Genomic DNA, 57671 nt, shown 5'->3' with positions numbered 1-57671 from the left:
AGCAGCAGGAAGTTGATCGCCGCGACGAGGACCATGGTGCTCAGCTTGGCGACGACCGGCGGGGCACCGATGACGACGAGCCCAGCGACCCCACCGGCGCTCACGCCCAGATTGCCGATCACCAGCATGACGTAGCGGCGCAGCGCCCCGGGGATTCGCCCGGCGCTGAAGACGAGGTCGCGGTTGCCTCGGTAGTTGACGGCGAAGGCCGCACAGAAGCTCGCCGCCGACGCGGGCGCGGGAGGCACTCCCAGCCGATTCAGCAGTAGGAACACCCCGGCGTCGATCGCGGCACTCGCCAGACCGACGATCAGAAAGGCGAGCAGTTGGCGATGGGCGCGGACAACACCGAGGCGGCTCACTTCGGGGTCGCCTGGATATCCAGCACGAGCGACTGCACCAGCAGCTGGATGCCCACCAGCGTCGGTGCGACCGCCAACAGCCACGTGCCGGTGCTCGCCTCGGACGGTCCCACGCTGGCCAGCATCGCCCAGACGCCGACCACGGTGCCGAGCAGCACGAGCAGGCTGCCGGCGAACAACATCAACGCGACGGGAGAGAACGACCAGAGAACGTATTTGTGCCAAACCCTGCGCCAGAAGCCACGGAAGAGCAGGAGCAGGAGCCGAGGTACGACGGCGTGCAGTTTGATGCTGGACACCTCGCGGCCGTAACGGGCCGGAATGGGGACGTCGATCGCGCGCGCGTCGAGGATGTTCAGCCAGATCAGCTGGTCGTTCTCGAACTCGTAGCGCTCGGCCAGCCGGTCCAACGGGAGTCGCTCCAGGCAGTCCCGAGTGATCGCCGTATAGCCGTTCTGCGGGTCCACCAGATTCCAGTAGCCAGAGGCGGCCTTGGTGAGGAACGTCAACACCAGATTGCCCACGACACGGTGGGTCGGCATGCCGGTGTAGCTTGTCGCGGAGTAGAAGCGGTTGGCCTTCGCGAAGGCGTATCCCTGCTCCGCCAGCGGTGTCAGCAGCCGGGGGAGTTGCTCGGGGTCCATCTGGCCATCACCGGCCATCACCACGCAGATGTCGGCACCTAGCTCGAGAGCCCGTCGGTGACCGGTGACGATGGAGCCGCCGACCCCTTTGTTGCGCTCGTGCCGCAGCACTTCGGTGCGTGCGTCATTCACCGCCACGGCCACCTCGAAAGTGTCGTCCGGACTCGCATCGTCCACCACCACGATGTGGTCGACGGTGGCGGGCATGGTGGTGATGACGTGAGCGATGTGCTCGCGTTCCCGGAAGGCTGGTACGACAACTGCGACCCGCAGGCCCTCGTACATCCACGCCCCCTCGTCGCCGGTGTCGGTGTCCCCCGTGCCTTGGGCAGTCTAGTTGCACGGCCTTCGTTCGGATGTCGGCCATTAGCATGTGCCTCGATGAGTGACGACCCCGAGACCTACGGCTCCGGAACCGACGAGCCAGCGCCGCAGCCGGCAGCCCGGCCGACGGCGCGCCGCTTCTTCTCGATCGCCATTGAGTCAGGACGGATCGATTGGGTCTCCTGGATGCGTGTGTTCGCCATCTGTGGTGTGGTGACCATCCACGTGACGGGTGCCACGGCGATCCGGCCCGACGCACGGTCGACGACGGTCGGCATGTTGGCCATCCTGTTGAACCGCGGCTTCAACTTCACGGTGCCGATCTTCGTGATGCTCAGCGGTGCGCTGCTCCTGGCGCCCTCACGCTATCGCGGTGACGGCGACTTCTTGCGCCGACGTGCGTTGCGGCTGGTGCCTGCGATCGTGTTCTGGCACCTCTTCTATTGGGGTTTCCGGGTGCTCTATCTAGGCCACGAGGTGCCCTGGCAATCGGCGGTCAGACTCACCTTGCGCGGCCAGCTGTTCACCGCCTTGTACTTCTTCTGGATCGTGCTCGGTCTGGCTGTGGTGACACCGGTGTTGGTGGCTTGGATCGCTCGGTCCAGCCGTCGAGCGGTGCTGATCGGAGCGGCGATCGCGGTCTCCATGTCCGCCCTCAGCCCGCTCACCGTCACCATTCGTGACGCGCCGGTCGTCTGGATCGAGTCTCCGTGGACCTGGTGGCTCCCCTACGTCGGCGTCTATCTGCTGGGCTGGGGACTACGGGGAATCGTGTTGCACCGGATCGCGGTGGTGATCGCCGTGCTGGCCTGCGTGGCGATCACGGCAGCAATCGTGTGGATGTTCCGGCGTCCGGATGTGCCCTGGTGGTTCAGCGGGTTGTTCGGCGGCTACTACTCGCTCGGAGTCCAGCTCTACGCGGCGTTGGTGTTCCTCGTGGGTCAGGCGGTGTTGCGGCGGGGTCGGGCGCTGGGCTGGACTGTCCGCGGTCGTCCGGCCGAGCTCGGGCAACTTCTGGGCCAGGTCACGCTTGGGGTGTTCGCGCTCCATCTTGCCGTCCTCACGGTCTCCTACGACCTTCCGTTCGTCGGTGGAACCCCGGCCGCGGGCAGTGTCGTCGAACTGCTCGGGCGTCTCGGATTGGTGCTGGTCGTCAGTTTCGTACTTGCTATCCTGCTTCGGCAGATCCCGCTGGTGCGACGGTTAGTTTGAGAACACAACTTGGCGGGTTCCACGGCGAGAGGGCATCGATGGATCAGCGGTTCCACGAGCCGCGGCATGTGCTGTACGTGGCGTGGGCCTTCGCACCACACCAGGGTCCCGGGGTCTATCGACCGCTGGCAACGGTGGCGGAGCTCGTCCGGGCCGGCCACAGAGTGACGGTGTTGACAGCCGACCTGGACACCTTCGATCTCATCATCGGCGGTGACCGCACCCTGCTGGACGACGTGGCCGACAGTGTGCGGGTGGTCCGGGTGGCCATGGACCCGCTGGAGCGCGACCCCCTGCTGAATCGGTGGCCGAACGCGCGCATCCGAAGGCCGAAGCGGTGGGCTGCCAGAGTTCGCGACGACCAGACTCAGTCGTTCCCTGAACTGGTCTACTCGACTTGGCAGCCCCGTGCCGAGGCAGCGGCCGCCCGGATCCACGAGGTGGACCCCATCGACCTGGTGATCGCGACCGGAAACCCCTACGTCGACTACACCGTGCCGCTACGGCTGAGCGTCGACTACGGCATCCCGTTCGTGCTCGATGATCGGGATAGCTGGCTGCTCAACGTCTATACCGGCGAGCCCGCTCCGTTGGCTGACCAGACCCTGCCTTGGCTTGAGTTCGCCCTCTCCCGCGCACTACGGATGTGGTTCGTGAACGAGCCGATCGCACAGTGGCATCGCGAGCGGTTTCCGCAGTACGCCGACCGGATCGCGGTCGTGGAGAACGGTTGGGATCCGCGGTTTCTGGATATCGACCAGATCCACCGCGACCGTCGGCCAGGCTCTCGCCTGGTGTACACCTACGTGGGCACCGTGAGTTCGACATTTCCACTGCGGCTGCTGGCCGAGGCCTGGCGCATCGCTCGACATCGCTCGGCTGAGCTCTCCGACGCCGAGCTCCGGGTGGTCGGTTCGTTCGGCCACGGTGGCCACCTGACGGCCGAGCAGACCGCCATTGCCGATGAGTACGCCCGTGATGGCCTGATACTGACTGGTCGCACCCCCAAGCACCAGATCACACAGGTGTACGCGGAGGCCGACGTGCTGGTCTTCTTGAAGGAAGGATCGGCCATGGTGACGTCAGGAAAGGTCTACGAATACGTCGCGACCGGGCTGCCGATCGTCTCCATGCTGGATGCCCAGCATGATGCTCGGCGCATTCTGGACGGCTACCCGCGCTGGCACGATGCCCGCGACTATTCCGAGCGCGCGCTGTCCGCCGCCATGCTCGAGGCCCTCGATGACATGGCTCAGGGCGAACGGCACTTCGCGGCGGCGGCCGAGTACGGCGCGCGACGCAGTCGTGAGGCGCACCTACGTCCCGCCCTTGCCGACGTCTTCGCGGCGTTGAGGCCATGACCGACGTCCCATCGAGACCCGCCGATCGGGTGTGGCTGCTGCACCTGTCCTCGTCCCTCCCGGACGCAGGCACGGTGGCTCGGATACATGCCGCCCCTGCTCAGCACACGTTGGCATTGACAGTGGTGGTGGCACCGGACGACGAACACATCGCACTCGTTCCGGCCGAGAAGGTGCCTGCCGGAAGCCTGGCTACCGTTGCCCGGCGGCACGTGGAGCAGATCGCGGAGATGCTGCTGGCCCGCCTGGCCGAGGCACCAGGACCGGTGGTGCTGGCCGCCGTCGACCGGATGACCCAGTTGGCGGCGTGGCAGGCGCTGAACGTGCACGACGACCTGATCGCGACCAACTCGCTGGACTCGGCCATCCGGGTCGCACGGCTGCTCGAACGTGGGGAGACCCCGGACCGGGTGCTGCACCCACCACCGTTCGACGTCTCACTCAGCGTGGCCGATGCCGGGCTTGGGCCAGCCGCCAGCGCGGTCTCGACGGTGACGGTGAGCGGCCGTACGCCGGCCGTGGGCGAGCCATGGCTGGCCCTGGGCGATCGCGACGAGCGCGGTGACCTCGACGTCCGCACGGGTTCGATGAGCCGCCGCGGCGCGAAGGCGGTCGCTTCCCTGGCCGGAACCCGCCGTCGCGTCCCGGCGACGGCTGAGCGCCGGCTCGTGATAGGGCCGGCCAACTACGCCGGTCAAGGGTATGAGTGGGCCAGATCGGTCCGCGAGCACGCTTCCGGCTGGACGGCGCGCAACGTTCACGTGGCGCCAGCCAGCTCGCGGTTGGCCTTCCAGGCGGATCTGCCACTGACAGCCGTGCAGTGGGCGGATCCGGCCACTCGGGTCAGCTTGGCCGTTGAGCTGCTCGCCGACTCCACCGACGTGCTGATCGAGGCGATGCGGCCTCTGCTCGCCGTCGCCGACGCAAGCGAGTCGGTGAGTGCCTGGGATCCCCGCCGCGGGCGAGAGGACGTCGAGGCGCTGCGGGCAACCGGGCGGCGCGTGGCGCTGCTCTTCCACGGGTCCGAGGTCCGCCGACCGGCGCATCACCTGCGGCTGACCCCGTGGTCGCCGTTCTACCGTAGGGAGAACGAGGACCTCACTGCGCAACTCGAGCAAGTCACCGAGCGAGTGCATGAGGCCTTCATGGACTTCGACGGCCCGATCCTGGTGTCCACACCGGATCTGGTGGACCATGTGCCGAATGCCGTGTGGCTGCCGGGGGTGGTCGGTCCTGCCTCGTTCGCTCCGACCAGACCAGCGCTCACCGAGTCGCGACCTGTGGTCGCCCACGCGCCGTCCAATTCTGCCCTCAAAGGCTCGGAGTGCATCGATCCGGTGTTGCGCGACCTCCATAGGCGCAAGCTCATCCGCTACCGGCGGCTACATGATCTGCCCTCGATGATGATCCCGTCGATGGTCGCCGAGGTGGACGTCCTCGTCGACCAGGTGGTGATGGGCAACCCTGGCGTGCTGGCCGGGCAAGCGATGGCCGCGGGCCGGTTGGTGGTGGCACACCTGCCGGAGGGCGTGAGACGCCGGATGAAGCCTCGGTCACCGATCGTGGAGGCGACTCCGGCCACGCTCGAGGACATCATGGTGTCCGTGGTCGAGAATCGGGAGCACTATAGTCGGCTGGCGGCGTGCGGCACTGAGTTTGCTCGCACCCACCACGACGGAAGGATGTCCGCCCGCGTGCTGACGGAGGCCTTCGGAGGATGAGCAACTCGGCGAGTTCGCTGGGGATCGACCAGTCGATCGCCTTCTGGAACGAGCGGCACCGACGGCTCGAGCACGGCTACGCCGGCGGGGACATCGCGTATGACGATACCGCGAACGCGATGCTGAACTCGCTGCGCGTCGGACGGCTGATCGATCTCATCGGCACCTTCGCTCGACCCGCGGCACCGGTGCGCATCCTTGATGCCGGGTGCGGCACGGGTTGGCTCACTCGAACTCTCGCCTCGTTCGGGCATCAGGTCGACGGCATCGACACCTCGGAGCAGGCACTGGCGACGTGTGTCGGTCGGGCACGGGCGGACGGTCGCGACCGCTACCGCCTGAGTCGGCTCGATGAGTGGACGCCCGGCTACTTGTACGACGTGGTGATCAGCGTTGATGTGCTCTTCCACATCATGGAGGACCACATCTGGGCCGCATCCGTACGCAACTTGGGGATGCTGGTTCGTTCGCGTGGGCGCCTGATCCTCGCGGACCACGACTTGGTGGCCGACCGTCAGTGGGGTGACTACCAGGTGAGCCGGGCACGTCAGCGCTATCTCGACCTGCTCACGTCGGACGGCTTCGTCCACCGCGGGTTCGTCGCCTATGCCTTCCGCAACAACGGCGCCGGTTTCCACGTCTTCGATAGGACGTCTTGATGCTGATCAGAGAGCTCATCCTGCACCACGTCGGCGACGGCACCGTGCACCAGCGAGGGTATGCGCTGCCACTGACCCAGACGCCGGGCATTCGGCTGCACCCCGCCGGCGCGGAGGTCGAGCCGGCTGCGGGCGACTTGCTGCTCCTGAGCGCCTCCGCTGGCGGACGGTTTGCAGACGTTGTGCCCGCCGATCTTCCGGAAGGCACGACCGTGGTGCTTCTCGTGCCGACCGAGGCCGCCCGGTTGCCGATTGGCCGGGTTGTCCATGCCCTGCTGAGTTCCAGGCTGCAGATCATCGAGGCGGTGATCGCATCGGGGATGCGCCAGCCGACCGTGGCTGTGGTAGCCCGTCGCAGCGACGAACTGTTGCTGCCGCAGCCGTACCTGGCGCGCGAGCTCGAGCCGGCGCCAGGTCCCGACGGTGAGCAGCGAGGCGTGCTGGCCCGGTTCCTCGCCGAGAGCGTGCTGGAAAACCTCGGCCAGCGAGCCCGCGAACGCGAGCTATTGGCCGAGCTCGGGGAGGCACAGGACCGTCAGCGAGCAGCCGAGCGGGCTCGCGGGGAGTCCGAACAGCTACTGGAAGAAATCGCTACGGTCAAGGCCGAGCGGAATGCGCTCAAGACGGAGCGGAACGCTTTGAGGAAGCGGCTGGGCAACGTGGAGTCGTCCACCACCTACCGGCTGGCCTCGCGTCTGGCTCGCGGCGCGGGTAAGGTCCGTCGACTGGTTCCCCGGCGAAGCAGCTAGCGCGATGTCACGCCGCACCACTCCGTCTTATCCGCAGATCGTTGGGAATGCTCTCGTGCCTTCACGTCCTCCCCGGCTGGCCGTCATCGTTGCGAACGCCATCACCGGAGACTCCCGAGTCCAGAAGGTCGCGCTGTCGGCCGCCCGCGATGGCTGGGAAGTCTGCCTGATCGGCCGCTCACCCACGGGCAAGGTGCAGCGCTCACGCATCGGCGCGGTGCAGGTGATCCGAGTCCCGGTCGGGAATGACCTGGCACGCGCCGAGAACGCCCGCCGCAAGACGGGCACCCGCCTGCTGCAGCCGGGCTCGTCGATGAGCAAGGGCCGCGAGGCCTGGGAGGCGACCTTCGAGTCGCGGCAGCGATTGCGCTCGGAACAGATCAGTCTGCTGGGGCAGCGCGGCACGCCGCTGGCGTCGGCGGCGCGCTTCGGACTGCGCGGCGTCTCGTACCTCGACCGGCTTTCACATCGGGCGAAAGAAGACGCTGCCGCCTGGGATCTCGCCCGCCGACCGGATCCGGCCGCGCCTGTCGGTGACTGGCGGCACGACCAGCCGAACCTCCTCGACCTCGACCTGGCTTTCGGGCCGTACATCGAACGGTTCCGACCTGATGTGATCCACGTCAACGACATCACCATGCTCAACACCGGTGCGATCGCCGCCGCTCGGCTGCGTCGCCGAGGACATCCGGTGAGCTGGATCTACGACGCGCACGAGTACGTCGCCGGTGTCGATTGGCCGACCCCGAGGATGGCCAGCGCCTATCCGGAACTCGAGCGCGAGTACATCCACCGAGCCGACGCGGTCGTCACCGTCTCGCCCGAGATCGCCGAGATCATCCAGCGTGATCATCAGTTGGCCACTCGGCCCCTGGTCGTCCGGAACACCCCGGTCCGCGAGGCGATCGGCCGGGATTCCGCAGTCTCGGTCCGCACCGCTGCAGACCTGCCGGCGGAGACCCCGCTGTTGGTCTACTCCGGCTACATCCAGGCCCAGCGCGGGCTCGACACGGCGATCGATGCCTTGCCGCTGCTGCCCGAGGTCCACCTTGTGATCGTGGCCAACCTGAACAATCCGGCCCTGACCAAGCTGTTGCGTCGTGCGGATCGAGTCCAGGTCGCCGACCGAGTTCATGCGGTTCCCTATGTGGATCCGCAGGACGTGGCGGACTATCTTTCGTCCGCCGATCTAGGCATCATCTGCTCGGCGAAGACGATCAACTACGAGCTGTCCCTGCCGACCAAGCTCGCCGAGTACATCCATGCCGGGCTCCCCGTGGTGGTCAGCGACGTCAAGACCCTCAGCGCCTACGTACGAGAGCACGGGATCGGCAGTGTCTTCGAGGCCGGTCAGCCTGAGTCGTTCGCCACCGCCGTTCGGGCTGCGCTCGCCGATCGAGAGGCGAGGCGCACAGGCATCACCGAGGAGATGCTGGTCGATCTGTCGTGGGAGCACCAGGCGGAAGGACTGCTGAAGCTCTACCGGAAGGTCAGTGGTCTGGATCCGCGTCCGCGAACCGACCTCGACTGGGACGTCACCGAGGTCAAGGACCCGCCGCGTCTGCTCAATACCCGCCACGAGCGACATGCCGTCACCGGCGAGGACGTGCCGTGGCGTCGGATGGGCAACACCAAGATCAAGCTCGGGATGGGGATGGGCAACTATGCCGGCCAGCTCGCAGCCCTGGCTCAGGCGGTGACCGAGCGGAACGAGCAGGTCTCGGCCGAGGTGATCACCAGGACCGCGGGAACCGGGTTCGGCTATCCCTCGGACATCTACCTGTCGGCGCGGAGTCTGACAGATCTCGAGGTCCAGCTCGATCTCGCGCGCAGGGTCTTGTCGCGGTACACGCATCTCATCTCCGACGCGTTTCTGCCGATCCTGGGTCAGCTGAACGGCACGGACATCAGCGGCGACCTCCCGGCGCTGACCCGGGCCGGCATCAAGACAGCGCTGCTGTGCCACGGATCCGAGATCCGGGACCCCAAGCGCCACCTGGAGAGGTTGCCCTACTCCCACTTCAACAACGCCTCGGACGATCTGCTGGAGGCGCGTATCCGCGCCGTACAGCACAATGCCGACATCGTCGCCCAGGTGGACTTACCGATCTTCGTGACGACCCCGGACCTCCTCGACGACGTGCCCAAGGCGACGTGGATCCCGTTGGTCGTCGACGTGGACGCCTGGAGCTGCGAGGTGCCCGTGTTCGAGCGACAACGACCCGTCGTCCTGCACGCTCCGTCGAAACGATGGACGAAGGGCACCGACCTGTTCCTGCCGGACTTGGAGGAAATGGACGCTCGAGGGGTGATCGAACTGCGCCTGGTCGAGGGCGTGCCGTGGACGACGATGCGCGACCAGGTGCAGGCCGCTGACATCGTCGTCGACCAGGTGGCGATCGGCTCGTACGGAACCCTCGCCTGCGAGGCGATGGCGGCCGGCAAGCCGGTCGTTGTCCATCTGACACCGACGGTGCTGACGGCCCTGGGCGGGACTCCGCCGCTGGTCAATACCGAACCCACCGGGGTCCGAGCGGCGATCGAGCAACTGCTCGACGACCGCGACCGAGCACGGGAGATCGGCCGAGAGGCCCACGACTTCGTCCGAGTGACCCATGACGGACGCCGTAGTGCCGAGTTGTTGGGGGGCTTCCTGCAGTCGTGACGCCGGGCCTCAGCGGCGGATCTCTCCCGCCAGGCATTCGACGACCGCTGCTGCCGCGTGCCCGGAGCCGTACGGTGCTGCTTCGGTCTCGACGCACCGGCGCTGCGGCAGCTGGATCCACTTCTGCGGATCGAGCAGGTGTGGATCGGGCAGCAGCACGTTCCAGCCGAGTTCGACGGTCTCCACCCACTCGGTCTCGGTGCGCAGCGTGGTACACGGGCGACGGAGCAGGAATGCCTCCTTCTGCAGGCCGCCCGAATCGGTGATGACCCCGACACTGCCGAGCACGGCGGTGACCAGCTCGCGATACGGCAGCGGCGATGACTGGGTGATCGACCCCTGCGTGAGCGAGATCCCCGCCGCCGTCGCTCGGGTCACCAGTCGGGGATGGGCCAGCAGCAGCACCGGTAGGGGAAGCGCAGCCAGCGATTCGATCAGGGCTGCCAGCCGTGCCGGGTCGTCGGTGTTGTCCGGACGGTGCAAGGTGGCGAGCAGATACGGCCCACCGATCGGATGCGAGGTGGTGGATGCAGGCTGCTCGCTGGCCAGCACCGCATCACGGATCTGCAGGCACACGTCCACCATGACATCGCCGACCAACCGAGCCCGATCGCTCAGGCCCTCATCGGCGAGGTGGCGCATGGCAACGTCCGATGGCGCCAGCAGCAGATCGGCGGCGTGGTCGGTGAGGACGCGGTTGTGCTCCTCGGGCATCCGCCGGTTGAAGGACCGCAGCCCGGCCTCCAGATGGGCCACCGGCAAATGCTGCTTGACCGCCGAAAGCGTCGCGGCGATCGTCGAGTTGGTGTCACCGTAGACAAGGACCCAATCGGGGTCGGCGGACTCCAGCACCGGGTCGAGAGCGGTCAGCATCGCCCCGGTCTGGACGCCATGGCTTCCCGACCCGATCCCGAGGTGGATGTTTGACTCGGGGATGCCCAGCCCGCTGAAGAACACGTCGGACAGGTTCGGGTCATAGTGCTGACCGGTGTGCACGATCATGTGCTCGTGGCCCGCGGCCTGGAGTGCATGGGCTATCGGAGCCAGCTTCACGAACTGAGGGCGTGCGCCGACCACGCTGACAACTTTCACCTGAACTCCTGTACACGAAACGGGTCCTGGCACGCTATCAACCGGAGACGAATACTCCGGCCACCGTCGGCCTGTTCTGAAGCCATGTCTGCCAACCAGCTCTAGACTCGTGCCCGCCCGCCTGGGCCAGTGACGCCGACCGCGAGGATCCACCCAGATCAATGGCTGACCCCAACGAGACCAATGTGTATCGACTGATCGTCCGCGATCTCGTGGTCGATCTCGCAGCCACCGCTGCCGCCGTGCTCGGCGCCGGGTCGGTGTTACTGGGCTCGCGGCCCCTTGGACTGGTGCTCCTGCTGATCGGCCTGCTGGCTGCCGTGCTGCGGGTCGTTGGCCGGCTTCGAGAGGACGCAGACAGTCGTTCGCGACCGCTCGGGCTCGCCATGGTGCCGAGGACTCTGCTGGTCGCTGGGATGGCCGTTGCGGTTGCTTCCGCATCTTCCTCGGGTGCTGCGCGGGTGAGCGCCGGCCTGGCGGCCGCGTTGCTGATCGCGGTGATCGTCAGCGAGCCGCAGCTGCGGCGGGCCGCCAATCACCGGGTGCGCTTCGTCGCTCATCTGCCCGGCGTACCCGACGACGTGCCGGTCCGTGATCTCGCCGTGCCGACGGTCGCCGCGAGCCTGGCGGCCACCCTGCTGGGATTGGTGTTCGCCCTGTTCGGGGTCGCGGTGGGGGGCTGGTTGCTGGTCGCGCTGCTGGCATTGATCCCGGCGGTCGTCCTGGCGCTGACCGGTCGCAACCGGATCCTGGCCTCCCGGCGGCAGCGGCAGCTCATCCCGGCCTCGCTGGCGGCGTACGCACCCGAGTTCGTGGTCTACACCTCCCGACCCGACGATGCGTCGTACCAGATCACCATGTGGCTGCCTTACCTGCAGCGTGCCGGTCGCCGATTCGTCATCGTCACCCGTGACCGGGTGCCGGCCGAGGTGCTTGCCGAGCTGACCGACGTGCCGGTGATCGAGTCGCGTCGGATCGCGGACCTCGACGCGATGATCGTGCCGTCGCTGCGGGCCGCCTTCTATGTCAACGCCTCTTCCGGCAACGGGGCCTTCGTCCGCTATCACCATCTCACGCACGTCTATCTGGGGCACGGCGACTCGGACAAACCACCGTCCTACAACCCCACGCACGCCATGTACGACCAGGTGTTCGCCGCTGGGCCGGCGGCGACGCGTCGCTACGGCGACCACGGCGTACATATCCCGATGGAGAAGTTCCGGGTGGTCGGCCGGCCGCAGGCCGAGGACGTGCAGCGGGTCGAGCGGTCCATCAGCGAGGTGAGCGCGCCGGTGGTGCTGTACGCGCCGACCTGGAAGGGACACGTCGAGGAGACGATGCTCTACTCCCTGCCGTCGGGTGAGCAGATCGTCTCCGCGCTGCTGGCCCGGGGCGCCACGGTGATCTTCCGGCCGCACCCGTTCAGCTACGAGGACCCGGCTGACGCCGCCACGATCGGGCGGATCCAGGATCTGCTGGCTGCCGATGCCAGCCGGACCCGGCGTGGCCATCGATGGGGCCAGGCGGCCGAGAAGGACCTGGGGATCCTCGACTGCATGAACGTCTCCGACGCGATGGTCACCGATGTGTCCAGCGTGGTGTCGGACTATCTGTTCTCCGGCAAGCCGTTCGCGATGATCGCAGTGCCGTCCGAGCCGGCGGAGTTTCGCGTTGAATACCCGGTGTCGCGCGCCTCCTACGTGGTGCGACGCGATCTGGCCGACCTGGACGAGACACTGGACCAGATGCTGGGCGCCGACCCGATGGCCGCCGAGCGCAATGCCATTCGATCCGACTATCTCGGTGACTTCCCGGCCGAGACCTACGCCAACGCCTTCGTCGACGCCGTACGTGACGTGGCCAGCCACCGAGCGGCCGGGCTGGACGCGGATGACGAAGAGGGCCGGGATGTCGCTGAACCGGAGCCAGCCGATGGTGACGGCGGCGCCGGCGACGAAGACGAAGAGACACGGCAGGGACTGCGCAGCCGGCTCGCGGACTATCGTCGTGTTCTCGAGTCGATCGTGCTCAATCTCACCGGCACCGGGTTGGCGCTGCTCGCGCTGCTGATCGCGCTCGCGGCCGGTTCGGTGGCGGTCGCGGTGACGGTCGGGCTGCTCGGGCTGCTGGTGGGGGCCACTGCCTCCCGGCGGGACCTGGCGGACCGGATGCGCTGGAGCCGGTTGCTGGGTCGGCTCGGGGTCACCCGGGCCGTGCTGCTGATGTTGCTCTTGGTGGTCGAACACACCCGATCGGCCAACTTGGCCCTGGTGACGGTGACGGTACTGCTGCTGTCCATCGCACTGGTTGGGGAGAGCTTCATCTCCCGCTGTTGGGGTCGGATCGGTCTGGAGGTACACGACTTCCCCGAGGTGGAGGCGGAGGTCGCCGAGCGATTCCCCCGCGTCGTCGTGACCTGGTGTGGCAGCCTGGCTCTGGTGGTGGCGCTGCTGGCCGCGGCGTTCGGTTTGCCTGCGCTCCTCGGAGGCTTGGTCGCGCTGGTCGCTCTTGTGGTGTTTGCCGACGGACTCGCTCGAGCGCTGCGTCGGGCCCGCCTCGTCGTCGACGCCGACGAACGGTTCCCGGCAGCGTTGCGCGCGTACGGCCCGGAGTTCGTCGTGTACTTCTCCTCCACGGTGGGCGCGGCGTACCAGGTCGGCATGTGGCTGCCCTACTTCGAGCGGATCGGCCATCGCTACATCTTCGTGACGCGCACCGTACCGATGTTGCGCGCAATCGCCGACGTGACGGCCGCCGCCGGCGTCAAGGTGCCGATCATCTTCCGACCCACGCTGCGCAGCGTCGAGGAGATCGTGGTTCCTACTTTGACCACGGCGTTCTATGTCAACAACGCGGCCAGGAACAGTCACCTGGTGGAGCGAAGAGAACTCACTCACGTGTGGCTCAACCATGGTGATTCAGAGAAGCCTGCCTGCTTCAACCCGGTGCACGCCATCTACGATCTGCTCTTCGCCGCCGGTCAAGCCGGGATCGACCGTTATGCCCGGCACGGAGTCACCATCCCGCAGGAGAAGTTCCGGGTGGTGGGCCGGCCGCAGGTCGAGGTGATCACTCCGGCCGCCGGGCCGATCGGCCAGCTGGCATCACCGACGGTGCTGTATGCCCCGACGTGGCAGGGTCCGTTCTCCGACAGTCGGGTGTTCTCGTTGCCGATCGGTCGCCAGATCGTCCAGGCGCTGCTGGATCGAGGCGCCCGGGTCGTGTTCCGGGCGCATCCGTTCAACTACCGCTATCGCGACTGCACGGAGATGATCGAAGAGATCGGTCGCCTGTTGGCTGCGGACAAGGCCGCAACCGGGCGTGAGCATCTCTGGGGCGAGGCTGCCGAGCAGGCCATGACGATCGAGGACTGCTTCAACGTCTCGGACGCGATGATCTCCGATGTCTCAGCGGTGGTCTCGGACTATCTGCGCTCCGACAAGCCGTTCGCGATCGTCTCGGTGGGGCGTACCCCGGAGCAGTTGCTCGTCGATGCGCCCGCAGCAAGGGCCGCGTACGTGTTGCAGGAGGACCTGAGCAACCTTGCCGAGGTGTGCGATCGGCTGCTCGGCAGCGACCCGTTGGCACCCGAGCGGCAGCTCACCCGGGTCTACTACCTCGGGGACTTTCCGGAGCCGTACGCCGACGGCTTCCTCACCGCGGCACGCTCGGTGATCGATCGTCGGGACGTGGCGACCACTGGGCGCCGCTGACCAACCCTGCTTCGGCGGAGCCCCATTCCGACTCAGCCCGCTCCGGTTCAGCGCGCTTTTCGGCTCAGCTCGGGCCGGGTTGGCAGGAGGTCGTCAGGCATAGCCGAGCCACTGCGACCAGGTCTCGGCAGGGCTCGCGGAAGCCAGTGCTCGACCGTCCAGCCCACTGACCGCCACCACTCCGCTCAGACCGCTGGTCCACACCACAGCTCTTGCCGCCCCCAGATCCTCGCGGCTGATCGGCGAGATCAAGCAGGGGACCCGGCGGTCGGACAGCGCATCGAGCAGGGCGCAGCGAGTCACGCCGGGCAGCAGGTGATCGCTTGCCGGGGGAGTACGCCACCTGCCGTCAGCGCCCTGGACGAAGAGGTTTCCTCGGCTGGTCTCCGCCACCTGACCGTCCGTGTCGAGGAAGTAGGGGAGCGCAGGTGCTGTCTGCCTCTCGGCTGCTTGCAGCTGGTCACGTCGGCTCCATTTGTGCCGCCACGAGACGGCGGACCGGTTGGCAAAGGTCAACTCACTGCGCCGTAGCCGTGGCCCGAGTGGCTGGGCGCTCACCTCGACGTCGAGGTGAGTGTGTTGTGACTGCACTCGGATTCGCAGAGCGGCTCGCGGGCTGTCGCCCATGGTGGCGGCCGTCTGCAGAGCCTGGCTCCCGATCTCGTCCGGCAGCGCAGCCCCGTAGAGCTCTCGGACCGAGCGAGCTAGTCGAGCCAGATGGTCGGCCAGTCGTAGCGGCCGGCCATGCTGCACCAGGATCGTCTCGAAGACGCCCGCGTCGGAAAGGTCGATCGGTATCGGTGGTGGCAGGTCGCTCAGCCAGCCGCTGAGGTTGCTGCCGGCGGCCCGAGCCAGCGGCTCGGCCTTGTGCAGGCACTCCTGCCACTCGCGGACCGGGACGCTGTCCACGGTGATCCCGCCACCGACCCCGAGCTCGACTCGGTTTCCGGTGACCTCGAATGTCCGGATCAGCACGCTCAGCTCTGCCCGGCCGTCGGCGGTGATCAGGCCGGCCGACCCGGTATAGGCCCCACGTGGATGCGGCTCCTCGGCCGCGATCGCCGCCCTGGCGCTGGATTTGGGGGCGCCGGTGACCGATCCGGGCGGGAATGTCGCCGCCAGCAGCTGGCTCACCGAGGCGCCAAGGGGGAGCCGGCCTTGCACGGTCGACACCAGATGCCAGACACCGGGGTGGGGCTCTACTTCCAGCAACCCGGTCACGGTCACGCTGCCCGGCTCGCAGACCCGGGACAGGTCATTGCGCATCAGGTCGGTGATCATGATGTTCTCGGCGGCGTCCTTGGTCGATGATCGCAGCTGGGAGCCGTCGGGATCCTCTGTCCGCTTGGTGGTGCCCTTGATCGGTGACGTGGTCACCAATCCGTCGCGTACGGTCAAGAATCGCTCTGGGCTGAGGCTGACGACCGCGGTGTCCGAGCCGGTCGGCAACTGTGCGCCATAGCTTGGTCGCAGCGTGCCTGCGGTGCGGACGAACAGCTCCAGCGGAGGTTCGAGCAGTTCGGCCCGCAGCCGGGTGCACAGGTTGAGCTGGTAGACCTCACCGGCCCGGATCCGGCCGATCACCCGTTCCACACCGGCCAGATGATGCAGGGCAACCTGCTGATCTCGAGTGTGCTGGTCTCGAGGTTCTTGCTCGTGCTTGTTGATGGGGGAGAGCGGCCCGATCCCAGCGCCGGCTCCGGGCAGCCAGGTCTTGGCACAGACCGCGGCGCGGGCCTGCTCCAGGTGTGCGGCCGCTACCTGCTCCCGACCGGGCAGACCGAGCGACTCGAAGACCCACGTCCCATCGGCGCGGCGGCGCAGCAACGAGTCATAGAAGGCCAGCCACGAGGTGCCGGGATCGTAGCCGAGCACCGTGACCCAGCCGCCGCCGATCCCTTCGAAGCCGCTCCCCGCGGAACCGATCCCCTGGGAACCGCTCTGGGGTCCTGGCAGGACCGAGAGCGGCTCCCAGCACTGGTCGGCGTCGAGACCGCCCAGCTCGACCACCGGATCCACTCCGATGAGCACCTCGCTGTCGAGCCAGGTTCCCCAGAGCACCATCGGGTGCCAGGCGGCATACGCCAGGATCACCGAAGCCGGGTCAGCTGAGGCTGAGCCGATCGAGGACGGCAGCTCGACCGCGTACGGCGCAGTGTGCGCGTCCCGCAGTCGGCCAAGATCAGCGTTGGGCGGCAAGACTCTTCACGACCCGTTCCGCGCTGCCGCCGAGACCGTACCGGTCGACCAGCGCCGTGAACGCAGCCGGGCTGGCCGGTTCGGTCGGCAGGGCGAGGTCGTCCACGGTGACTGGCAGCTCCAGGTCACTGGCGACGGCCACCACCGTCGGTGCCACGGCCAGATAGTCGATCGCCTTGCCGAGCTTGGACCGTACGCTCGGGCTGACCTTGGTCGACGGCTCACTGGCGGCGGCGATGATCTCGGACAGACCGCCGTAGGAGTTGATCAACGAGGCGGCGGTCTTCTCACCGATGCCCGCCACGCCAGGCAGCCCGTCGGAAGGATCGCCGCGGAGCACGGCGAAGTCCACGTAGTGCGCGGCCGGAATGCCGTACTTGGCCTTGACCCAGGCATCGTCGACCCGCTCGTGCTTGCCGACGCCGCGGGCGATGTAGAGCACTCGGACCGCGCGCGTATCGTCCACCACTTGGAACAGGTCGCGGTCACCGGTCACGACCTCCACCGGCATCATGGCGGTGGCGGCGAGGGTGCCGATCACGTCGTCGGCCTCATAGCCGTTCTTCCCGACCACCGCCAGTCCGAGGGCGGCGAGCACCTCACGGATCACCGGCACCTGCACCGCGAGGTCGTCCGGCGCCTGCTCACCTTCGGTGCTGTCGGAGATGGCCATCTGCTCAACGACCGCATCGCCGGCTCCAGCGACCCGGTGTGCCTTGTAGCTGGGGATCAGTTCGACCCGCCAGGCCGGCCGCCAGTCGTTGTCCCAGCAGCACGCCAGATGCGTCGGCCGGTAGGTCTCGACCAGCCGAGCGATGAAGTCCAGCAGTCCCCGTACGGCGTTGACCGGGGTGCCATCCGGGGCCCGAAACGAGTCCGGCACGCCGAAGAACGCCCGGAAGTAGAGCGACGCCGTATCCAAAAGCAGCAATCTTTGCGATCCCACGGGAAGGATCCTGGCACGATACGGCCATGGAAGCCTTGGACCGGCGCATTCTTTCGCTTCTTGCCCGCGACGGCCGCATGTCCTATACCGACATCGGCAAGGAGACCGGGCTGTCCACCTCCGCTGCCCAGCAGCGGGTACGCCGGCTCGAACAGCGAGGGGTCATCAAGGGCTATCGGGCGGTCCTGGACTCCGCCAGGCTCGGTCACTTCGTCACAGCGTTCGTGGCGATCAAGCCCTTCGACCCCAGCCAGGCCGACGATGCACCGGAGCGGCTGGCCGGGATCGAGGAGATCATCTCCTGCTATTCGGTGGCCGGCGAGCCGAGCTATCTGCTGAAGGTGCAGGTCGAGACGATGGCCCACCTGGAGGCGCTGCTGGCCAGGATCCGAGCCGAGGCGAAGTGCTCGACCCACACCACCACGGTGCTGTCGACCGCGTACGAGAACCGTCCCGAGATCTCCTGAGCCTTGACCGGTCGGGACGATTCTCGACGCGTCGATCAGGCCAGTGGATAGCGCAAGTGGGCGACGGCGGTCCCGTTCCAGATGCCGGTGCTGACCTCGTCACGGCGAACGGCGATCACCTCTCCGCCGCTGGCCAACACGGCCATGGCGATCCGGGACAAGACGTCGTACGCGTCTGCGGCTCCCTCGTCGGCGTAGCGCACCTCACCGGTGGTGTTGTCGAGGCGTCCCACGATGTCGACGACGAAGTCGTAGACGAAGACGTCGACGGCTCCGGTGACCGCGGCCCGGCCGATGTCGCCGAGATCGGTCAACACCAAGCCGGCTGACAGGTCATTACCGATCTTGTCCAGCCGTGCGTTGACCCGCTCGGCATTCAGCGTGGTCAGCTTGCCGCGGATCTCCTCGTCGATCTGGAAGTCCTTGAGCTCATCGGGTGCCCCGGGCACGGACACGACCTGCCGGCGCTTGTCTGCAGCGTGGTAGAGGTCGAGCAGGGGGTCGGTGGCGAACAGGAACAGAGGCGCCTCCGAGTGCGGATCGAGCCGATAGAGCTCGTGGTCGACGGCGTCGGCGACCCGCTTGGCGTAGGTCTCGAGCAGCGTCTTGCGTCCCGCATCGCCGGAGAGCCGGTTACCGGGCTTCGGGCCGCGGATGGTGGTCCGGTTGTTCGCGTCCGCGGCGTCGATGGGGTGATCGCCGTTGAGCTCGAGTTCGGTGGCCCGGGTGGTCGCGGTCGCGTGCCACAGATTCCAGCCGTTCGAGGACAAGGTCAGGGCGTACGCCTGCTGCGGTGAGGTGACCGCCCGGACCAGCTGTCCGAGATCGAAGTAGCGCGCCACCTGCTGCTGGTTCTCCAGTGCGTTGGGCAGCACGTAGACCTCTGCGGAGTCCTCGGAGATGAAGATGGCCAGCGAGTTCGACAGCCGTGACCACAACTCACCGTTGATCACCGACTCCCACTGCTGCCGCAGTGCGGTCTCGGCCGCATGCCGTACCCCGGCTTCACGCACCTTGGTGATGCAGGAGTCGAACAAGCTCTTGGCCGTGACCTGACTGGTGGTGCGCTCGCTCACGTACGGGGACGTGGCCACATAGATGGTGATGGCAAGCTCATGTGGCTCGGCCAGCCGGGCAAGGTCATCGAGGGTCGGGAGCTGGTACTGCGTGGCCATGTCGGCGGATGTCTCCTCTGCTGGTTCGGAGTCTCAGGTGCCGAGTTGCACCTCGGCACCGAGGACGGTCTATCCACTCTAGTAAGACCACGGTGGGTACGAACGACCGAGTAGCCCCCAAGTGAGCTGTTGCAGCCGACTCTGGCAGCGCGTCGCCGGAGTAAGTAGGGCCGTACGTCCTGGCCACTCCTCGGCCGGGGTGTCAATGGGTAGAGATCGCCATCGGCAGCAGGCCCCCGTAAGCAGCCGAAGATGGCGTGTCGGACAGGGCGGGTCCCGGGATGAAACGCCGGCCGGTCCGGATGTGGTCCCTCACGGCTACCTGAGCACTGGCTCGCTCGGAGGGACACGCTCGGACGGACACGTTCGGGACCGAGTCCTCGAACAGGGCGGATTGGGACGGCCGCATGCCGCCGCAGGGTCGTTCCTGCGGCGGTTGCTGTATTGGTCACCATGCTGGTCGTCATTCCGGCGGTCCGGCTGGTTTTGTTCCTGGCGGCTTCTTGCCTGCTGCCGGATCCTCCACGACGGCGGTGTCGAGGTTGAGAGGTTCTTGGGGATCCCAGTTGTTGATGGTGATGCGGTGGTTGAGGATCGGCCGCTGCAACGGATCCATCCACTTCGGCGGGATCCATTCGGGGAGCCCGTCAGCATTGATTTGGCATCGCCAGCCGTGTTTCGCGAAGTGGTGATGATGAAACGAACATACCAACGTGAGATTTCCGATATTGGTGTTGCCGCCGTCTTGCCAAGCGACCACGTGGTGCCGTTCACACCATTGGGGTGCGACATCACAGCCAGGGAAGGAGCAGCCAGAATCTCGGGCATACAACGCCAACGTTTGTGCCAGTGAGGCGATCCGCCGGGACCGGTACAAGTCCAGCACCGCGCCTTTCGGGGTCTTCACGCACCAGGCGATGTCGGCTTGATCGGCCAAGTCTCGTGCCGTCCGCGCCGACACCGGCGAACCGTCGGCGTAGCTGCCCATACCGAACTCGCGGCAGAACTCCTCCCAGCTGATGTTGATCAACACCGTCGCCGGGGTGCCACCCGAGGCGGGCACGTCCTGGCCTCGGAGTAGGGCATCGAGCAGGGCCTCGAAGGCGTCGTGTTTGCGTTGCCCAACGGTCCGCTCGTCCTTCAAGACCTGCTTCTTGCCGGGGCTGCCGTCCGCGTTGTCGGGCCGTACGCTCCCGGTTTGGGGTTTGGTCAACGAGCTGAGGAGGGTGGCGAGTTTCTGCCCCGCCTTGCCGGTGAGCACGAACTCGCCGGCCCAGCACCCGTCCCCGCGCTGCCGCACCCGGAAATACCGGCGGTCGTGTTGTGCTTTCTCGTCGCAGGGCAGGATCCCGTCAGGGTCGATCGCCTCGGCGAGTTTCGCCGCGAACAGGGTCAGGTCCTTGAACCCGAGCTTGCCGGCTTGTTCGACCAGCAGTTCTTCTCCCATGGTGATCCGCTCCGGGTCGCAATGCGCGACTTTCCGCAACGTCTGATCGATCAATGACACTTGTTCGGGTGTCACGGCACCATCGCGCTGTGCCTGCGACAGGTGTTCCCGGATCGCCGGCAGGGGTTCCCCGACCATCGAGGTCCGGTCAGCGAGGTGTTCAGCAGCTTTGACCCGCCGCACCGCTTCCCCGGCCGACAGACGGAGTCCGTTCTTCAACACCCCGACCATCGTGCGTTCCGACAGCACCCCGGGGTGGCCTTGTTCGGTGCCGTGCTGGATCAATGCCCGATCGATGACGGGCATGGTGTTACGCAGGGTCTCCCACTGCTGCAGGGTGTCGACCAGACCGAACGCGCCCAGGTCGGTGTGGGCGCCGTCGTCGATCAGCTTGATCAAATGCTCGAGCGAGGTGCGGACCGTATCGACCGCGGCGTGCAGGGGATGACTGTCCACCCGCTCCTCGCTGGTCGAATACATGTTCCCATTCTAATCGGGCATACGTTCGAGCGCAAGGCCTGAGCCGTCCCCATCGAAAAGGAGCAGTTACATCCGAAACCTGCCGTTTGACCTGTCGTTGCTCCTTCTCGAGGACGGCTTCTCTCTTTCGGCGAACCACGAAGCACAGGGACACGAGCCGCTTGATTCGCTCATTGTTGACAGAGTTACGGGTGTGACTAGAAGTGACAAATGGGACTTGTGACGTAGCAATCCCACGCTGGAGTACTGCGAATGACACCTTGGGCTTGTACGCCGCTGGGGGAGCTGATGGCGGCTATCGTCCGGCCGCAGCCCGTGGATCAGCGGGCCGAGCCTTCGGGACTGCTACGCCGGCATCGGTGATTTCGAGCAGACGCCAGTGGATTCCGGTCCGCTTTGAGCTTCGCACTAGATTTCTCAACCCGGTGAGGAATACCCCGATGCGTCGTATGGAAGGGAGTGAGCTAGCAGATACAGTCCGTCTATCGGGGCATATCTTCGCGGGGCGGTATTTGGGCGGCGTCGATGACCCTGCGCTCGCACTCGGTCAGGCCTGCGGTCGCCAGGATCTCTTGGATCACCGCATTCTTGCCTCGGCCGTACTCCTCAATGCTGCCGGCAGCGGCGCCAACGGCGAGCTTGACCGCGCCGTAGCGGTCGCGCAGCTCGGTATTGTTCCTCAGCGTGTCTCGAAGCCGGATGTGATTTCGTAGCGACAGCGAGCCATCCACGATGACATACGTGTTGGTTCCGGCGAGCCGCGGAGGTTCCTGGAAAGCCCAGCGCCGAGGGATGCCGAGCTCTCCCAGGGGCTGGAAGCCCAGCCCAATCAGCACCTCGGAGGCCGGCACGACTTGGTCAGTTGCCACCACGATGTCGCAGTCGATGACCGGCTTGGCAGCCAGCCCCGGCACAGCGGTGCTGCCGACGTGTTCGATGGCGACGACCTCGACGCCAGCCCTGGCAAGGGCTTGGCCGTACTCCTTCTTGAGTGAATCGGCCTGGATTTCGTGGAGGGCATGATCTACCAAGGAAGGGATCATGCCTGCACCGAAGAAGTACGACCAAGAGACCCAGGATCGGGCGGTCCGGATGTATGCCGACCGGATCGCTGCTGGGGATGTCTCCCAACGACAGGCCCGCGTCGAGGTGGGCGAGCTGTTAGGCATCAAGGCTGAGACGCTGCGGAACTGGATCCGCCGCGATCTCGGCGAGGCCGGGAAGCTGCCCGCGGCGGCGGCCGAGCCTGCTGATGCGGAGCTGGCCCGGCTGCGGCGGGAGAACGCGCAGCTGCGGCGGGCGAACGAGATCTTGAAGACCGCCTCAGCGTTTTTCGCCCAGGCGGAGCTCGACCGCAAACTCGGGTCGTAGTCGACTACATCGAGACCCATCGTGACCGCTTCGGGGTCGAGCCGATCTGTGCCGTGCTGTCCGAGCACGACATCTCGATCGCCCCGAGCACTTACTACGCCTACCGCGACCGCGGCTTCGGGCCCACCGAGGCCGACCTGGCCGACGCCTACGCCGCCCACCAGCTGTATCAACTGTGGAAGGAGAACCGGGGCTTGTACGGCCGTCGGAAGCTGTGGAAGACGGCCCGCCGCAAGGGCCTGCTGCTGGGTCGGGACCAGATCGAGCGGCTGATGAAGATCGCCGGTATCACCGGGGTGAGACGAGGGAAGCGGTCGACGGTGACGACCCGTCGAGACGCCAAGGCACCCCGTCATCCCGATCACGTGAAGCGGCGCTGGAACTGGCCCACCCGGCCCGACCAATGGTGGGTCGCGGACTTCACCTACGTGTGGACCCCGCACGGGTTCTGCTACGTGTCGTTCCTCACCGACGTGTTCTCCCGCCGCATCCTCGGCTGGAGAGTCACCACCCACAAGGAGACCCCGCTGGTGACCTCGGCGTTGGAACAGGCCCTGTTCACCCGCCGCCGGACCAGCTTCGACTTCACCGGCGACGGGCTCGTGCACCACTGCGACGCCGGCAGCCAGTACACGTCGCTGGCGTTCAGCGAGGCGCTGCGGGAGGCCGGGATCGCCGGCTCGATCGGCACCGTCGGCGACGCGTTGGACAACGCGTTGATGGAGTCGACGATCGGGCTGTTCAAGACCGAGGTCATCGACCACGAGCAGCCGGTCTGGCGGCACTGGCGCGACGTGGAGATCGCCACCGCCTCCTGGGTGCACTGGTACAACCATGACCGGCTGCACTCCTCGATCGGAGACGTCCCACCCGTCGAATACGAGCAAGCGCACTACGATTCAACCCACGGCACCGACAACCCCGTCGCGGCCTAACACCGCCCTCCGACGGATCCAGGCCGGTTCATGAGCGCATCGAACCGACGTGGCCACGACGGGTCATAACGAACGACTCGAATCATCCGGGCACAGTAACCAATACAGACCAGAGGTCACCGATCGGGCGATCAGCTGACTGACTCTGTGGAGCGCTGAGTCAGTGGTGGAAGAGTCGTAGTCCGGTCTCGACGTGGTCGATGCCGTGGGCTGCGGCGCTGGCGGCGATCTCGCTCGTACGCGCAGAGCCGCCCGGCTCCACGATGGTCTCGACCCCGAATGCGGCGGCATGCTCGACGTTGTCGCGGAACGGAAGGTAGCCGTCAGAAGTCATCGTGATCCCCGACAACTTCGATACCCAATCGCTTCGCCATGTCGGATCGTCGTATGCAGATCTGGCCTCCGCACCGAACAGAGCCTCGAACTCCTGCACTTGTGCGACGGTCATCTCGGCAGCGGCAAACCGGATCTGCCAGTTCAGCCGATCCTGCCGACTCATCTCCTCCACCATCGGCAATCCATCGACGAACCGGTGTCGGCGCAGCCACCAGATCTTTGCCTTCACCCCAGCCAGACGTACGCAATCGACCCGGTTCTGCTGACCAGCGCCGACACCGATCGCCATGCCATCGCGGACGAACGCGACCGAGTTCGATTGCGTATAGCGCACCGTCACGAGGCCCAGCAACGCATCCTCCCTCGCCGTTCCGGCGAGCCAGCCGCTGTCAGGGAGCACGGTCTCCACAGGCACCGTGTCGCGGTCCTGCTCGATCGTCACGCCAAGCACATCTCGTCGCTCCGCTGCAGGAGGCAACCTGGTGGGATCGGCCTCGAACATCAGGAACCGACCGCCACGCTTCGCAGCCAGAATCCCGATCGTGCCCGGCTCGTAGCCGGGCGCAATCACGGCGTCGCAGATCACCGTGCTCAACAGTTCTGCGGTGACGCGATCAACCGGCCGGGAAAAGGCTGCGACGTCACCGAAGGAAGATTTCGGATCGGCATCACGGGCCCGCACATAGGCGGACAGCAGGGTGTCTTCTTCGACCGATCCGATCCGCCAGGTCCTGGCCGCGACCGGATCGATCCGGCCAGCCAGTGCGGCGCCCGCCGGTGACACGTGTTTGAAAGAGGCGGCAGCAGGTCTGCCGGTCGCTTGGTCGACCTCGCATACGAGTTGGAACGCATTGAGCGCATCCAGATAGTTGATCATCGATGGTTCCCCGTTGAGGATCCGTGGCCCAGGACCCGCGACGATCTCGGCGGACTGGTGTGGATTCATCCCGTAGCGCATTCGCATGTCTCCGTCGGTCAAGCCTCACGGACACCCAGGCGGTCGATGTCGCTCTGTTGCTCCTCGCCGGTCACATCCGGCCACGCCAGTCGCAGGTCCACCTTAGTGGGGTGTCACTAGTGGTGTGTCTCGGTTTTAGCTTGCTTGTTGGTTGAGGGTGGTGCGGGCGCGGGTGACTTTGGCGAGGATGGACTCGGCGGTGGCGGTCCATTTGTAGGGTTGGGGGTCGGCGTTGCTGGCGTCGATGTAGGCCTGGATGCTGGCGATCAGGTCGGGGACGCTGGCGAAGATGCCGCGGCGCAGGTTCTTGTCGGTCAGCTCGCGGAACCAGCGTTCGACCTGGTTCAGCCATGATGATGAGGTCGGGATGACGTGCAGGTGGAACCGTTGGTGGCGTTTCAGCCAGGCCTTGACGTCGGCGTGCTTGTGGGTGGAGTAGTTGTCCAGGATCAGGTGGATCTGCAGTCCTTGGGGGACCTCGGCGTCGATGGTCTTGAGAAAGGTCAAGAACTCCTCGTGCCGGTGCCTGGGCAGGCATCGGCCGATCACGGTGCCGGTCAGCACGTCCAAGGCGGCGAACAAGTTGGTGGTGCCGTTGCGCTTGTAGTCATGCGTCATCGTCGCGGCCCGGCCCGGTTTGATCGGCAGCGACGCCTGGGTGCGGTCCAATGCCTGCACCGACGACTTCTCGTCCATGCACAGCACGATCGCCTTCTCCGGCGGATCCAGGTACAAGCCCACGACGTCGATCAGTTTCTCGGTGAACCGCGGGTCGTTGCTGACCTTGAACGTCTCGACCAGGTGCGGCTTCAACCCGAGCTCGGACCAGACCCGCTGCACTGTGGCCGGTGAGACCCCGACCCGTTTCGCCATCGTGCGGCACGACCAGTGGGTGGCCCCGGGCGGGGTGGTGTGGGTGGTCAGCTCCACGATCTCAGCGATCGTGGCCTCACTGATCACCGGTTTACGACCCCGGCCCTTCTTCACCGTGCCCCAGCCGGTGAGGCCGTCGCTGGTGAACGCGGCCCGCCAGGCCCGCACGGTGGGGATGCTGACCCGATGCCGTCGGGCGATCTCGGCGTTCGCGATGCCGTCGGCGGCGTCGAGCAGCACCTGGGCCCGCATCACCTCCCGGTGCGCGGTCGTCGATGAGCGGGCAATCCTGATCAGCACCTCCCGTTGTGCTGCGGTCATCGACAGGGCTGGGGCGGGAGGGCGAGGCATACCCGAATGCTACCAACCAAACAGCAACCTATTTACAAGACACACCACTAGCCACTGCCGACCCAGCTGGCATTCAGCTTGCTGACCCATGAGGATCGAGGATCATCGATCGGGCTCGTGATCGTCGGCTACGGTACGTCGGTGCCAGCTGATCGGTTCCGCACCGCTGTGGCGGTGTACGGCGTTGTGCAGGCGAGCGGGCGTATCTTGCTGATGCGTCGTGCCGGATCGGGCTATCACGACGGTGAGCTCAGCCTGCCGGCCGGTCGTATCGAGGGTGGCGAAGACGTCACGAGTGCGCTGACGCGAGAACTGGCCGAGGAACTGACGATCGCGGTCGATCCGGCAGCGTGTCGACTCGGTGTCGTTGTTCACCGAGCGGCTGAGTCGTCCACCGATCACGAGTATCTGGACCTGTTCTTCATCGTGCCGAGTTGGACGGGCGATCCAGCCATCGGCGAGCCCACCAAGTGCAGCGAGCTGGTGTGGGCTGATCCCGGCCAGCTGCCGCCCGACGTCATCCCGTACGTCCAGAAGGCGCTCACCGCCCTCGACGCAGGTCAGCCCTTGGTGCTCGATGGTTGGACGACCACGGGGTAGCTCGATGGCCCGGAAACGCTCGATATTGCCGGTACGCTCGCAGCGTGTTCATCGCGTATCGCCACAGCCGTTGGCTGCGCGCTGGACTGGCTCTCCTTGCCGGCGTACTGACGGGGCTGGCGTGGGAACCGTACGGGCTCTGGTGGCTGCTGATCATCACTCTGCCTGCCTTCACGCTGCTGGTCCGCGCCGGCACCTCCACCCCGACACCCATCAGCATCGATAGCAGCAGCACCAGTAAGCCTCGCCGACGCGCCTTCGCGCTCGGCTACCTCTACGGACTAGGCCTGCTCGCCATCTCGATCAACTGGATCCATGTGCTCGGGATCTGGGTTGCGGTGCTCCTGATCGCGTTCGAGGCGCTGTTCTTCGGGCTGCTGGGTCTCACCCTCTACCTGACCTCACCCTTGAGGTGGTGGCCGCTGGCTGCCGCCCTGTGCTGGTCGCTGATCGAGTTCCTCTACTCCCGGATGCCGTTCGGCGGCTTCGGCTGGGTCCGCCTTGCCTACACTGTGGTCGACACCCCATTGGCGGGCTTTCTGCCGCTGATCGGCGTAGCCGGTGTCTCCTTCCTGGTCGCGTTGCTCGCCCAGTTGATCGCGTACGTCATCACGATCCTGCGCAACCGCCGCTCGAGCCCAAGACAATCGAGCCCGCGGCACGTTGTCCGGACACTTCTGCCGTACGGCGTGGCGGCCGCAGTGTTGCTGCTGCTCGGCACTGCGCTGCCCTTCATCCCGCTGACTCCCACCCCAAGCCCCGAGGAATCCCGAACCCTTCAGGTGGGCATCGTGCAGGGCAACGTGCCGGGCAAGGGGATCGAGGCTCTCGGCCGGATGCGATCGGTGACCAACAACCACCTCAGTGAAACCATCAACCTGATGGTGAAGGCCAGACTCGGTCAGACTCCCATGCCCGACTTCATCCTGTGGCCGGAGAACTCCACCGATATCGACCCGCGGATAGATCCGGTCACCGAACGGACTGTCCAGGCCGGGGCCATGATCGCCGGGCGCCCGATCCTGGTCGGAGCAGTGATGGAAGGGCCGGGTCCCGACGAGCGGCAGACCTCTGCGCTGTGGTGGGACCCGGTGGCAGGGGTGCTGGCCCGCTACAACAAGCAGAATCTGGTGCCGTTCGGCGAGTGGATCCCGTTCCGTGCTCAGCTGCTGCCACTGGTGCCGGTCCTGAAGGCGGTCGGACCACAGTCCGTGCCTGGCACGACCCCCGGGGTGCTGACGGTCCCGCTGGACGGACGTACGGTCAAGATCGGCGACGTGATGTGCTTCGAGCTCGCGTACGACTCGACGGTCTATTCGACCGTGACCAATGGCGCGCAGCTGCTGACCGTGCAGAGCAACAACGCCACCTACGGCGGCACCGGGCAGATCGAGCAGCAGTTCGCCATCACCCGTGCCCGGGCGATGGAGACGCGGCGGGAGATCGCGGTGGCAACCACCAACAGCGTGTCGGGGTTCATCGATCGCGACGGCACCATCGTGCACCGCACCGACGAGTTCACGGCTGCGTCCATGGTGGTGCCGATGCCGCTGCGCACCGGACTCACCCCAGCTGTCATTGCCGCACCCTGGATCGATCGCGGCCTGGCCCTGGCAGCCGTACTCGCCTGTCTCCTAGGTGCGGTCACCGGGCTTGGTCTCAGCACCCGGGCGCGCCCAGGTCGCCTACCGGAGGCAGGCATTCCGGTACGGCAGGATGAACCCTCACCGACAGTCGTCGATCCGGAGGCAGTACGAAGATGAGTGACGATCTCGGTCGTGTCCTGGTGGTCATCCCGACCTACAACGAGCGGGAGAACATCGACATGATCACCTCGCGGCTACGCGCCGCCGTGCCGGAGGCGCACATCCTGATCGCCGACGACAACTCACCGGACGGCACCGGGCGGCGGGCCGACGAACTCGCCGCGACCGACGATCACATCCAGGTCCTGCACCGGCTGGGCAAGGAGGGCCTCGGGGCGGCCTACCTGGCCGGTTTCGCCTGGGGGTTGGAGCGTGGTTACGGGGTGATCGTCGAACTCGATGCCGACGGCTCGCATCAGCCCGAGCAGCTTCCGTTGCTGTTGGACGCCCTGCGCGACGCCGACATGGTCAAGGGGTCCCGTTGGGTTCCCGGTGGCAAGATCGTCAACTGGCCGAAGTCGCGGGAGCTGATCTCCAAGAGCGGCAGCCTGTGGACCCGGATGATGCTCGGCATTCCACTCAAGGATGCGACCGGAGGCTTCAACGCGTTTCGTGCCGACACACTGCGCGGCATCGAGTTGGATCGGATCGCCTCGGCCGGCTACTGCTTCCAGATCGACCTGGCCTGGCGCTCGTTGAAGGCTGGCTATCGGGTGGTCGAGGTCCCGATCACCTTTGTCGAGCGGGAGTACGGTCAGTCCAAGATGAGTCAGAAGATCGTCGCCGAGGCACTGCTCCGCACCACCTGGTGGGGCATGAAGCACCGCTCCGGCCAGCTCCGCGACCTGGCGGCCCATGCTCGTCCCGGAAAGAACAAGGCACGAATCGGCAAGAATCACCACGAGTTGCCCTGATCATGTCCTATCCGTCGGCATCATCCCCCTCTGGCCCACAGCGTCGCCGGAGCGGATGGATCCTTCCGCTGGTGCTGGCCGCCATGGTCGCGCTGCCCTTCGCGGAGATCTATCTGTTGGTCCAGGTCGGCCATGTCATCGGCGTGTGGTGGACGCTGGCGATCCTGGTGGGCGAGGCCATGCTCGGAGCTTGGCTGGTCAGACGTGAGGGCAGCAGAGCCTGGACCGCGCTGAACAGCGCGTTCGCCAGTGGCCGGATGCCCACCGGCGAACTCGCCGATACCGCGTTGGTGTTGGTCGGCGGTGTCCTGCTCGTGATGCCCGGATTCATCACCGACGTCTTCGGACTGCTGTTCCTGCTGCCGTTCACTCGTCCGCTGGCCCGCAAGGTGCTGGCCTTCTTCATCGCCCGGCGGATGAACAAGCTGGGCTTGTCGACTGTGCTGATCCGTCAGGACGGCACCATCATCCAAGGCGAGACCGTGATCGAGGGCGAATCTGTCGAAGGGAAGACGGTGCCGAATGACCCGGCCTCCTCCGGCGCCGACCCGGGCGGTCGCCGGAGCAACGACGGTCGCAATCAGCCGCCGTCCTCCGGGCCGGTCATCATCGCCGGTGAGATCGAGGAGCAGCCGGAGCCCTGACGACGCTCTGCCAGCTCAGCGCTCCGGCGCTCACCTTCTTCGTGCGCCCGAAGCCCCAGGCGCTGCCCAGCCGCTCAGGCGCTCTTGCGCGAGTTCATTCCGGCGTAGTTCGGACCGAGCTCGCCGGACCGCAGCAGATCCAGTCGCTCCGCCAGCAGATCCTCCAGCTCGGCGATGCTGCGCCGCTCACGAAGCATGTCCCAGTGGGTACGGGCCGGCTTCTCTTCCTTGGCCTCGGCCCGGTAACCGTCGGAGCGCAGTGACTCGGCGCCGCAGCGCGGGCACTCCCACACGGCCGGCACCTCGGCCTCAGCGGCGAAGGTCAGACTGAAGTGATGCTGACGCGGGCAGTCGAAGCCGACCTCGCGTCGCGCCGCGAACTCGACACCTGCCTCGTCTTCGAAGCTCTTCGCACCCAGTCCGGTGCCTCGCAAAGAACGATCTGCCATGTCTTCCTCCTGACGGCTTGCCCACCCGATGACGGGCCTTCCACTTCAGGCTCAACTCGCGAAGCAGGCGGAATGTTCCAGCCTACGTCAGGCAACCTCCGCCGAATCTGTGGTTCGCCGATCGGACGGCGGTTGCACGAAGCCAAGCCACACGGCGCCGACGAGCAACACCAGTGCTATCCCGACGATACCCATCCGATCCGAGGAGAAAACACCCGAGAAGAGGGCGAAGAGCCCCGGCGCGAGGAAGGACACCGCCCGACCCGTGGTGGCGTACAGGCCGAACAGTTGGCCCTCCTGCTGCGGACGTGCGAGGCGCGCCAGGAAGGACCGTGAACTGGCCTGGGCCGGCCCGACCCACAGGCACAGCGCCAGACCGAAGATCCAGAACATCGTCGGACCGGAAGCGAACAGCAATACCGTGGCCGAGACCACCAGACCGGTCAGCGAGAGCAGGATGATCCGTTTCGGCCCGACCCGATCCTCCAGCACACCGCCGCTGAAGGCACCGGCCGCGGCGACGACGTTGGCCGCGACGCCGAACATCACCACCTCGGAAGCAGAGAGTCCATAGACCGACACCGCCAGCACGGCGCCGAAGCTGAACACGGCTGCCAATCCGTCGCGATAGACCGCGCTGGCCAGCAGGAACCAGACCACCTGCCGGTCGGAGCGATACAGCGTCCGTACGTCGGCGATCAGCTTCTTGTACGACGCCACGAAGCTGGCCTTGCCGACCTCGGTCGGCGGCACCTCGGGCACCGTCAACAGCACCGGGATCGCGAAGATGGTGAACCAGATGGCGACGATCAGCGCCAGCACTCGATAGCGCAGCCCGTCCTCGGAGGTCACCCCGAACAGGCCGACCTCGGGGGAGATGAACAGCACGAACGCCGCCAGCAGCACCACGATGCCGCCCAGATAGCCGCTGCCCCAGCCGAGACCGGAGACCCGCCCGATCGTCGCCGGGGTGGACACCTGATGCAGCATCGCGTTGTAGGACACGTACGCGAACTCCATGAACACCGAGCCGGCGGCCATCAAGATCAAGCCGAGCCAGAGGTACGCGGCGTCGTCCTTGACGAAGTACAGCCCGAGGGTGGACACGATGACGAGTGCGCTGTAGATCCCGAGATTGCGCCTCCGGTGCCCTCCCGCATCGGCCCGCTGCCCGGTGACCGGGGCGAGCCCGGCGATCAGCACCCCGGCCACGGTGGTGGCGATGGCCAGCCAGGTGGCACCGGAGAGCCCGAAGGCCGCCTCAGGTCCGCCGACGCTGTTGGCCAGATAGGGAGCGAAGACGAAGGTGACCACGATCGTCGAGTAGGCCGACGACCCCCAGTCCCACAGGGCCCAGGAGATGACTGCACGTCTGGGCTTGGCCGGCGGCGGGACGATGAAACCCTCCGGTCCCGCGGGCATGCTCATGAGGTCGCCTCGCTCCACCGGCCGCGACCCTGCAGCACGGACTTGAGAGTGTCGGGTCGGTCGGTGAAGATCCCATCCACCCCGGCGTCGATCAGCCGCTCGAGCTCGGGCTCGTCATCGATGGTCCAGATGTGCACCTGTTTGCCATGTCGGTGCGCGGTACGCAGCAGCCGGTCGGTCAACAGTTGCAGCCGGATGCCGAACACGCGCCGGTCCACCGGCATCTGCAGCACCGGGGCGGGGGAGTCGAGCACGGCGGTCAGCCATGGGACGAAGCAGTTGACCGCGATGCCCAGCGACGACGCTGCCGACGCTGTCCGCTTCCCGATCAGCCGACGAAGCTGATGGAGCCGACGGATGCCGAAGGAGCTGACACAGACCCGGTCGTACGCATCGTGGTCGGCGATGGTGCGAGCCAGCGTCTCGATCGCACGCGGTGACTTGGCGTCGATGTTGAACCGTGCCGCGGGGAACGCCTCGAGCAGCTCGGCCAAGGTCGGGATGGGATCGATGCCCCCGATCCGGGCGCGGCTGACCACTTCGTACGGCAGTTCGGCGATCAGCCCGGCTGCGTCGGTGACCCGATCGAGGTGCTCGTCATGGAAGGCGACCAGCACACCGTCGAGAGTCAGGTGGACGTCGGTCTCCAGATAGCGATAACCGAGCTGCACCGCCTGATCGAAGGCATACAGGCTGTTCTCGCGGCCGATGTTCGGCTGGTAGTGCGCCCCGCCGCGGTGGGCGAAGGCGAGGAACTCGGCGTCGAAGTACGAGTACTCATCGGCCCGCATGATTTCATTCCAGCACGTTCGCGTCGGATTGGCGGGCAGACCGGCCAACTCGCGTACGGGGGTCAGTCGGTCTGGTCGCGCCAGGCCTTGCTGCCGGCCTCGGCCGCCACCTTGAACTGATGCAGGCGGCGTTGTGCCATCTCCGACGGGGACTCCTCCAGCTGGCTGATCCAGTCCTTTGCTGCCTGTGCCAACGCTGTCGCTGACAACGCTGCCCCTGCCATCAGCACCACACCTCCGACGCACAGCAGGATCGCCCCAGAGGAGAGCAGCTTGCTGTTGACGTGGAGGGCGGGACGAGAACTCGAGTTCATGTGTGTTCCCCTTCTTCCTTGAGCGGGTCTGCGGACAGGCTAGTGGTCCCGGCTGCTCCGCGGACAGGGGGTCGTCAGCGAGCCTGGACTCCGGGCAGATGCTCCAGCAGCGATGCTCCCACCTCGGGCATCCAGAACGGGATGCCCAGGGCAAGCAGATAGGCGTATCCGAGGCTCCCGCACACCGCCGAGAAGGCAACCCAGAAGGCGACCTTCTTGCCGGTGGGCCAGCCGCCGTACTTCTTGATCTCGGCCTTGAAGCGAAGCCGCAACCGGTAGGCCCACTCGAACTCGCTCGACCAGGTCGCCAACCCCAGCAGGACCAGCGGGATGCCGCCCGGACCCGGTAACGGACCGGTGATGATGCCCAGACAGATCAGCAGCAGACCGGCGATCGCCACGCCGATCCGATAGACCCGCAGCCGGGCCGGGTTCTGCCGGATCCGGCGACGCCACGCCCAGCGATCCTCATCCGGCTCGATGAGCACGTGGTGGTGGTGCTTGCCGGGTTTCACGCCATCGCCAGGCTTCTCGCCGTTGGTGGCCGCCGTGTCGACGGTAGGCACCTCCCTGTCCGTGGGCGCCGGGCCAGCCTCGGCCGTACCGGCGGCGGTGGCGCCGGCGGGGTCGTGCGCAACAGCGCTGCTGTCCTCGACGCCGGCTGACATGGGTCAACTCTAGGGGGCCCGCCGAACAGGGCGGAACCACCCACAGGAACCCTTTAAGATCCCACCGTGACGACGATCCTGTCCATCCAGTCCTCGGTCGCCTATGGCCACGTCGGCAACAGCGCCGCGACCTTCCCGCTGATGCGGCTGGGTGTCGAAGTGTATCCGGTGCTCACCGTGCATTTCTCCAACCACACCGGCTATCCGGGCTGGCGCGGTCCGTTGCTGGCGGCAGGCGACGTCGCCGAGGTGATCCGCGGCATCGATGAGCGGGGGGCGCTGGATCGGGTCGACGCGGTGCTGTCGGGCTATCAGGGCGGCGAGGACGTCGGCAAGGTGATCCTTGATGCGGTCGCGTTGGTGCGGTCTCGCAACCCGAGGGCGATCTATTGCTGCGACCCGGTGATGGGCGATGTGGATCGCGACTTCTATGTCCGGCCGGGCATCCCGGAGTTCATGCGGGACGCTGTGGTGCCGGCCGCGCAGCTCATCACCCCCAACCAGTTCGAGCTGGAGTTCCTCACCGGCCGATCCACCTCCACGGTGCCGGAGGTGCTGGCTGCCGCCGATGCGGCGCGGGCGATGGGTCCGCAGACCGTGCTGGTCACCTCCGTGGTGCACGACGCCGCCCAGGAGGGCACCATCGACATGATCGCGGTGACGGGGGAGGGCGCCTGGTCGGTGACCACCCCGCTGCTGCCGCAGACCTTCACCGGCGCCGGCGACCTGACCACGGCCACTTTCCTGGCGCACCTGCTGCGTACGGACTCGGTCGCCGAGGCCATTGGCCAGACAGCCGCCACCGTCTACGGGGTGCTCAAAGCAACCGTCGACTCCGGCGAGTCCGAGCTCCAGCTCGTCGCCGCGCAGGACGAGATCGCCGCGCCCACTCGCACGTTCGAGGTCACGCGGCTGCGGTGAGCCCTCGTCAGGCGGGCTCACCGCAGCCAAGTCTCCGATCACTAGCCGCCCCCTTCCGCTAGCTGCTGTGCGAGCGCGCTAGCTGCTGTTGCAGGAGCTGTTCACACACATGGTCTGGCTGACCAGGGTGCCGTGGGTGATGACCCAGGTGTCGCCGTGGGCGGTGTGCAGGGCCTTGGCGCTCAGCAGCTTCCACAGGTAGTTGGAGTTGATCCCGGTCAACGCTGCCGGCTGGTCCAGCTTGGGTGCCGTGTTCTGCCAGGTCAGCGGCAGGTCTTCGACGGCATTCTGGGCCTGGTTGCTGAACAACGCCCCGATCCGCAGCCCGGTGTCGGTCGCGGTGTTCACGTACGGCCCGCCGACCGCATAGAGCGCAGCTCTGGCGGTGCTGGTCGGCGCGATCGTGCAGGTGCCGCTGCTGTTGCCCTCCCCGGCACAGCCGGACAGCTGGAACCCGTCGGTCAGGTCACTCGAAGTCGCCGCTCCGATGGCGAGGGTGTAGCCGGTGATCGTCATGGTGTTGGAGCTCGTGCCCGACAACCTGATCATCCCAGCAATGGTGGGGCTCTGCGAACCGGATCCTGTCGTGCTGACGTAGTCGGCCGGGGTGCCGGCGTCACGCAGGCCGCGCTTGGCGCCGTACGAGCCACCGGTGTTCAGGTAGGCACCGGCCGACGGCTGGACCCCGACGAAGCCGCTGTAGCAGTCCGAACAGGTCACGTCCTGCCGGTAGAGGTTGGTGACCAACGGGCCGGTGCTGCTGCTCTGCCGGTAGAAGATCTTGTTGTACGCATCATCGTTGCTGGTGATCGTGCCGCTTCGAGGCGTGAGCGTCGGGCTGAGCAGGGCCTGATCGAGTCCGTTGGCCACGACCTTCGGACTGCTCGACGACGAGCCGGAGAACCCGAGTCCGGTGATGCTCGGCACCGTGGTCTGGCAGGGACCACCGGGCTTCACGCCGGTGTAGCAGAACGCCAGCGTGGTGAGATCTACGGTCGGTGAGGTCAGCCCGTCGGCGCCGCCGGTGAGGACCTGGAACTGGGTGTACGTCGGTCCACCCTGGACGTTCTCCCAGTAGAAGGAGGCACCAGGAACAGTGAGGGTCGAACCGGAGACGTTCAGAGCCCCAGGGGGAATCAGCTGTCCGACATTGACCCAGGCAGCCGTGGAGCCGGTCCGACCTTGGATCTGGAGCGGGGGCAGCAACGCCTGCGCCCGTTTGTTGGCGCCCGAGGACGACAGGCCCGGCACCGTCCAGGTGGTGGGCCCGACATCCAGTCGGTAGACCGTCGGAGCAGCGGCGGTCCCGGTCGGGGTCAGCTGATATCCGGTCAACGTCGGTGCCGTTCCTGTGGCGGTCGGTGCGCCGGGATCACTGACCGCAAGCTGCCAGGCACCGAAGATCGGCACCTGGCCCTGCAGCGTGCTGTTGATGTTGGTCGGGGTGACCGTCAGGGAGCCGCCCTGCTGGTCGCTGACGTCGACGGTCCAGCCGTCGGGATTGAGGTGCAGGTTCACCATCCGGGTCTCGGCCGGGCGATTGACCGGGGTGATCACCAAGTACGCCCGCCAGGCGGCGGATGGGTCCTCGCTGGGACTACCGGTGCTGGCGGCCACCCCCGAGCAGCCGGCATCCGGACCTGAGGTGTAGGCCCCCATCGTGTAGAGGCCGGTGGTCTGTCCCGCCGCCACCGTGACTGCGGACGAGGTCGGGAACTCCGCCGAGGCGTCCTGGTCGAACGTCTCGGGCCAGGCCGGGGCGAACCAGCAGCCCTGCTCGGAGTCCTCGCTGGTCTGCAGTTGCACCGAGATCGGCTCGGACAAGGTGTTCTGGATCGTGAATCGGCCCTGCTTGTAGCCGGGGAACCAGGTCTGGAAGTCGCACCAGCAGGGCAGCGCGTACAACTCGTTGTTGTTGGCGTCGATACCGATGGGCTGACGCAGCAGGGTCGCCCCCGAGCCGCCGGGATCGGTCAGGAACAGGCCGGTGCCAACGCCGATGTTGGCGCCCTGAACGGCGGTGGCGTAGTCGGTCGTCCCGGTGCCGTCGAGCCGTGGCAACGGGGTGATCGCCGTGATGCCGCCGCCGAGTGACGGGCTGGTCGCCACCAGGGTCACGGCGTTGGATCCTGTGTTCGGCGGTGGCGTGGTCGTCGTCACGTAGAGCTTGCCGTCGGTCAGGCCGAAGACCGCGACCTTGCTGCCGTCGGGACGTTGGCCGATCGCTGCCGAGATCGGATTGATCCAGGTTCCCCCATTCGAGTCGGTGGCGCCCTGCTTGGTCCACCGGCCGAGGTCGGTGATCGTGGTCCCGTGAGTGCCGTTGGTGATCTGCGCGAAGTAGCCGTCGTTGCCGTAGTTGGAGATCCCCATCACCAGCAGCCCGCTCTGATCCAGGGCCATCGCCGTCGTCGGGGTCTGGTCCATCCCGTTGATCCCCATGCTGGTGTAGGAACCGGCCAGAGCCCAGGCTGGGTTCTCGACCGGGCCGGGCTGGTACACCTGGACCCCGTAGTCGGACAGGCCTACTGCCACCGTCGCGATGCCGTTGACGTTGGTCGCTTCGAGGGCGGTTGCTCCGACAGCTCGGAAGTAGATGCCGTTCGCGTCCTGCCACTCCGCCGGCAGGTCGATCACTATCCCGGCGCAGGACTCGCTGGCACAGGATCCGTCCGGCGCCACCCCGTAGAGGATGTTGCGATACCTGTCCGGATCGCCGCCGAGGTAGGTGCCCTTCGTGCCGGTGATCCAGAGGATGCCGTCGGCCTCGTCGTAGGCGAGCAGGATGGTCGCCAGGTGCCACGCATTGTCCAGGGCCTGGAAGCAGGTGGCGCACTGCTGATTGTCGAAGTTGCCGTACGGGGCCCACATGCTCCACTGGGTTCCGTTGGGTGTCGACAGGTCCAGCGGCACCGACTGCAGCAAACCCGAGCCGCGCGACGGGGAGTCGTAGATGTTGAGCGCGGCGCCCTCCGCCCGCATCCACTGGTCGTAGCCTCGGTCGAGGAAGTCCCCGGTGATCTGGTCGCGCAAGGCATGCGGCATCACCGTCGACAGGTCGTCGCCAGCCGCCTGCGGACCCTGCGCACCTACCTTCGGCTTCGTGGTCGGGCCGGGCTTTGGGGTCGCCTTGGACCTCTTCTTCGACTTGGCCTTGGTCTTCTTGGCTGCCTTCTTGCTTGCCTTGGTCGCCTTCTTCGGCTTGGTCTTGGATTTCCCCGCTTTGGATTTCCCTGTCTCGGACGTCGCATCGGTGCCCGCCGAGGTCTGCTGGGACTGGCCGGGCGACGGCTCGGCCGTCGGATCGGCCCAACCCGTCCCGGGGGTGAACGCAAGCAACACCGCTGTCAGCACGGCAATGACTGTCAAGCGCCACCGCGCCGCCCGTGATCCGTGGTTGGTCATCTGATAACTCCCTCTCGCGAATGTCACTCGTCGTCGCCGTCAGTCATCGCTCGCGCTGCTGGCGTTGTTGAAGCGGTGGGAGCCGGACCGGTTCCGGGTCATCAGCTGAGACACCGTGTCCCTCCCCTTGCCCTTGGAGTCGTCCTCCCCGCGCCACCTGTGGGTCGTCTCGACCTCGCTCTCCTCCGGCTTCTTGGGGCGTACCTGAGCCAGTGCGCTGTCGCTCTTCTCGATCTGGTCGAACACGGTCTTGCTGACCGAGGCCGCGGCCTCGGTGACGTTGCTGCCGGTTCGCGCCTTCTTGAGCGTGTCGGTCGCCGGCTTGGCCTTGCTCTCGGAGTCAGCGATGGTCGGAAGCCGCTCCTCGTCAGGTGCCGCGTTGCTGGGAGTCGTCGATTTGGTATTGGTCAGATTCGTCGGCTCGTCACCCTCGGAGGCGGCTTCGTCAGCCTCGAAGGAGCGACTGTTCGACGGCACAGAATCGTCATCGGCGTCAAGGCTGGGCTCGTCGAAGTCGGTATCGGCGAGCATCGTGTCGGCCGATCCCGCGGCGTCCGCTGCGGCCTCGGCACCGGTGGCGGCGAAGTCCGCGACACCGCCGGCCACCCCGGCGACAGAGCCGAGGATGGTGGAGATGTTGCTCAAGTTGTTGCGCTGGTCGTCGGTGAGGAACTTCTTGCCCGCGGGTTCCTCGTCGTCGGCGAACCGGGTGAGACTGACCGCCATCCCGGCCACGTTCGCCGCCGTGGCCACGACCGAGGCAACCACCGGTACGATCAGCGCCGCGGTGAGCTCGGTGGCCGCCGCGGCAGCGCCCCAGGCTGCCACCGCGGCGCCACCGCTGAGGATGGCGGAGACCAAGAAGATGCCGACGTACAGGATGTCGAGGATGGTGTCGGTGGCCGCATCCTGGCCGGTGGGATCCAGGTTCATGATCGGGTTGCCGTCGAACCCGAGATAGAGGTTGTGCGCGTCCGCTACGTCACGCGAGGTGAACCGAGCCTGGTTGGGGTCATAGAACCGAGCAGGCAGCATCATCGTGCCTAGCCCGCTGTCGGTGTACATGGCGTGCGCGGCGGCGCCCGCATACTGCAGCGGATTGGTCGTGCCCGGCGCAATGCCCGCGGCGGCACCGCTCACGCTGCCGACTCGACCATCCAGTAGGGCGGGCGCGCCCCAGTCGCTGTACGCGTACGTGTTGGTCACCGCGCCGGTGCTGTCGACCACCGCAGTGACCGAGCTGTGCCGGTCGCGGAGCAGATAGCCGACGCCGCTGCCAGTGGTCACCGGCGCCGCGCTGACCGGGGCCGCGGGTGCCGACGTGGTGGCGTCTGCCTTTGGCTTTGTCGTCTTCGGCTTTGCTGTCGCCTTCTTCTTGGACTTCGGCTTTGCTGCCTTGCTCTTCTTCTTGCTTTTCTTGCTCTTCGACTTTGCCGTGGTCTGCGCGCTCTGAGTCTTCTTGCTCTGAGTCTTCTTGCTTTGGGGCTCAGCCTGCGCGCCGGCTACAGCTGCCCCGCCTGCCGTCGTGCTGGGCAGGATGGTGCGCGCCTCGCGACCGCCGGTCACCAGGTAGGACGCACTGGCCACACCTGTGTTCGAGCTCGTCCCGGCCTGCGTGGTCGTGTCGTTGACCAGCGTTCGGTCGACTCCGTAGTGGTAGTCGACCGTGGTCGTGCCGGCGGAGCCACCGGTGGTGACCGCCCGGCTGCGGGTGCCGTCCGGCCAATAGCTGAAGGTCGTGGTGGCACCCCCGACGGCGACGGTGGCGGGCAGCCCGTCCGGTCGGTAGGTGGTGGTGCTGCCCGACAGCGAGGTCGTCACCCGGCCCTGCGGATCGTGAGCCTGCTGCGTCGTGGCGCTGCCCACCCTCTGCCCGGTCAGTTGCGAGGCGTCGTCAAAGGTGTTGGTGGTCGTCTGAACGGTGAGGGTCTTGCGGGTCCCGGTCGCCAGGTTCGTGGTCCGGGTCGTGGTGGTGATGTTGCCCGACACGTCGAGGGCGTAGTCGAGCTTGGTGACCGGCGTACCGGTGGTCGTCGTGCCGGAGTAGACCGCCGATCCGGTGAGGCGGTCGTAGGCGTCGTAGCCGTAGGTGGTGGTGTAGGTGCCGTACGTGGACGCCCCCGTCGTGCACAGCACCACGCACGAGCTGGGCTTCGCGGTGGTGTCGGTGCGCTTGGTCAGGTTGTGGTGGTTGTCGTAGGAGTAGCTGTGCGCCTCGATCTGGTTGGCGTTCTTGTCGACCGTCGTCTGGGTCGCGAGCAGATTGTTCGGGGTGTAGGTGTGCGTGGTGACCAGGCCGTTTCCCCGGGTGATCGTCTTCACCCGGCGCAGCGCGTCGTACCCGTAGCTCACCGACGCCAAGGTCGCGCTGCCGCGTACCTGAGTCGCCGACTTCATCGTGCCGTCGTCGTTGTAGGCGTAGGTGGTGACCGCGCCGGTGATGTCGGTCATGGTCTGCAACTGGCCGTTGTCGGCATAGTCGTAGCTGACCGACGAACCGTCGGGATAGCCCACCGAGGTCCGGTTGCGATCGGCGTCGTAGCCGTAGGTGATGGTGCCGGACTCGTTGGTCGCGGTCTTGACCAGGCCGGCTCCCACCTGCCCGGCCGGTACGTAGGTGTACGTCGTGGTGACCGCGGTGCCGTCCTTGGCGGTCGAGCTGATCTTCGTGAGCTGCCCGGTGCTCGAGTCGTAGGTGCGGGTGCTGACTGTGCCATCGGGATCGGTGCGCTGGATGGGTCGGCCGTCACCCGCGTACTGGTAGCCGGTCTGCTGACCCAGGCCGTCGGTCTCGGTGGTGGTGTTGCCGACCGCGTCGACGACCACCTGGGGCGCCGACGCGGCCTGCTGGTCGCCGCTGGTGTACGCGAGGCTGCGTTTGGTGATGTCCCCGCTGAGCCGGGTGGTGTCGGTGGCCAACACCGGCGTGGCGGAGTTCCGCGCGGTCTTGGCCGGGCTGATGGTCGTGGTCACCGGCACCCCGCCGGCACCGGCGAAGTCGGGCACCGCGGTCATGTCGTTCGTGGTCAGCGAGGTGATCCGGCCGAGACCGTCGTAGCTGGTCAGCCGAGCGGGGTCGACCAGGTTGGTCCGTGAGGTCACGGGGTAGGTGGTGCGCGAGGAGACGACGCGGTTCAACTCGTCACGCGCGGTGCCGGTGATCTCCGAAGGCGTGCTCGCGCCGACCGCATACACCCGCTCGGTGGTGGTGTTGTCGACGTCGTTGTAGGTGGTGGTGGAGGTGACCCCCGTCGGGCCGACCTGGCTCACCACCCGGCCGACGGCGTCCGAGGTGGTGGTCGTCGTCCGGCCCAGCTTGTCCGTGGCGGTGATGGTCGAGCCGTCGGTGCTGTAGCTCAGCGTCGACACGGTGCGGGTGCCGGAGTCGGCGACGAAGGCTCCGTTCTTGATGTTGTCCGTGACGGTGGCGACCCGGCTCAGTGCGTCGTACGTGGTCGTGGTGACGTGGCCGTCGGCCCGGGTCACGGTCTTGGACGCGAACCCGCTGCCGGCGTCCTCGGCGTTCTGGTAGCTCGTCTTGGTCGTCATCCCGGTGGGCGGCGTGACGCTGAGCGTGCGGTTGGCCTCGTCGTACGTCGTGGTCGTCACCCGCCCGGCACCGTCGACCGACCGTACGACCTGTCCGGAGACCAGATCGATGTCGGTCGAGGTCGTGGTCGCCTCCGGGGTACCGACGCCGGAGGTCATCTCGATGGTCCGGACGGGACCATCGAAGGTGCTCGTGTACGAGGTGGTGGTCGACGCCGGTCCGCCGCCGTTGTCCGGTGGGGCTGCGCCGGCGGCCCACGCGATGGTCTGCGACTGGGGTCGGCCGGCGTCGTCGTAGGTGTAGGTCCGGGTGCTCCGGGCCGACAGCTTCCCGCTGCCGTCGGCATCGGACTGGGTGACGGTGTGGATCGACTTGTCGTCGTCGGTCAGGGTGGCCTCGACCCGGCGCAGCACCGTGCTGCCCTGCGCGGTCACCACGGTGGTGGGCAGCCCGAAGGCCGGATCGTACGTGGTTGTGGTGGTCACCCCGGACTCGTCGGTGACCTGCTGCATCCGGCCGTGGGAGTCGAACTGGTGGCTGGAAGTCACCACCCGGCTGCCGCCGTCGGAGTCGCTGTCGGAGGTCGGATCGGCACACCACTCCGACTGGTCTGGGCCGTCGGCGGTGGCCGGGCCCTGCGGACCGTTCGGCCCGCTGCTGGAGTAGTGGGCCAGCCGGATGTTGGTCGGGTTGGTGTAGTTGGCGGGTGGGACGACACCCTGGCCGATGTCGACCAGGTCGGGGTAGCACAGCAGCTGGTCCTGGACGACGACCGGATCGCCGGAGTCCGCGATCAGCTGCACGGTCCGCTCGATCAGCCGGTGCGCCGAGTCGTAGGTCGACAGCGTCGAGGTGGCCGCAGTGCTGATCTCGGTCGTGTAGGTGTAGGACGGATCACCGGAGGCGAACAGCAGGTCCTCGCTGGCGCTCAGGTAGCTGGTGCCGCTGCCGTTGCCGGCGTAGTTGTGCTGATCGGTGTTGCCGTCCGGGTCGAGGTCGAAGGAGCGCTCCGGACTCAGCTGGGTGACGCCATCCGACGCGAGGACGGAGAGCGTGTCCGCCACCACGACGGTGACGACCGGATCGCCGACCGCAGGGAAGGTGTACGACTCGTAGCTGACCTGGGTCTGGGCACCGGTCGGGCCTTCGACCAGGTCGACCAGCTGGACACCGTTGACCTCTTGGTAGCCGAAGTTCGTCTCCCGACCTACCGGGTCGGTGATCGACGACACGCCGCCGGCCCCGCCGAACAGGACCACCGTCTGCGCGGTCTTGCCGTCCGACCGTTCGGGGGAGGAGACGGTGAGCTGGGCGACTCCCGCATCGTTGCTGCCATAGTCGAAGGTGTACGCCAAGCCGTATCCGTCGATGATGGCGGTCGGCTGCCACTGCAGGTCGCCGTTCGGCGACGTGCCCGCCTGCTCGTAGCTGATGTCGGTCCGGTTGCCGAACCGGTCGGCACGCACCACGAGGTTGCCGTTCGCATCGAAGTAGTCGACCTTGCCGTCGTCGTAGTTGAGCGTGTACGCGTACGCCACCGGATCGGGTACGCCAGCGCGCGCCGGCAAGGTGGGCGGCGGATCGTCGTCGACCACCTCGAAGGTGAGGTCTTGCAGCACGTAGTTCGTCAGGCCGGACGGGAACTGGTCCAGGTTGTCGGTCTCCAGCTCGTAGCGACCGCCGCTCGCGGGATAGACGGTGACGCCGCCGTTGGCGTCGACGAAGGACGAGCCGAGCGACCAGCCGCCGCCCATGCCCATCCGGTCCACCCCGGCGGAGGCCCGGGACTGCACCCAGCTGAGGGTGAACTGGATGCTGGTGTCTCCGACGCTTTGCACCGATACCAGTGGCACCGAGATCGAGAACTGACCGGTGCGCTCGTCGACCGACCCGCTCAGTCCGCCGCCCAGGCTGAAGGCACCGGACACCGGCTGCGGGCTATCGGCCCGTGCCTCCCTGGCCAGCTGGGGCAGGGACAGCGGACTCCCGACGCCCAGGCCGACCACGAGCGCGAGGATCAGCACCAGCCGCAGCAGCCAGGGGCTCCAGCGGCGCAGCACCGACCGCCAGATCGGATGCCACCGACCAGCCGCCCCCCGTGCCATGTCGGCTTGTCCTTCTCAGCGTTCCAGGTTGCTGCGCAGACGCTCGGCGAGGCTGGATCGCAGGCGGCGCTTCAGCTTCGCGTTGGACGACCGCTTCTTCGCCTGTCCGGACGCCTTGCCCGCGGTGGGTGTGGGCGCGGTGCCCTTGATCACCAGACCGGTGAGGTCGAGCACCACGTGAGTGGGCTTGCTCGCCCGGATCCGGATGGCATAGCGACCGGCCACGATGCCGGTCCCGACGAAGGCACCGTTCGCGAGCGTCACGCCTTTGGTGAAGTTCAGGGTCGAGGTTCCCGGATAGGCACCCGGCGGGTAGACCGCGAGATTGCCGTTGGCCTGCGAGGACACCGAGACGATGTTGACCCAGGCACCGGGAGTCTCGTACTCGCCGGTGACCACGACAGCCTCGACGTCGATCCAGGCGCCGGACTTGAGCCGGAACGTGGAGTCCCAGGCACCGCTGGAAGTCCGCAGCACACGGGCTCGTCCGCCGGCGGTGCGGGTGTCCAGCAGCCGCACCGGCACCGGCAGCGGATAGGGCGTCGGCAGGTCCGCCAGATCGATCCCGGTCGCCAGGTAGGTCGTGGCCAGGCCGAGCTCGGAGTCCACGCCGATGATGGGCCCGAGCTCGGTGTTGGCGATCTCGCCGAGCTCCATGGCACCAGGGAAGTCGGCGGCCAGCGGCTGCAGACTCAGCGACGGACCGCTGCCGTTGCGCAGGGCGAGCGTCGGGTTGTTGCTGCCGACCGGCTGGTTGATCGACACGTTGGTCGTCGACGTCGCAGCGTTGTTCTCGCCCAGCAGCAGGTTGTCACCGTCGGCAGCGGCGGCCTGTTTCGGCGCCGCTGCGATCGCCGTGCCGACCCCGGCGACACCCACCAGCAGCGCGCTGTGGCGAAGCAGTTGGCGTCGCCTCAGCACCGCGGCGTCCTGGCCAGGATCGGCGTGCTCGGGCGGATCGGACGGCTGGTCGCGATCGATGTGTGACATTGCTGACCCCCAGGACGATGTGCAGACACCTGCTGTGTCCCTCACGTGCGGGGCCTCAACGTAATGGGGTCCTGGGGGTTCGCACCCTAGGGAAAATCCCTAGTCTTGATCGTCCCTCGGCGTCGGGTCCAAGCCCGCGGTCGGGTTCAGTCCCGGAAGACCTCGATATTGGCGCCGAGTGCGTTCAGTCGGTTGGCCAGGTCCTCGTAACCGCGGTTGATCACGTACACGTCCCGCAGCATCGACTCGCCCCGCGCGGCGAGCATGCAGATCAAGATGCAGACAGCCGGTCGGAGCGCAGGCGGGCAGACGACCTGCTGGCCACGCCAGCGCGTCGGGCCCTCGACGATGATCCGGTACGGGTCGAGCAGCTGGACCCGAGCGCCGAGCTTGTTGAGCTCCGTCATGTAGATGGCCCGGTTGTCGTACACCCAGTCGTGGATGACCGTCTTGCCCTCGGCCGTGGCCGCGATCACCGCGAAGAACGGCAGGTTGTCGATGTTCAAGCCCGGGAACGGCATCGGGTGGATCTTGTCGATCGGTGACTTCAGCTTGGACGGGCGGACGGTGAGGTCGACCAACCGGGTGTGCCCGTTCGCAGCCACGTACTCGTCACTCAGAGTGAAGTCGAGGCCCATCTCCTCCAGGATCGCGAGCTCGATCTCGAGAAACTCGATCGGGACGCGCTGGATCGTCACCTCGGACTCGGTGACGATAGCCGCGGTCAGCAGGCTCATCGCCTCGATCGGGTCCTCGGAGGGGGAGAACTCGACGTCGGTGTTGATCTGGTGTACGCCGCGGATCCGCAACGTGGTGGTGCCGATGCCGTCGATCTCCACACCCAGGTGGGTGAGGAAGACACACAGGTCCTGGACCATGTAGTTCGGGCTGGCATTGCGCAGCACCGTCTCACCGGGCGACAGCGCAGCGGCCAGCAGCGCGTTCTCGGTGACCGTGTCGCCGCGCTCGGTCAGCGTGATCGGCCGGGTCGGCTCGACCTCGGTGTCCACGGTGCAGCGATAGAAGCCGTCGGTCGCGATCACTTCCAGGCCGAAGCGACGCAGCACCTGGAGGTGCGGCTCGATGGTGCGAGCGCCCAGGTCGCAGCCGCCGGCGTACGGCAGCTGGAAGTCGTCGAAGCTGTGCAGCAGCGGGCCCAGGAACATGATCACGCTGCGGGTACGGCGAGCTGCGTCGACCTTCATCGCGTTGAGATCGAGCTCGGCCGGCCGGACCAGCTCCAGGTCGGCACCGCCGTTCAGCCAGGTGGCCTGGACACCGACGCTGGTCAGCACCTCGAGGATCCGGTTGACCTCCTCGATCCGGGCGATGCCGCGGAAGACCGTCCGGCCGCGGTTCAGCAGACTGGCGCAGAGCAAGGCGACCGCGGCGTTCTTGGAGGAGCGGACCTCGATGCTGCCGGAGAGCTTGGCGCCACCCCGCACGCGCAGATGGACGGGCCCGCTCGGGCCGACCGAGATGAGCGGGGAATCAAGGGCAGCAGCGATCCGGTTGACCATCTCCAGGCTGAGGTTCTGGTTGCCGGCCTCGATCCGGTGCACGGCACTCTGACTGGTGCCCAGGACGGAGGCCAGCTGCGTCTGGGTCAGGCCGCGGTGCTTGCGTGCGTCGCGGATCAGTGAGCCGATGCGGTCCAAGGAGGTTTCAGTCACGAGACACGACGATAACTCATATATGAGATGATCATGGTATTCGTGGCGTGTCACGTTGGACACAGTGACATGGCGCTGCTCGCCCGGCGCTCAGGACCGCTCGTTCGTCGCGTTCGCCCGGTCGCGCCGGACTGCGCCGCGCTATGTCGGGCGCATCGTCTTCCCGCTGACCTACCTGTCTAGAGTAACGCCCATGAGTGACCACTATGACGTCGTCGTGCTCGGTGCCGGACCTGGCGGGTACGTCGCTGCCGTTCGAGCCGCCCAGCTCGGCCTGAGGACCGCCATCATCGAGCTCAAGTACTGGGGCGGGGTTTGCAACAACGTCGGCTGCATCCCGACCAAGTCCCTGTTGCGCAACGCGGAGATCGCCCACATCTTCAACCATCAGGCGAAGACCTTCGGGATCAACGGGAACGCGACCTTCGACTTCGGCGTGGCGTGGAAGCGCAGCCGCTCGACGGCCGACCGGATGGCCAAGGGCGTGCACTTCTTGATGAAGAAGAACAAGGTCACCGAATACGACGGGTGGGCCACCTTCACCGACGCTCACACGTTCAGCGTCGAGGGCCCGAAGGGCACTCAGACCGTCACCTTCGACAACTGCATCATCGCCGCCGGCGCCACCACCCGGCTGCTACCCGGCACCACGCTCAGCGACCGGGTGGTCACCTACGAAGAGCTGATCATGACCGAGGAGTTGCCCGGCTCGATCATCATCGCCGGTGCCGGCGCGATCGGTGTCGAGTTCGCGTACGTGCTCGCCAACTACGGCGTGGACGTGACGATCGTGGAGTTCTTGGACCGAATGGTCCCGCTGGAGGAGCCCGAGGTCAGCGCCGAACTCGCCAAGGCGTACAAGAAGCTCGGCGTGAAGGTCCTGACCGGCACCAAGGTCGAGACCATCGACGACTCCGGGGCCAAGGTCAAGGTCACCGTGTCCCCGGCAAAGGGCGGCGACTCGCAGGTGCTGGAGGCCGACAAGGTGCTGCAGGCGATCGGCTTCGCCCCGCGCACCACCGGCTACGGGTTGGAGAACACCGGCGTCGAGCTGACCGAGCGTGGCGCCATCGCGATCGACGACTACATGCGCACCAATGTGCCGGGCCTCTACGCGATCGGCGACTGCACCGCGAAGATGATGCTCGCGCACGCTGCCGAGGCCCAAGGCGTGGTGGCGGCCGAGACGATCGCCGGCGCGGAGACGATGCCGGTCAACTACGACATGATCCCGCGGGCCACCTACTGCCAGCCGCAGATCGGCTCGTTCGGCTACACCGAGCAGCAGGCCAAGGATCGCGGGTACGAGGTCAAGACGGCCAAGTTCCCGTTCACCGCCAACGGCAAGGCGCACGGGATGGGCGAGGCGATCGGCTTCGCCAAGCTCGTCGCCGACGCCAAGTACGGGGAGATCCTCGGCCTGCACATGATCGGCCCGGAGGTCACCGAGCTGCTGCCGGAGATGGTGCTGGCCCAGCAGTGGGACCTCACCGCCGACGAGGTCGCCCGCGCCGTCCACGCCCACCCGACCCTGTCCGAGGTGCTCAAGGAGGTCGCCCACGGCATCGGGGGGCACATGATCAATATGTAGTCGGCATGCAGATCGGCTCCGGTGCAGGTGTCCGGACTGTCCAAGGGCCGAGGCAGTAACGTGCCCGATCCGACCCGGCTGCGCGCCGCCGGGAACCGAGCCGATCAGCGGGCGCCAAAAGATCGAACGGAACGCATCCGTGGCCGCATCCAGTCTGAGGTTGCCGGAGGGTGCGAGCGGTCGGGGTACTTCTACTCGGCAATCCAGATACTGGACTGGCCCGAACGGATTCCTAGACAGGCGGGGTGGATCCCTTTAGTGTCCATGGCGTGAAAATTCGTCGACGCTCTCGGCTCCTGACGTCAATGCTCGCCGCGGGGATCGCCTCCTTGGCGGTATGCGAGGCTGCCTACGCGTCTCCTCCGATTGGCTCTGGCAAGCTGGAGGTGAAGTTTGACGGTCCGATACCAACGACCACGGTGCAGGCAGGCCCCGGAGAGGTGGTCGCCATCCGCAAATGGGATCCAGTGGCGCTCGAGTTGGGGGCACAGACCCAACCCCCTGGTCGTCGCGTGACCAACACATCGGCTGCAACCGAGGTCAAAGCCCCAGAGGTTGCCTATACCGTCAACAAGGACGGCAAGATCATCAATCGCACAGTAACGAGGCTGGACGGACGCCCCGCGGATGGGGTCACTGGCCGGATGCCCCTGCAATGGGCCGTTGATGTCAATACGATCAGTATGGCCTGGTGGACGCCGAATGCCGCGATGACTTGGACGGTGCGAGTGGATGGCAAAGTCGTCGCTAAGACGACCAAGACATCGTGGACCGGGATATTCCCGGACCGCGGCACCACAGCTTCCAGGTGGACGGCACTCAGCAGGTAAAGATCGGCAATAGCGCGTCTCTGGCGCCTTTTCGATACGGCGTCACCACTCGTCCAGCTGATTCTGAAGCTCTCGGCCATGGAATCAATGAGCCTTTCGTCGCCACGGCAGCTGCGAACAAAGACCTAGTCGGATTCGCCGAGCAGCCGAGCGTGGAGGCGGGCCTCTCTTACCGAGCGTTCATCGCGGCCAAGTACGTCCCTGGCCCAACATTCTGCAAGATCACGACTAACAAGAAGTATGCCTACTATGGCGGCGATAACCGAGGGTTCAGTGCTGACATATATGCCAACGTAAACAAGTCCCGAGTTTCCATCGACCGCACGGTAGGATTCACCAAGACCGCATCGACCATCTATCCACTGGGGCGGTACACTGGCGATACGAAGGCATACAATAAGAAGCACAAGTTGCTCGCCAAGAAGAATGCAGATCCGTCGGCGGCAGATGTTGGAGATCTGAATGGAAAGACAGCGACCAGACTGTCGGGTACTCTGACGATCCATGGTTCGAATCCCTTGTGCAAGGGTACGCCAGCGATCGACGGTCGCGTCCACTACGACCTGAACAAGAGCGGAACCCCTCGCTTTTCGGGCGATCATGACCAGGCTCCAAACCATGAGGTAATATACTTCTGTGGCAACTGGGCGTCAGGGGTTTCTCGGACAGGGCGGGCCTATGGGCGATCCCTTAAAGACTTCTCATGCCTTGCGGGGGCGGCGGTGTGCGCGAAAGCCACTTTCGACATAACAATCCAAGCGGCGGAAGTCTAACGAGGCTCCGCCTCGGACCGTCGAGGTTGGTGGTCGGGTCGGCGGGTTGATCTGGTCTGGGCGGTAGCGGTGTCGGGGTTGGTGGGTCCAGCCTGGTCGCAGGGGGTGCGTGATGACCAGTCGTGCGGTGAGGACCTCAGATCTCTTGGCCGGGCATGTCGATCTTGATGTGTCGTGTCTGGACCGGATCTATCTCAACGGGTACGTGCCGAATTTACAGGTCGGCGGGCAGGTGGTGTCGTTCCTCGCGTCGCGGGGGTTCCCGATCCCCTCACCGGCGGTGGTGGGTCGGATCGGTGACCAGTTCCGGGCCTCGGTGCGCTCGTTCGCCGACAACAACAAGATCGCGATGGTCACGTTTCGTAAAGGTGACCGCAAGATCGAGAAGATGGCCCCGTATCTGGCCCGGCAGGCCAAGACAGGCCGGCCGGGGGTAGCCGCGATCGGCTGGGCGCAGGAGTTCCAATGGGTGGCCTCGTGCACCACGACCCCGGCCCACGGTGGCGGCGCCCCGCACTTCGGCTGGAGCCGGGCCGAACGCCGGGTGACCTGCTACTACTTCTATGTCTGGGACGACGAGTTCGGACCGGCGTTTGTCAAGATCGGCTCCTACTTCCCGTACCCGATCAAGGTGTGGTTGAACGGCCACGAATGGGCGAAGCGACAAGCCGACAAGGCGGGGATCGGCTGGACCGCCTTGGCGAACGGATTCGCCACCTGCACCGATCCAATCGGGTTGCAGACGATCTGCGACCACCTCGGTCCGGTGCAGATCCAGGCATTTTTCGATCGTTGGCTGGACCGGCTCCCAGTGCCGCTGACCGACCAGGACCGGGCCCACGGGTATTGGTGGGAGTTGTCGATGCGGCAGATCGAGGTCTCCCGCACGATCGTGTTCGACCAGCCCCGTAACGGCCGTGCGTTCTTCGAAGCGCTCGCGGCCGACAATTTGGATCTGGGCCGGCCCGAGCGTCTCGAGCTGATCTTCGGCAGGAAGATCCTGCCCTCGACGACCGGCGTCTTCGCTACCCGGGTCGTCACCCGCGGTGTTGATGTGACCATCAACGCCGGTTACAAGCACTCCCGGGTCAAGGAGTACTTCAAAGAAGGCCGCGCTTTGCGGATCGAGACCGTGGTCAACGACTCGACCGATCTCGGCGTGAAACGGCGCCTGGTCCACCTGCCCGAATTGCAGGCCAAAGCCCGTGACGTGAACCGCCGACTGTTGGATCATGAACATGTCGGTCGGGGCTGCGTCCTCGCGAGTCCAGCCTTTGAGCGGATCGCGCAACCGTCGGTCACCGACGGTCGGAGGGCCCCAGCCTTGAGGTTCGGCGACCCTCGGGTCCAAGCCCTGGCCGGCGCCCTCGCCGTCACCGCCCACCTGATCGGCGGCCTGTCGAACAAAACCCTGCGACCCCTGGTCGAATCCCTGCTCGACGCCGACTACAGCCGCGCCCAATGCTGCTACGACCTGCGCCGACTCCGGCTGAAAGGGCTGATCGAGCGGCTGCCGCACTCCAACACCTACACCCTGACCGACGACGGACAACGCTTCGCGATCTTCTACAGCAAAGTCCACAACCGGCTACTACGACCATTGCTGGCCGCTAACCAGCCACCCGCCCCACTCGAAGTCCGACAAGCCCTCCGCGTCCTCGACAACGCCATCACCGACTACATCAACGACGCCAGAATCGCGACCTGAAAAGTCGGCTCAAGACTCAAACACTTAGCGACCAAGGATCGCTAGATTTGGGCAGCCAAGTCCTACGGAAAACTACACTATCATGCTTGATTTTGACCCCTATCGTAGGCATTCTGCTATTCTTCGCATTGGTGGGAGGGCTGCCTGTGCTGTCGGGCTGGGGCTACTACATAACGCCCGCCTTTGCGCTTGGTCTGCCACCACTCACAGTAGGGCGGGTTAGCCTCTATATGACTGCACTACGGAACTTGAAGCCGACATGGGGAATCGTCTACCTTGCCATCTGCTGGTTTGCGTGCTTTAGTGTCATCTTCTCCTTCGAACCGATACTTGGTGAGGTGAGCGCGCGAAACGCTTTGAGGCAAGGATTCTTCTCCACGGCAACGATGGTTCTGCTACATGGGCTTGTGGCTTTCATGGTCTATGTTGGCCAACGCCAAGCACCCCCGAGGAGTGCAGGGCGGCCCCGTTAGTCTGTTGGTAGAGGACCGGCTGGAAATGTACCTGGCCAACCTGCGGGGAGCAGCCAGAGTTCGCCGTCGGGGCGACTTTCCGCTATTGAGTAGCGGAAAGTATGGCTGCTTAAATCGTTGGTCGCCACGGCCAGTCGGCCTGTATGCGGGCGGTGAAGTTGCGTACCGCGGTGTTACGGACCGCGATGATGCTGGTGCCGATCATGCAGAGCAGTCCGCCGGAGACGAGGCAAGTGGCGCGGAAATGAGGCCGACGACGATCCCGCCGCTCAAGGTTACCAATCGGGACCACAGGCGCCGATGACGAACTCCCACCGAAGAGACGCGCCCGCGATTGGCGTCCGAGGTCGCGAGTTGAACGATCGTGCCCCTGAGCTGAGATGAACCCGCAGTGATTCTTCCGGTAGCTACCGCAGTAAAGAACAGACCCAGCATTCCGGGGTCGCCTCCGAATCGTGCCTTGTAAACGACGGGAAACAATGAGATCGGCATGGCCAGGACAGTGGCGAACACTTCGGTGGCGAGCGCGCCTCGCAGTAGTGGATGGCCGACGATGTGCCGAAGACTATTGACGATCTCGCGGAATCCCGATCGGTAGACATCGGTAGACCACGAGGGCAATGTGCTCGGCTAGCGGCTGGGCTGACTCGAGCTGTCGTGTCAGATCTGATACACATTGATCATGAATCGGCCTCGCGATCCGGAGCGGCGGTCGTTGGAGGAGACCCGTCCGTCAGGGTTCCCACCGAATCGGAATGCCTGCGCATCAAGGCATTTCTCGTGGTCCGCCGCAACCAGATGCGGGACTACCTCGATGTCGCGGCCCTCAGCGCCCACCTGGGCACGTCCGAGGCTGCCAGGATCCTGTCTCGGATCGACGCCTACTATGCCGATCTTCGCGGATCGGCTTCGGAGGCCGCTGATCGGGTGGCCTCCCAGGTTGCTCGACAATTGGGCGACCCGCGCCCGGCCGACAGTCGCTCGATTGCGCAGCTTCCGAGGTACAAGGGCGTCCAACCGCCCTGGGACGACTGGAAGGCCGTTCGCACGCAGTGTGCGGAGGTCGCCGCACGCATGCTGACCATCGCCGACGGGGAGGGCTGAGGCATGGCAGTCAAGTTTCGCAATATCGACGCTGAACCAGTGGATCCGGTCGAGAACTGGGGGTTCGAGGGCTTGCTCGCCGCTGTGGACCGAGGGTCTTTAGCCGAATGGCGTCGCATCATCGCCGCGGTCCGAGCCGACCCGTACGGCGATGTGGCTGAGACGCTGGCCGAGGTGCTCGAACTGGCGCAAGACCCGGGCGTGGTGGCGGCGATGCGTCTTGCCGTCGAACACGCCCGAGAGGATTCAGTCGAGCGCGATCGACGAATCGTGGCGTCCAGGATGTCGGAGCTGGTGGACAAGTCGGGGCTCGATCAGGGCACGTTCGCGCGACGGATCGGGACCTCTCGGACCCGGCTCAACACCTACCTGTCGGGGAAGGTGACCCCGTCAGCGGCAGTGCTGGTTCGAGCGGAGAGGCTCGCGGATTCGGCGGGCTCGATCAGCCGCTGACGTAGCCCTGCAACTGGTCACGCTCGAACTCGAGCTGCGTGATGGTCGATTTCACCACGTCGCCGATGCTGATGATGCCGCTGAGGTTGCCGTCGTCGTCGACCACCGGCAGGTGCCGGATGCGGTGATCGGTCATGGTGCTCATCAGCGACTCGACCGAGTCATTCAGCTGACAGGTGCGGACCCCTGCGGTCATCACATCGCTGACCGACGCGGATAGCACCGCGGCGTCGACGGCGAGTGCGCGGACGATGTCACGCTCGGAGACGATCCCGTCCAGGGCAGCGCCGTCGGTCGAGACGACGACAGCGCCGAGATTGTGCTCCTTCAGGAGGACGACAAGATCGCGTACGGAGGCGTCCGGGGTGATGGTGATCACCGCGGAACCCTTGGTCTGGAGAATCTCACGGATGCGCATGGCGGAGGTCCCTAGGGTCTGTGGGTCGACGGGGGTCGGTGCGTTCTCTTGTTTACCGAAGGTTATCGGTCCGCTCTGCGCAGTGGCCAGGGTGGTTGGCCAGTAGGCGGGTGAGCCAGAATGCAGGGGTGGCTACCTACCTGACGGGCGACCCCGACGCCGATGCGCTGCTCGACTCCGATCTGAATGCCCTGCTGATCGGCATGGTCTTGGATCAGCAGGTCGCGATGGAGAAAGCGTTCAGCGGTCCGGCGGTGATCGCCGAGCGGATGGGCGGCAGTTTCGACGTCACCGCGATCGCGAGCATGCCCGAGGACGAGTTCGTCGCCTTGTGCGCGGCCAAACCTGCCATCCACAGGTTCCCTGGGTCGATGGGCAAGCGGGTCCACCAGGTGTGCCGGGTGCTGGTCGACTCCTATGACGGCCGGGCCGAGAACGTCTGGGCAGACGCCGGCACCGGTGCCGAGGTCAAGCGCGCATTGATGTCGCTGCCCGGGTTCGGCGCGGAGAAGGCGACCATCTTCACCGCCGTGCTGGGCAAGCGGCGCGGAGTGACCCCACCGGGCTGGCGGGATGCCGCGGGCGCGTTCGGCGAGGAGGGAGTCTTCAGGTCCGTCGCCGACATCGTCGACCAGGAGTCGCTCCAACGGGTACGCGAGACCAAGCGGGCGGTGAAGGCCGCGAAGAAGGCCGCCGCTACGCCGTCAGGGTGAGCCACGAGCTGGCCGGGCGGCCGGCGGTGAGCTGATCGGCCCAGGCAGCAGCCAGGCGATCGACCGCTTGGTCGGCCAGCGGCGGCGGCTGGGTGTAGGGGAGACGCAGCTGACGCTCCCCGCCACCACCGACGAAGAAGCGAGGTCCCGGGGTGAGCAGCAGGCCGTGGCGCTCGGCAGCCATGGCAAGCCGGGTCGAACTCTCGGTCGGCAGTTCGGCCCAGAGCACGAGCCCGCCCGCCGGGACCTGCAGCCGCCACTGGGGAAAGCGGGCGGCGACCACTGCTGCGAGTCGGTCCCGCTGGACCAGCAGTCGCTGACGCTGGCCGGCCAGCACCGACTCAGGATCTCGCAGCACCTCGGCCAGCACCAGCTGCTCGAAGACGGGGGAGGCGAGGTCCAGGATGGCCCGCTGCTCGATCAATGGCCGGACCAGATCACGCGGCGCGCGGATCCAGCCGATCCGCAGCCCACCCCAATAGGCCTTGCTGGCGGATCCGATCGTGATCGCCTCCGAGCTGTGAGCCGCGTACGGCGCCTCCTCGGGCCCGGTCAGCCGCAGCTCGGCCGTGGTCTCGTCGATCACCGGCGTGACCCCGTAGCGGTGCAGCAGCCGCGCCAACGCTGCTCGGTCGGCTCCGGCCATCAGCGCGCCGGTCGGATTCTGGTAATCCGGCATCAGGTAGGCCAACCGCGGCGCACTCTGCCGAATGATCATCTCCAGCCGAGTCAGGTCCCAGCCACCATCGACCAGCGGCAGCGGAACGAGACGGCCACCGGCCCGCTGGGTCGCGTCTACCGCACCTGGATAGGTCGGCGACTCGCACAGCACCCGGTCGCCCGTGTTGAGCAGCGTCCGGAGAACGGTGTTGAAAGCGGCCACCGCGCCCGAGGTGACGACGATCTGGTCAGGACTGGTGGGCAGCCCGCGCGCCGCGTACCGATCGGCGATCCGAGCGCGCAACTCCGGCAGTCCTTCCGGCAGATAGCCGGATCCGGTCAGCAGCGGCCCGATCCGCTCGCCAGCCCGGCCGTACGCCGCTGCTACCTCCGGCGGTGCTGCGCCAGCCGCGAAGGTGAATCCGATGACGCCGTCCGGGATCGGAGAGGCGACCATGGTGCTCGGCAAAGTCGCGTGCACGGACGTCACATGGCCCGATCCGCGGCGGGCGTCGACGAACCCGGCGTCGCGGAGTCTCGCGTACGCCGAGGCGACCGTGGTCCTGCTCAGTCCCAAGGCATCGGCTAGGCTCCGCTCGCTGGGCAGTCTGGTGCTCGCCGCGAGCCGACCATCGACCAGCAGCATCCGGATCCGGGCAGCCAGATCCTCATACCGCGGATGGCTGAGCGGCTGGGTGCCGAGCAGTCGAGACAGCTGCTGAGCACTGACCCGGGAGGCGACGACCATGTCCGTCATCCTCGGCCAGAAAAGCCACTTTGACCAGACTGGCCTGCCATGGAAGAGCCACTTTCTGACGGGTGGCTCTGTGGTCCCGACCGTGGCGGGCCGCACCATGTTCCGGTGAGCTCCACCACCGACCCCTCCGCCACGGATCCCGGCACCACTGACCACAGTGGCCTGACCACGCTCGGCCCGCTCGCTCAGCTCCGAGCCGGCCGACTGGGGCGCCGGCTGCCGCAGCTGCTCGGTGGGCTGGTGCTCTACGGAATCTCGATGGCCATGCTGGTCCGAGCCAACCTCGGGTTGGACCCCTGGGACGTGCTGCACCAGGGGCTGACCCACTATCTATCGCTCAGCTTCGGCACCGTGACGATCGTCGTCGGCGCAGTGGTCTTGCTGCTCTGGATCCCGCTGCGGCAGAAGCCCGGTCTCGGCACCGTCAGCAACGTGATCGTGATCGGGCTCGCCGCAGACCTGGGCCTGTGGCTCATCGTCACGCCCGATGACTTGCTGGTCCGGGTGCTGATGATGGTGAGCGCGGTGGTGCTGAACGGGATGGCCGGCGCCATCTATATCGGCAGTCAACTCGGGCCAGGTCCGCGGGACGGGCTGATGACCGGGCTCTCGGCCCGGACCGGCCGGAGTCTGCGGCTGGTCCGGGTCTCGATCGAGATCATGGTGTTGATCGTCGGGGTGTTGTTGGGCGGGACCGTCGGCATCGGCACGGTGCTCTATGCCCTGGCGATCGGCCCCCTGGTCCAGTTCTTCCTCCGGTTCGCGACCGTCCGGCTGCCCAGGTAGGCACCTCAGCTGCCCGCAGCACGTGCCACCCGGCCGGCGAGCTGGGCGAGCTCGACCCGGTTGGTGGTCCTGGTCTTGCGCAGCAGGTTGGATACGTGCGACGACACCGTCTTCTCGCTGATCACCAGAGTCGAGGCGATGTCGGCGTACGTCAGACCGTGGCAGAGCAGATCGAGGACCTCCCGCTCACGAGGGGTCAGACCGCGCAGCAACGAGGCGTCGACCTCGAGGCGCTGCTCGGCCGGCACCAATCGCAGCTGCGCGAGTTGGGCCAGGTTCTCGAACTCGGCAAGCAATGACTCGGCGCCGAGCCGGCGACCCAGCTCGTACCCGGCCCGGAGTTGGCGGGTGCCCTCGGCCCGCCCCGGTGCACCGAGGCCGAGATAGCCTTCCGCGGCCCGCCAACACGCGTACACCTCCAGCCACGGCAGTCGAGCCGGACCGCAGGCGATGCGCAGTGCAGCCCAGCCGGCGGGCTCGTCCTCCCGCCGCGCCCGCGCGGCTTCGACCGCGTACCAGTCCTGCATGGCCGCCAGCCGAGCGCGTCCGATCGTGCTCGAGGACAACCCGCAGTCGAGGACCGTGGGAAAGCGCGTGCGCAGGCCGTCCAGCAGCATCAGCACCTCGGCGGGATCCTGGTCGCGATCACGCTCGGCTTCAGCCAGATCGGCGAGTCCGCGGGCGGCCAGCGGGAGCAGGCGCTCGGCCAGGTTCACCGGGATGCCTTCGGCCTCGGCCGCCGCGACCGCCGCTTCGTATGCCTCTCTGGCCCGGCCGGCAGCGAGCAGCGCGGTGACCCAGGTGACGTCGAGGTCCAGGTTGGCGAACACCGCCTGCCTGGCCATCAGCTCCCGGGCACGTTCAACGTGCGCGAGTGCTTCGTCCGCCCGACCCCGGTAGGCGGCCAGCCGGGCCAGACACACCCGGACTCGCATGTCGGCGAAGGGGCCTGGATCGCAGACCACGACCTCGCGCATCAGCTGCTGGCATCGCTGCCAATCCCCGGCCTCCAGACGGGTATCGGCCTCGACCGCGGCGATCTGCACGATGTACGTCATGGGCGCGTCCAGCGCGATCAGCTCCAGACGCCGCTGGTCCAGATAGGCCGCCTCACCCGGGCCATAGGCGTCGGACTGCGCGTTGCTCTCCCACATCACCGCGTGCACGTAGGCCCACCAGTCCCGTGCCGCGACGGCGGCCGCGACTCCTTCGGCTGCCAGGCGCTGTGCCTGCCGAGGATTGTCGTCGATGGCGAGGATCGCGTTGA

43 protein-coding genes, 1 pseudogene and 1 other annotated feature (2 of these 45 only partly in view) are annotated in these 57671 nt (G+C 66.5%); of the genes and pseudogenes, 22 read left to right on the top strand and 22 right to left on the bottom strand.

The annotated features are described in order from the left end of the window. Nucleotides 1-16: the 3' portion of a hypothetical protein gene (locus MLP_RS28960; protein WP_013863458.1), read on the top strand. Its footprint begins 1319 nt before the window's first position; the window shows 16 of its 1335 coding nt (coding positions 1320-1335); its start codon lies off the left edge, out of view; the stop codon is at nucleotides 14-16. 28 nt (nucleotides 17-44) lie between these two features. Here the strand turns inward: MLP_RS28960 and MLP_RS29495 are convergent. Together MLP_RS29495 and MLP_RS12475 are read right to left on the bottom strand one after the other, a co-directional pair. Then, nucleotides 45-275, bottom strand: a pseudogene (locus MLP_RS29495) (GtrA family protein); the annotation flags it as partial. An 83-nt stretch (nucleotides 276-358) separates the two neighbouring features. After that, nucleotides 359-1291: a glycosyltransferase family 2 protein gene (locus tag MLP_RS12475; protein WP_013863456.1), complete on the bottom strand. Its 933-nt coding sequence runs from the start codon at nucleotides 1289-1291 to the stop codon at nucleotides 359-361. 96 nt (nucleotides 1292-1387) lie between these two features. Between MLP_RS12475 and MLP_RS26350 the strand changes: the two genes are divergently transcribed. Genes MLP_RS26350 through MLP_RS12445 form a run of 6 tightly spaced genes read left to right on the top strand, consistent with a single transcriptional unit; the run spans nucleotide 1388 to nucleotide 9697 of the window. Beyond that, nucleotides 1388-2542: an acyltransferase gene (locus MLP_RS26350; protein ID WP_013863455.1), complete on the top strand. Its 1155-nt coding sequence runs from the start codon at nucleotides 1388-1390 to the stop codon at nucleotides 2540-2542. Between the two features lie 38 nt (nucleotides 2543-2580). Continuing rightward, complete coding sequence (locus tag MLP_RS12465) at nucleotides 2581-3903, top strand: glycosyltransferase (protein ID WP_013863454.1); 1323 nt, start codon at nucleotides 2581-2583, stop codon at nucleotides 3901-3903. Beyond that, nucleotides 3900-5624, top strand: coding sequence for a hypothetical protein (locus MLP_RS26345; RefSeq protein ID WP_013863453.1), 1725 nt, complete (start codon nucleotides 3900-3902; stop codon nucleotides 5622-5624). The genes MLP_RS12465 and MLP_RS26345 overlap by 4 nt, the downstream gene beginning before the upstream one ends. Next, nucleotides 5621-6283 (top strand): class I SAM-dependent methyltransferase, encoded by a 663-nt coding sequence (locus tag MLP_RS12455; protein WP_013863452.1) that lies wholly within the window; start codon nucleotides 5621-5623, stop codon nucleotides 6281-6283. Before MLP_RS26345 ends, MLP_RS12455 begins: the two co-directional genes overlap by 4 nt. Then, nucleotides 6283-7032 (top strand): hypothetical protein, encoded by a 750-nt coding sequence (locus MLP_RS12450; RefSeq protein ID WP_013863451.1) that lies wholly within the window; start codon nucleotides 6283-6285, stop codon nucleotides 7030-7032. Before MLP_RS12455 ends, MLP_RS12450 begins: the two co-directional genes overlap by 1 nt. Before the next feature lie 55 nt (nucleotides 7033-7087). Next, nucleotides 7088-9697, top strand: coding sequence for a glycosyltransferase family 4 protein (locus MLP_RS12445; RefSeq protein ID WP_013863450.1), 2610 nt, complete (start codon nucleotides 7088-7090; stop codon nucleotides 9695-9697). 9 nt (nucleotides 9698-9706) lie between these two features. Here the strand turns inward: MLP_RS12445 and wecB are convergent, their stop codons facing one another. Further along, nucleotides 9707-10789, bottom strand: a complete 1083-nt coding sequence (wecB, locus tag MLP_RS12440; RefSeq protein ID WP_013863449.1) for a non-hydrolyzing UDP-N-acetylglucosamine 2-epimerase — start codon at nucleotides 10787-10789, stop codon at nucleotides 9707-9709. 161 nt (nucleotides 10790-10950) lie between these two features. Between wecB and MLP_RS27430 the strand changes: the two genes are divergently transcribed. Further along, entirely contained in the window at nucleotides 10951-14502 is a 3552-nt protein-coding gene (locus MLP_RS27430; RefSeq protein ID WP_013863448.1) for a CDP-glycerol glycerophosphotransferase family protein, read from the top strand. 93 nt (nucleotides 14503-14595) lie between these two features. Here MLP_RS27430 and MLP_RS26335 read toward each other — a convergent pair whose 3' ends face one another. Both MLP_RS26335 and MLP_RS12420 read right to left on the bottom strand, forming a co-directional pair. After that, nucleotides 14596-16701 (bottom strand): bifunctional anthranilate synthase component I family protein/aminotransferase class IV, encoded by a 2106-nt coding sequence (locus MLP_RS26335; RefSeq protein WP_013863447.1) that lies wholly within the window; start codon nucleotides 16699-16701, stop codon nucleotides 14596-14598. Further along, the gene (locus tag MLP_RS12420; RefSeq protein ID WP_013863446.1) at nucleotides 16685-17647 is read right to left on the bottom strand and encodes a 5'-3' exonuclease; all 963 of its coding nucleotides are present in this window, start codon (nucleotides 17645-17647) and stop codon (nucleotides 16685-16687) included. Before MLP_RS12420 ends, MLP_RS26335 begins: the two co-directional genes overlap by 17 nt. A gap of 26 nt (nucleotides 17648-17673) precedes the next feature. Between MLP_RS12420 and MLP_RS12415 the strand changes: the two genes are divergently transcribed. Further along, complete coding sequence (locus tag MLP_RS12415) at nucleotides 17674-18114, top strand: Lrp/AsnC family transcriptional regulator (RefSeq protein WP_013863445.1); 441 nt, start codon at nucleotides 17674-17676, stop codon at nucleotides 18112-18114. 35 nt (nucleotides 18115-18149) lie between these two features. On the opposite strand, the gene MLP_RS12410 is transcribed toward MLP_RS12415, so the two are convergent. The 3 genes from MLP_RS12410 to MLP_RS12400 all read right to left on the bottom strand — a co-directional run bounded on the left by MLP_RS12410 (nucleotide 18150) and on the right by MLP_RS12400 (nucleotide 22259). Further along, nucleotides 18150-19289 (bottom strand): baeRF11 domain-containing protein, encoded by a 1140-nt coding sequence (locus MLP_RS12410; protein ID WP_013863444.1) that lies wholly within the window; start codon nucleotides 19287-19289, stop codon nucleotides 18150-18152. 463 nt (nucleotides 19290-19752) lie between these two features. Further along, complete coding sequence (locus MLP_RS12405) at nucleotides 19753-21216, bottom strand: HNH endonuclease signature motif containing protein (RefSeq protein WP_013863443.1); 1464 nt, start codon at nucleotides 21214-21216, stop codon at nucleotides 19753-19755. A 482-nt stretch (nucleotides 21217-21698) separates the two neighbouring features. Then, nucleotides 21699-22259, bottom strand: coding sequence for a GrpB family protein (locus MLP_RS12400; protein ID WP_041790008.1), 561 nt, complete (start codon nucleotides 22257-22259; stop codon nucleotides 21699-21701). On the opposite strand from MLP_RS12400, the gene MLP_RS12390 reads away from it, so the two are divergent. After that, nucleotides 22258-23522 (top strand): IS3 family transposase gene (locus tag MLP_RS12390; RefSeq protein WP_407939007.1). Its coding sequence is split into 2 segments (ribosomal slippage): nucleotides 22258-22552 and nucleotides 22552-23522, totalling 1266 coding nucleotides; the frame shifts between segments, so codons are not numbered across the junction. The two genes, MLP_RS12400 and MLP_RS12390, sit on opposite strands and share 2 nt — an antisense overlap. Beyond that, nucleotides 22542-22673: a sequence feature (AL1L pseudoknot), on the top strand. (Overlaps the previous gene by 132 nt.) A gap of 160 nt (nucleotides 23523-23682) precedes the next feature. Here the strand turns inward: MLP_RS12390 and MLP_RS12385 are convergent. Both MLP_RS12385 and MLP_RS12380 read right to left on the bottom strand, forming a co-directional pair. Continuing rightward, complete coding sequence (locus MLP_RS12385; RefSeq protein WP_269453387.1) at nucleotides 23683-24816, bottom strand: 5-aminoimidazole-4-carboxamide ribonucleotide transformylase; 1134 nt, start codon at nucleotides 24814-24816, stop codon at nucleotides 23683-23685. A 135-nt stretch (nucleotides 24817-24951) separates the two neighbouring features. Then, complete coding sequence (locus MLP_RS12380; protein WP_013863438.1) at nucleotides 24952-26040, bottom strand: IS630 family transposase; 1089 nt, start codon at nucleotides 26038-26040, stop codon at nucleotides 24952-24954. A 141-nt stretch (nucleotides 26041-26181) separates the two neighbouring features. On the opposite strand from MLP_RS12380, the gene MLP_RS12375 reads away from it, so the two are divergent. The 4 genes from MLP_RS12375 to MLP_RS12360 all read left to right on the top strand — a co-directional run bounded on the left by MLP_RS12375 (nucleotide 26182) and on the right by MLP_RS12360 (nucleotide 29844). Next, nucleotides 26182-26640 (top strand): NUDIX domain-containing protein, encoded by a 459-nt coding sequence (locus MLP_RS12375; protein WP_041792178.1) that lies wholly within the window; start codon nucleotides 26182-26184, stop codon nucleotides 26638-26640. A gap of 44 nt (nucleotides 26641-26684) precedes the next feature. Further along, the gene (gene lnt / locus MLP_RS12370; RefSeq protein ID WP_013863436.1) at nucleotides 26685-28403 is read left to right on the top strand and encodes an apolipoprotein N-acyltransferase; all 1719 of its coding nucleotides are present in this window, start codon (nucleotides 26685-26687) and stop codon (nucleotides 28401-28403) included. Further along, nucleotides 28400-29200 (top strand): polyprenol monophosphomannose synthase, encoded by an 801-nt coding sequence (locus MLP_RS12365; protein WP_013863435.1) that lies wholly within the window; start codon nucleotides 28400-28402, stop codon nucleotides 29198-29200. Before lnt ends, MLP_RS12365 begins: the two co-directional genes overlap by 4 nt. Nucleotides 29201-29271: 71 nt before the next feature. Continuing rightward, nucleotides 29272-29844: an FxsA family protein gene (locus MLP_RS12360; RefSeq protein ID WP_013863434.1), complete on the top strand. Its 573-nt coding sequence runs from the start codon at nucleotides 29272-29274 to the stop codon at nucleotides 29842-29844. Nucleotides 29845-29918: 74 nt separating this feature from the next. Here the strand turns inward: MLP_RS12360 and MLP_RS12355 are convergent, their stop codons facing one another. The 5 genes from MLP_RS12355 to MLP_RS12335 all read right to left on the bottom strand — a co-directional run bounded on the left by MLP_RS12355 (nucleotide 29919) and on the right by MLP_RS12335 (nucleotide 33494). Beyond that, a complete protein-coding gene (locus MLP_RS12355) occupies nucleotides 29919-30293 on the bottom strand; it encodes an RNA polymerase-binding protein RbpA (protein ID WP_013863433.1) in 375 nt (124 codons plus the stop codon). Nucleotides 30294-30380: 87 nt separating this feature from the next. Next, the gene (locus MLP_RS12350) at nucleotides 30381-31721 is read right to left on the bottom strand and encodes an MFS transporter (RefSeq protein WP_013863432.1); all 1341 of its coding nucleotides are present in this window, start codon (nucleotides 31719-31721) and stop codon (nucleotides 30381-30383) included. Further along, nucleotides 31718-32512 (bottom strand): glycerophosphodiester phosphodiesterase family protein, encoded by a 795-nt coding sequence (locus MLP_RS12345; RefSeq protein ID WP_013863431.1) that lies wholly within the window; start codon nucleotides 32510-32512, stop codon nucleotides 31718-31720. The genes MLP_RS12350 and MLP_RS12345 overlap by 4 nt, the downstream gene beginning before the upstream one ends. A 62-nt stretch (nucleotides 32513-32574) precedes the next feature. Beyond that, entirely contained in the window at nucleotides 32575-32826 is a 252-nt protein-coding gene (locus MLP_RS12340) for a hypothetical protein (RefSeq protein ID WP_013863430.1), read from the bottom strand. 74 nt (nucleotides 32827-32900) lie between these two features. Then, complete coding sequence (locus MLP_RS12335; protein ID WP_013863429.1) at nucleotides 32901-33494, bottom strand: PGPGW domain-containing protein; 594 nt, start codon at nucleotides 33492-33494, stop codon at nucleotides 32901-32903. Between the two features lie 66 nt (nucleotides 33495-33560). On the opposite strand from MLP_RS12335, the gene pdxY reads away from it, so the two are divergent. Next, nucleotides 33561-34415 (top strand): pyridoxal kinase PdxY, encoded by an 855-nt coding sequence (gene pdxY / locus MLP_RS12330; RefSeq protein ID WP_013863428.1) that lies wholly within the window; start codon nucleotides 33561-33563, stop codon nucleotides 34413-34415. A gap of 78 nt (nucleotides 34416-34493) precedes the next feature. On the opposite strand, the gene MLP_RS28565 is transcribed toward pdxY, so the two are convergent. From MLP_RS28565 to MLP_RS12310, 4 genes are all read right to left on the bottom strand, one after another. Further along, nucleotides 34494-37820, bottom strand: coding sequence for a hypothetical protein (locus MLP_RS28565; RefSeq protein ID WP_013863427.1), 3327 nt, complete (start codon nucleotides 37818-37820; stop codon nucleotides 34494-34496). Between the two features lie 39 nt (nucleotides 37821-37859). Beyond that, on the bottom strand, nucleotides 37860-43475 hold the full coding sequence (locus MLP_RS12320; protein WP_013863426.1) for an RHS repeat-associated core domain-containing protein: 5616 nt from the start codon (nucleotides 43473-43475) through the stop codon (nucleotides 37860-37862). Nucleotides 43476-43490: 15 nt separating this feature from the next. Then, complete coding sequence (locus MLP_RS12315) at nucleotides 43491-44465, bottom strand: hypothetical protein (RefSeq protein WP_013863425.1); 975 nt, start codon at nucleotides 44463-44465, stop codon at nucleotides 43491-43493. Nucleotides 44466-44611: 146 nt separating this feature from the next. Then, nucleotides 44612-46138: a helix-turn-helix domain-containing protein gene (locus tag MLP_RS12310; RefSeq protein WP_013863424.1), complete on the bottom strand. Its 1527-nt coding sequence runs from the start codon at nucleotides 46136-46138 to the stop codon at nucleotides 44612-44614. Nucleotides 46139-46331: 193 nt separating this feature from the next. Here MLP_RS12310 and lpdA point away from each other — a divergent pair, with 193 nt between their 5' ends. The 5 genes from lpdA (at nucleotide 46332) to MLP_RS12285 (ending at nucleotide 53070) form a co-directional block, all read left to right on the top strand. Continuing rightward, the gene (gene lpdA, locus MLP_RS12305) at nucleotides 46332-47729 is read left to right on the top strand and encodes a dihydrolipoyl dehydrogenase (protein WP_013863423.1); all 1398 of its coding nucleotides are present in this window, start codon (nucleotides 46332-46334) and stop codon (nucleotides 47727-47729) included. An 808-nt stretch (nucleotides 47730-48537) separates the two neighbouring features. Beyond that, complete coding sequence (locus MLP_RS27985; RefSeq protein ID WP_156821136.1) at nucleotides 48538-49332, top strand: hypothetical protein; 795 nt, start codon at nucleotides 48538-48540, stop codon at nucleotides 49330-49332. A 112-nt stretch (nucleotides 49333-49444) separates the two neighbouring features. Next, nucleotides 49445-51040 (top strand): hypothetical protein, encoded by a 1596-nt coding sequence (locus tag MLP_RS12295; protein WP_041790003.1) that lies wholly within the window; start codon nucleotides 49445-49447, stop codon nucleotides 51038-51040. A gap of 1253 nt (nucleotides 51041-52293) precedes the next feature. Beyond that, nucleotides 52294-52617 (top strand): hypothetical protein, encoded by a 324-nt coding sequence (locus MLP_RS12290; protein WP_013863417.1) that lies wholly within the window; start codon nucleotides 52294-52296, stop codon nucleotides 52615-52617. 3 nt (nucleotides 52618-52620) lie between these two features. Further along, complete coding sequence (locus tag MLP_RS12285) at nucleotides 52621-53070, top strand: helix-turn-helix domain-containing protein (RefSeq protein WP_013863416.1); 450 nt, start codon at nucleotides 52621-52623, stop codon at nucleotides 53068-53070. Here the strand turns inward: MLP_RS12285 and MLP_RS12280 are convergent. After that, nucleotides 53060-53488 (bottom strand): CBS domain-containing protein, encoded by a 429-nt coding sequence (locus MLP_RS12280; RefSeq protein ID WP_013863415.1) that lies wholly within the window; start codon nucleotides 53486-53488, stop codon nucleotides 53060-53062. The genes MLP_RS12285 and MLP_RS12280 overlap by 11 nt on opposite strands. A gap of 128 nt (nucleotides 53489-53616) precedes the next feature. On the opposite strand from MLP_RS12280, the gene MLP_RS12275 reads away from it, so the two are divergent. Continuing rightward, nucleotides 53617-54201 (top strand): HhH-GPD-type base excision DNA repair protein, encoded by a 585-nt coding sequence (locus tag MLP_RS12275; protein ID WP_013863414.1) that lies wholly within the window; start codon nucleotides 53617-53619, stop codon nucleotides 54199-54201. Here the strand turns inward: MLP_RS12275 and yczR are convergent. Next, on the bottom strand, nucleotides 54185-55609 hold the full coding sequence (yczR, locus tag MLP_RS12270) for a MocR-like transcription factor YczR (RefSeq protein ID WP_013863413.1): 1425 nt from the start codon (nucleotides 55607-55609) through the stop codon (nucleotides 54185-54187). The two genes, MLP_RS12275 and yczR, sit on opposite strands and share 17 nt — an antisense overlap. 114 nt (nucleotides 55610-55723) lie before the next feature. Here yczR and yczE point away from each other — a divergent pair, with 114 nt between their 5' ends. Further along, complete coding sequence (yczE, locus tag MLP_RS12265) at nucleotides 55724-56404, top strand: membrane protein YczE (protein ID WP_013863412.1); 681 nt, start codon at nucleotides 55724-55726, stop codon at nucleotides 56402-56404. Nucleotides 56405-56409: 5 nt separating this feature from the next. On the opposite strand, the gene MLP_RS12260 is transcribed toward yczE, so the two are convergent. Beyond that, nucleotides 56410-57671 carry the 3' end of a helix-turn-helix transcriptional regulator gene (locus tag MLP_RS12260; RefSeq protein ID WP_013863411.1) on the bottom strand. It continues 1645 nt past the right edge of the window, so only the last 1262 of its 2907 coding nucleotides appear in the window; its start codon lies off the right edge, out of view — the gene reads right to left on this strand; it ends in the stop codon at nucleotides 56410-56412.

Source organism: Microlunatus phosphovorus NM-1 (assembly GCF_000270245.1).
GTDB lineage: Bacteria > Actinomycetota > Actinomycetes > Propionibacteriales > Propionibacteriaceae > Microlunatus > Microlunatus phosphovorus.
This window is presented reverse-complemented; position numbering and strand designations above follow the sequence as displayed.

Excerpts from the sequence above, each read along its gene's own strand:
- MLP_RS12475 (WP_013863456.1), bottom strand. The coding sequence starts at position 1,291 with ATGTACGAGGGCCTGCGGGTCGCAGTTGTCGTACCAGCCTTCCGGGAA.
- MLP_RS26350 (WP_013863455.1), top strand. The coding sequence starts at position 1,388 with ATGAGTGACGACCCCGAGACCTACGGCTCCGGAACCGACGAGCCAGCG.
- MLP_RS12465 (WP_013863454.1), top strand. The coding sequence starts at position 2,581 with ATGGATCAGCGGTTCCACGAGCCGCGGCATGTGCTGTACGTGGCGTGG.
- MLP_RS26345 (WP_013863453.1), top strand. The coding sequence starts at position 3,900 with ATGACCGACGTCCCATCGAGACCCGCCGATCGGGTGTGGCTGCTGCAC.
- MLP_RS12455 (WP_013863452.1), top strand. The coding sequence starts at position 5,621 with ATGAGCAACTCGGCGAGTTCGCTGGGGATCGACCAGTCGATCGCCTTC.
- MLP_RS12450 (WP_013863451.1), top strand. The coding sequence starts at position 6,283 with ATGCTGATCAGAGAGCTCATCCTGCACCACGTCGGCGACGGCACCGTG.
- MLP_RS27430 (WP_013863448.1), top strand. The coding sequence starts at position 10,951 with ATGGCTGACCCCAACGAGACCAATGTGTATCGACTGATCGTCCGCGAT.
- MLP_RS12415 (WP_013863445.1), top strand. The coding sequence starts at position 17,674 with ATGGAAGCCTTGGACCGGCGCATTCTTTCGCTTCTTGCCCGCGACGGC.
- MLP_RS12410 (WP_013863444.1), bottom strand. The coding sequence starts at position 19,289 with ATGGCCACGCAGTACCAGCTCCCGACCCTCGATGACCTTGCCCGGCTG.
- MLP_RS12405 (WP_013863443.1), bottom strand. The coding sequence starts at position 21,216 with ATGTATTCGACCAGCGAGGAGCGGGTGGACAGTCATCCCCTGCACGCC.
- MLP_RS12400 (WP_041790008.1), bottom strand. The coding sequence starts at position 22,259 with ATGATCCCTTCCTTGGTAGATCATGCCCTCCACGAAATCCAGGCCGAT.
- MLP_RS12385 (WP_269453387.1), bottom strand. The coding sequence starts at position 24,816 with ATGCGCTACGGGATGAATCCACACCAGTCCGCCGAGATCGTCGCGGGT.
- MLP_RS12380 (WP_013863438.1), bottom strand. The coding sequence starts at position 26,040 with ATGCCTCGCCCTCCCGCCCCAGCCCTGTCGATGACCGCAGCACAACGG.
- MLP_RS12365 (WP_013863435.1), top strand. The coding sequence starts at position 28,400 with ATGAGTGACGATCTCGGTCGTGTCCTGGTGGTCATCCCGACCTACAAC.
- MLP_RS12355 (WP_013863433.1), bottom strand. The coding sequence starts at position 30,293 with ATGGCAGATCGTTCTTTGCGAGGCACCGGACTGGGTGCGAAGAGCTTC.
- MLP_RS12350 (WP_013863432.1), bottom strand. The coding sequence starts at position 31,721 with ATGAGCATGCCCGCGGGACCGGAGGGTTTCATCGTCCCGCCGCCGGCC.
- MLP_RS12345 (WP_013863431.1), bottom strand. The coding sequence starts at position 32,512 with ATGCGGGCCGATGAGTACTCGTACTTCGACGCCGAGTTCCTCGCCTTC.
- MLP_RS12340 (WP_013863430.1), bottom strand. The coding sequence starts at position 32,826 with ATGAACTCGAGTTCTCGTCCCGCCCTCCACGTCAACAGCAAGCTGCTC.
- MLP_RS12335 (WP_013863429.1), bottom strand. The coding sequence starts at position 33,494 with ATGTCAGCCGGCGTCGAGGACAGCAGCGCTGTTGCGCACGACCCCGCC.
- MLP_RS28565 (WP_013863427.1), bottom strand. The coding sequence starts at position 37,820 with ATGACCAACCACGGATCACGGGCGGCGCGGTGGCGCTTGACAGTCATT.
- MLP_RS12320 (WP_013863426.1), bottom strand. The coding sequence starts at position 43,475 with ATGGCACGGGGGGCGGCTGGTCGGTGGCATCCGATCTGGCGGTCGGTG.
- MLP_RS12315 (WP_013863425.1), bottom strand. The coding sequence starts at position 44,465 with ATGTCACACATCGATCGCGACCAGCCGTCCGATCCGCCCGAGCACGCC.
- lpdA (WP_013863423.1), top strand. The coding sequence starts at position 46,332 with ATGAGTGACCACTATGACGTCGTCGTGCTCGGTGCCGGACCTGGCGGG.
- MLP_RS12295 (WP_041790003.1), top strand. The coding sequence starts at position 49,445 with ATGACCAGTCGTGCGGTGAGGACCTCAGATCTCTTGGCCGGGCATGTC.
- MLP_RS12285 (WP_013863416.1), top strand. The coding sequence starts at position 52,621 with ATGGCAGTCAAGTTTCGCAATATCGACGCTGAACCAGTGGATCCGGTC.
- MLP_RS12280 (WP_013863415.1), bottom strand. The coding sequence starts at position 53,488 with ATGCGCATCCGTGAGATTCTCCAGACCAAGGGTTCCGCGGTGATCACC.
- yczR (WP_013863413.1), bottom strand. The coding sequence starts at position 55,609 with ATGGTCGTCGCCTCCCGGGTCAGTGCTCAGCAGCTGTCTCGACTGCTC.